This window comes from Staphylococcus sp. GDY8P198P, assembly GCF_017891615.1.
Taxonomy (GTDB): domain Bacteria; phylum Bacillota; class Bacilli; order Staphylococcales; family Staphylococcaceae; genus Staphylococcus; species Staphylococcus cohnii.
Map to the genome: position 1 here is coordinate 289508 of NZ_JAESJQ010000001.1, position 57671 is coordinate 347178.

Annotated in this window: 51 protein-coding genes, 1 tRNA gene, 1 pseudogene and 1 other annotated feature (2 of these 54 running past the window's edge); of the genes and pseudogenes, 37 read left to right on the forward strand and 16 right to left on the reverse strand. The window is 33.7% G+C overall.

The window, feature by feature from the left end; genetic code table 11:
* The 5 genes from fadX to KA824_RS01175 form a co-directional block, all read left to right on the forward strand.
* Positions 1-511 carry the 3' end of a fatty acid degradation protein FadX gene (gene fadX, locus KA824_RS01155; RefSeq protein WP_107523296.1) on the forward strand. The gene continues 1064 nt to the left of window position 1, outside the view, so the window shows 511 of its 1575 coding nt (coding positions 1065-1575); its start codon lies off the left edge, out of view; it ends in the stop codon at positions 509-511.
* A gap of 18 nt (positions 512-529) precedes the next feature.
* Positions 530-2056 carry a long-chain-fatty-acid--CoA ligase FadD gene (fadD, locus tag KA824_RS01160; RefSeq protein WP_107523295.1) on the forward strand — a complete coding sequence of 509 codons (1527 nt, stop codon included), beginning with the start codon at positions 530-532 and terminating at the stop codon, positions 2054-2056.
* 72 nt (positions 2057-2128) lie between these two features.
* Positions 2129-3337, forward strand: coding sequence for an acyl-CoA dehydrogenase FadE (fadE, locus tag KA824_RS01165; protein ID WP_019469790.1), 1209 nt, complete (start codon positions 2129-2131; stop codon positions 3335-3337).
* Between the two features lie 44 nt (positions 3338-3381).
* Positions 3382-5637 carry a 3-hydroxyacyl-CoA dehydrogenase/crotonase FadB gene (gene fadB, locus KA824_RS01170; protein WP_107504859.1) on the forward strand — a complete coding sequence of 752 codons (2256 nt, stop codon included), beginning with the start codon at positions 3382-3384 and terminating at the stop codon, positions 5635-5637.
* Between the two features lie 34 nt (positions 5638-5671).
* The gene (locus KA824_RS01175) at positions 5672-6856 is read left to right on the forward strand and encodes a thiolase family protein (protein WP_107384166.1); all 1185 of its coding nucleotides are present in this window, start codon (positions 5672-5674) and stop codon (positions 6854-6856) included.
* Positions 6857-7051: 195 nt separating this feature from the next.
* Here the strand turns inward: KA824_RS01175 and KA824_RS01180 are convergent, their stop codons facing one another.
* From KA824_RS01180 to KA824_RS01190, 3 genes are read right to left on the reverse strand one after another with little or no spacing between them, the layout of a single operon-like run.
* Positions 7052-7516, reverse strand: a complete 465-nt coding sequence (locus KA824_RS01180) for a DUF4188 domain-containing protein (RefSeq protein WP_107384165.1) — start codon at positions 7514-7516, stop codon at positions 7052-7054.
* Positions 7509-7979 carry a DUF3021 domain-containing protein gene (locus tag KA824_RS01185; protein ID WP_107523293.1) on the reverse strand — a complete coding sequence of 157 codons (471 nt, stop codon included), beginning with the start codon at positions 7977-7979 and terminating at the stop codon, positions 7509-7511. The genes KA824_RS01180 and KA824_RS01185 overlap by 8 nt, the downstream gene beginning before the upstream one ends.
* Positions 7976-8416, reverse strand: coding sequence for a LytTR family DNA-binding domain-containing protein (locus tag KA824_RS01190; RefSeq protein ID WP_107504862.1), 441 nt, complete (start codon positions 8414-8416; stop codon positions 7976-7978). The genes KA824_RS01185 and KA824_RS01190 overlap by 4 nt, the downstream gene beginning before the upstream one ends.
* A gap of 324 nt (positions 8417-8740) precedes the next feature.
* Between KA824_RS01190 and KA824_RS01195 the strand changes: the two genes are divergently transcribed.
* Positions 8741-8902 (forward strand): hypothetical protein, encoded by a 162-nt coding sequence (locus KA824_RS01195; protein ID WP_181187411.1) that lies wholly within the window; start codon positions 8741-8743, stop codon positions 8900-8902.
* 331 nt (positions 8903-9233) lie between these two features.
* Here the strand turns inward: KA824_RS01195 and KA824_RS01200 are convergent, their stop codons facing one another.
* The 6 genes from KA824_RS01200 to KA824_RS01225 form a co-directional block, all read right to left on the reverse strand.
* On the reverse strand, positions 9234-11135 hold the full coding sequence (locus KA824_RS01200; RefSeq protein WP_107504863.1) for a diflavin oxidoreductase: 1902 nt from the start codon (positions 11133-11135) through the stop codon (positions 9234-9236).
* Between the two features lie 454 nt (positions 11136-11589).
* The gene (locus KA824_RS01205; protein ID WP_107386463.1) at positions 11590-12330 is read right to left on the reverse strand and encodes a cyclase family protein; all 741 of its coding nucleotides are present in this window, start codon (positions 12328-12330) and stop codon (positions 11590-11592) included.
* Positions 12331-12354: 24 nt separating this feature from the next.
* Positions 12355-14601: a 5-methyltetrahydropteroyltriglutamate--homocysteine S-methyltransferase gene (gene metE, locus KA824_RS01210; RefSeq protein ID WP_107523522.1), complete on the reverse strand. Its 2247-nt coding sequence runs from the start codon at positions 14599-14601 to the stop codon at positions 12355-12357.
* The gene (locus KA824_RS01215) at positions 14595-16436 is read right to left on the reverse strand and encodes a bifunctional homocysteine S-methyltransferase/methylenetetrahydrofolate reductase (RefSeq protein ID WP_107504865.1); all 1842 of its coding nucleotides are present in this window, start codon (positions 16434-16436) and stop codon (positions 14595-14597) included. The genes metE and KA824_RS01215 overlap by 7 nt, the downstream gene beginning before the upstream one ends.
* Positions 16390-17565, reverse strand: coding sequence for a cystathionine beta-lyase MetC (metC, locus tag KA824_RS01220; protein WP_107384158.1), 1176 nt, complete (start codon positions 17563-17565; stop codon positions 16390-16392). Before metC ends, KA824_RS01215 begins: the two co-directional genes overlap by 47 nt.
* On the reverse strand, positions 17562-18665 hold the full coding sequence (locus tag KA824_RS01225; RefSeq protein ID WP_107523521.1) for a PLP-dependent transferase: 1104 nt from the start codon (positions 18663-18665) through the stop codon (positions 17562-17564). Before KA824_RS01225 ends, metC begins: the two co-directional genes overlap by 4 nt.
* A gap of 65 nt (positions 18666-18730) precedes the next feature.
* Positions 18731-19104, reverse strand: a binding site (T-box leader).
* A gap of 172 nt (positions 19105-19276) precedes the next feature.
* Between KA824_RS01225 and KA824_RS01230 the strand changes: the two genes are divergently transcribed.
* The 17 genes from KA824_RS01230 (at position 19277) to add (ending at position 36789) form a co-directional block, all read left to right on the forward strand.
* On the forward strand, positions 19277-20110 hold the full coding sequence (locus KA824_RS01230) for a ParB/RepB/Spo0J family partition protein (RefSeq protein WP_107384156.1): 834 nt from the start codon (positions 19277-19279) through the stop codon (positions 20108-20110).
* 351 nt (positions 20111-20461) lie between these two features.
* Entirely contained in the window at positions 20462-21607 is a 1146-nt protein-coding gene (locus KA824_RS01235; protein WP_107385853.1) for a globin domain-containing protein, read from the forward strand.
* Between the two features lie 430 nt (positions 21608-22037).
* Positions 22038-23219, forward strand: coding sequence for a YhgE/Pip domain-containing protein (locus tag KA824_RS01240; RefSeq protein WP_226956046.1), 1182 nt, complete (start codon positions 22038-22040; stop codon positions 23217-23219).
* 55 nt (positions 23220-23274) lie between these two features.
* Entirely contained in the window at positions 23275-23814 is a 540-nt protein-coding gene (locus KA824_RS01245; protein WP_107385854.1) for a PadR family transcriptional regulator, read from the forward strand.
* Positions 23815-23989: 175 nt separating this feature from the next.
* Positions 23990-24081 (forward strand) — tRNA-OTHER (locus tag KA824_RS01250).
* A 98-nt stretch (positions 24082-24179) separates the two neighbouring features.
* Positions 24180-25418, forward strand: a complete 1239-nt coding sequence (locus KA824_RS01255) for an aminoacyltransferase (protein WP_107523674.1) — start codon at positions 24180-24182, stop codon at positions 25416-25418.
* 470 nt (positions 25419-25888) lie between these two features.
* Entirely contained in the window at positions 25889-26623 is a 735-nt protein-coding gene (locus tag KA824_RS01260) for a phosphoadenylyl-sulfate reductase (protein WP_107384180.1), read from the forward strand.
* A gap of 183 nt (positions 26624-26806) precedes the next feature.
* A complete protein-coding gene (locus tag KA824_RS01265) occupies positions 26807-28630 on the forward strand; it encodes an assimilatory sulfite reductase (NADPH) flavoprotein subunit (protein ID WP_181187420.1) in 1824 nt (607 codons plus the stop codon).
* 16 nt (positions 28631-28646) lie between these two features.
* Complete coding sequence (locus KA824_RS01270; protein WP_181187410.1) at positions 28647-30356, forward strand: NADPH-dependent assimilatory sulfite reductase hemoprotein subunit; 1710 nt, start codon at positions 28647-28649, stop codon at positions 30354-30356.
* Between the two features lie 23 nt (positions 30357-30379).
* A complete protein-coding gene (gene cobA, locus KA824_RS01275) occupies positions 30380-31147 on the forward strand; it encodes a uroporphyrinogen-III C-methyltransferase (protein WP_107384182.1) in 768 nt (255 codons plus the stop codon).
* Between the two features lie 22 nt (positions 31148-31169).
* Positions 31170-31904, forward strand: coding sequence for a sirohydrochlorin chelatase (locus tag KA824_RS01280; RefSeq protein WP_107384183.1), 735 nt, complete (start codon positions 31170-31172; stop codon positions 31902-31904).
* A 44-nt stretch (positions 31905-31948) separates the two neighbouring features.
* Positions 31949-32560, forward strand: coding sequence for an NAD(P)-binding protein (locus KA824_RS01285; RefSeq protein WP_107384184.1), 612 nt, complete (start codon positions 31949-31951; stop codon positions 32558-32560).
* A 24-nt stretch (positions 32561-32584) separates the two neighbouring features.
* Positions 32585-33490: a sulfite exporter TauE/SafE family protein gene (locus tag KA824_RS01290; protein ID WP_019469811.1), complete on the forward strand. Its 906-nt coding sequence runs from the start codon at positions 32585-32587 to the stop codon at positions 33488-33490.
* Between the two features lie 21 nt (positions 33491-33511).
* A complete protein-coding gene (gene sat, locus KA824_RS01295; RefSeq protein WP_107504678.1) occupies positions 33512-34693 on the forward strand; it encodes a sulfate adenylyltransferase in 1182 nt (393 codons plus the stop codon).
* 18 nt (positions 34694-34711) lie between these two features.
* Entirely contained in the window at positions 34712-35320 is a 609-nt protein-coding gene (gene cysC, locus KA824_RS01300) for an adenylyl-sulfate kinase (protein WP_107384186.1), read from the forward strand.
* 32 nt (positions 35321-35352) lie between these two features.
* Positions 35353-35553, forward strand: coding sequence for a hypothetical protein (locus tag KA824_RS01305; RefSeq protein ID WP_107384187.1), 201 nt, complete (start codon positions 35353-35355; stop codon positions 35551-35553).
* 258 nt (positions 35554-35811) lie between these two features.
* Positions 35812-36789: an adenosine deaminase gene (add, locus tag KA824_RS01310; RefSeq protein WP_107384188.1), complete on the forward strand. Its 978-nt coding sequence runs from the start codon at positions 35812-35814 to the stop codon at positions 36787-36789.
* 78 nt (positions 36790-36867) lie between these two features.
* On the opposite strand, the gene KA824_RS01315 is transcribed toward add, so the two are convergent.
* The 3 genes from KA824_RS01315 to solA form a co-directional block, all read right to left on the reverse strand.
* Complete coding sequence (locus KA824_RS01315; protein ID WP_107385859.1) at positions 36868-37728, reverse strand: LysR family transcriptional regulator; 861 nt, start codon at positions 37726-37728, stop codon at positions 36868-36870.
* Between the two features lie 94 nt (positions 37729-37822).
* Positions 37823-38956, reverse strand: a complete 1134-nt coding sequence (locus KA824_RS01320; RefSeq protein ID WP_107384190.1) for a M20 family metallopeptidase — start codon at positions 38954-38956, stop codon at positions 37823-37825.
* A gap of 2 nt (positions 38957-38958) precedes the next feature.
* Entirely contained in the window at positions 38959-40143 is a 1185-nt protein-coding gene (gene solA, locus KA824_RS01325; RefSeq protein ID WP_181187409.1) for an N-methyl-L-tryptophan oxidase, read from the reverse strand.
* 384 nt (positions 40144-40527) lie between these two features.
* On the opposite strand from solA, the gene KA824_RS01330 reads away from it, so the two are divergent.
* Positions 40528-40659, forward strand: coding sequence for a beta-class phenol-soluble modulin (locus KA824_RS01330; RefSeq protein ID WP_046207113.1), 132 nt, complete (start codon positions 40528-40530; stop codon positions 40657-40659).
* Between the two features lie 176 nt (positions 40660-40835).
* Here the strand turns inward: KA824_RS01330 and KA824_RS01335 are convergent, their stop codons facing one another.
* Entirely contained in the window at positions 40836-41444 is a 609-nt protein-coding gene (locus tag KA824_RS01335; RefSeq protein ID WP_107384192.1) for a class I SAM-dependent methyltransferase, read from the reverse strand.
* Between the two features lie 321 nt (positions 41445-41765).
* Here KA824_RS01335 and KA824_RS01340 point away from each other — a divergent pair.
* The 5 genes and pseudogenes from KA824_RS01340 to KA824_RS01360 all read left to right on the forward strand — a co-directional run bounded on the left by KA824_RS01340 (position 41766) and on the right by KA824_RS01360 (position 44602).
* A pseudogene (locus tag KA824_RS01340) lies at positions 41766-42489 on the forward strand (FtsW/RodA/SpoVE family cell cycle protein).
* Complete coding sequence (locus tag KA824_RS01345) at positions 42486-43082, forward strand: phosphatase PAP2 family protein (RefSeq protein WP_181187408.1); 597 nt, start codon at positions 42486-42488, stop codon at positions 43080-43082. The pseudogene KA824_RS01340 and the gene KA824_RS01345 overlap by 4 nt, the downstream one beginning before the upstream one ends.
* Before the next feature lie 72 nt (positions 43083-43154).
* Positions 43155-43622, forward strand: coding sequence for a nucleoside deaminase (locus KA824_RS01350; protein WP_107385863.1), 468 nt, complete (start codon positions 43155-43157; stop codon positions 43620-43622).
* Between the two features lie 206 nt (positions 43623-43828).
* The gene (locus tag KA824_RS01355) at positions 43829-44227 is read left to right on the forward strand and encodes a hypothetical protein (RefSeq protein WP_107384195.1); all 399 of its coding nucleotides are present in this window, start codon (positions 43829-43831) and stop codon (positions 44225-44227) included.
* 57 nt (positions 44228-44284) lie between these two features.
* The gene (locus tag KA824_RS01360) at positions 44285-44602 is read left to right on the forward strand and encodes a YflT domain-containing protein (RefSeq protein WP_107384196.1); all 318 of its coding nucleotides are present in this window, start codon (positions 44285-44287) and stop codon (positions 44600-44602) included.
* Between the two features lie 236 nt (positions 44603-44838).
* On the opposite strand, the gene KA824_RS01365 is transcribed toward KA824_RS01360, so the two are convergent.
* Both KA824_RS01365 and KA824_RS01370 read right to left on the reverse strand, forming a co-directional pair.
* Complete coding sequence (locus tag KA824_RS01365; RefSeq protein ID WP_107384197.1) at positions 44839-46242, reverse strand: MDR family MFS transporter; 1404 nt, start codon at positions 46240-46242, stop codon at positions 44839-44841.
* Between the two features lie 266 nt (positions 46243-46508).
* Positions 46509-47408, reverse strand: a complete 900-nt coding sequence (locus KA824_RS01370; protein ID WP_107384198.1) for a DUF5996 family protein — start codon at positions 47406-47408, stop codon at positions 46509-46511.
* A 277-nt stretch (positions 47409-47685) separates the two neighbouring features.
* Here KA824_RS01370 and mbcS point away from each other — a divergent pair, with 277 nt between their 5' ends.
* Positions 47686-49263, forward strand: a complete 1578-nt coding sequence (mbcS, locus tag KA824_RS01375; protein WP_107385866.1) for an acyl-CoA synthetase MbcS — start codon at positions 47686-47688, stop codon at positions 49261-49263.
* A gap of 140 nt (positions 49264-49403) precedes the next feature.
* Here mbcS and KA824_RS01380 read toward each other — a convergent pair whose 3' ends face one another.
* Positions 49404-50015, reverse strand: a complete 612-nt coding sequence (locus KA824_RS01380; protein WP_107384200.1) for a YIP1 family protein — start codon at positions 50013-50015, stop codon at positions 49404-49406.
* Between the two features lie 256 nt (positions 50016-50271).
* Here KA824_RS01380 and KA824_RS01385 point away from each other — a divergent pair, with 256 nt between their 5' ends.
* The 7 genes from KA824_RS01385 to KA824_RS01415 form a co-directional block, all read left to right on the forward strand.
* Positions 50272-51300 carry an efflux RND transporter periplasmic adaptor subunit gene (locus KA824_RS01385; RefSeq protein WP_107384201.1) on the forward strand — a complete coding sequence of 343 codons (1029 nt, stop codon included), beginning with the start codon at positions 50272-50274 and terminating at the stop codon, positions 51298-51300.
* On the forward strand, positions 51297-51977 hold the full coding sequence (locus KA824_RS01390) for an ABC transporter ATP-binding protein (protein WP_107384202.1): 681 nt from the start codon (positions 51297-51299) through the stop codon (positions 51975-51977). The genes KA824_RS01385 and KA824_RS01390 overlap by 4 nt, the downstream gene beginning before the upstream one ends.
* Entirely contained in the window at positions 51974-53149 is a 1176-nt protein-coding gene (locus tag KA824_RS01395) for an ABC transporter permease (RefSeq protein ID WP_107384203.1), read from the forward strand. The genes KA824_RS01390 and KA824_RS01395 overlap by 4 nt, the downstream gene beginning before the upstream one ends.
* Positions 53150-53541: 392 nt before the next feature.
* Positions 53542-54387 carry an ABC transporter ATP-binding protein gene (locus KA824_RS01400; protein ID WP_107384204.1) on the forward strand — a complete coding sequence of 282 codons (846 nt, stop codon included), beginning with the start codon at positions 53542-53544 and terminating at the stop codon, positions 54385-54387.
* Positions 54384-55010: an ABC-2 transporter permease gene (locus tag KA824_RS01405; RefSeq protein ID WP_107384205.1), complete on the forward strand. Its 627-nt coding sequence runs from the start codon at positions 54384-54386 to the stop codon at positions 55008-55010. The genes KA824_RS01400 and KA824_RS01405 overlap by 4 nt, the downstream gene beginning before the upstream one ends.
* Before the next feature lie 417 nt (positions 55011-55427).
* On the forward strand, positions 55428-56957 hold the full coding sequence (locus KA824_RS01410; RefSeq protein WP_107384206.1) for an NADH dehydrogenase subunit 5: 1530 nt from the start codon (positions 55428-55430) through the stop codon (positions 56955-56957).
* A protein-coding gene (locus tag KA824_RS01415) for a DUF2309 domain-containing protein (protein WP_107384207.1) crosses the window boundary here: on the forward strand, positions 56958-57671 show its 5' end (the start). 1899 nt of this gene lie beyond the right edge of the window; only the first 714 of its 2613 coding nucleotides appear in the window; its start codon is at positions 56958-56960; the stop codon falls past the right edge of the window. It abuts the gene before it with no gap.

Below are 57671 nucleotides of genomic sequence, written 5' to 3' on the forward strand. Positions count from 1 at the left end.
TTTCATTTATAACGGAGGTGTTGATATAGCATTTCTAAGTTTTGCTCAAGTAGATTCCAAAGGTAATGTAAATGTCTCAAAATTTGGCAATAAAATGAATGGCTGTGGTGGATTTATCGACATAAGTCAAACGGTAAAAACAATTGTCTTTTCCGGTTCGTTAGTTGTCGGGGGTCAACTAAGTTATGAACAGCGCAAGGTAAATGTAGAACAAGAAGGTCATATACCAAAATTTATCAATGAAATTGATAATATCGATTTCAATGTTGAAAATGCGTTTTTGCTTGATCAAGAGGTGTACTTTGTCACCGAAAGGGCTGTATTTGAACTTACACAACAAGGATTAAAACTCATTGAAATAGCTCCAGGTCTTGATTTAGAGCGGGATGTTCTAGCAAATATGGAATTCAAGCCGCTCATTGCAACACATTTGAATGAAATGAATAGCGATATCTATCAAGATAAGTGGGGAGGATTGTCTGATGCAATAAAGTCGGATTATCGTATTTAAACTAAGGGGGAGAAAAATATGAACTACGACTGGATTAAAACGAGAGCGACATTTGACGATGAAAAAGCCGCAGTGATTGACCCATTCAAAGGCACAGAATGGACCTATCAAGATTTGAATATTCGTGCAGAAAATTTAGCTAATTATTTACAAGATCAAGGTGTAAAACGTGGTGATGTCGTCGGTATATTCACTCCTAATGATGTAGCATTATTAGATTTGATGTTCGCTTCATTTAAATTGGGTGCTGTATACTTGCCAATTAACTGGCGTTTGAAAACACAGGAAATAAAAAGTGTGATTGAAGATTCCAAGGTCAAACTCATTTTTTATGCTGAGAAGCATGTTTCAAGTTTAGAAGGTATTGCAGATGATTTGCTACACATGGATATTGACTCAAAAGCATACGATGAAATAGTAGATCCTTCGCAACACCGTCCATTCAATACTGTTAGTGTGGAAGGAAGCGATTTAGCGTCATTAATGTATACAAGTGGTACGACAGGGCTACCTAAAGGCGTTATGTTTTCATACGATTCTTTTGTAAATAATCCAATTAATATAGCACTGACTTATAAAATTAATTCGACATATACAACAATTGTTTCCACACCAATGTTTCATGTCTTAGGATTTAACGATTTGACACTGCCTCTATTAATGGCTGGCGGCACACTGATATTACAGCGTTACTTTAATGGCGAAGCGTTAAATGATTTAATGGCTCAGTACCAACCTAATTATTTAATTCAGATTCCAACGATGTATTACGCCATGTTAGTAGCTGAAAATTTCGATCTAAAAAACTTTGAAAGTATCGATTTCTTAATTCAAGGTGGTTCATCACCTTTACCAATGGTACAAAAGAAATTTAATAGCTTAGGCTATTCAATTATTAACGGTTATGGTTTAACTGAAGCACCGCTAGTCATGGTTAATACACCTGAGAATGGTGCACAGAAACCAGGCAGTATTGGTAAGCCGGTCATGTTTATGGATATATGTATATTTGATGATAATTTTGAAGAAGTAGAAGTTGGTGAAATTGGTGAACTTGGCGTTCGTGGTAATAATATAACACCTGGTTATTGGAACAAACCGGAAGAAACTGCAAAAACATTTCATGGCGAATATTTCTTAACAGGTGATTTAGCAAAAGTAGACGAAGATGGTGATGTCTATATTGTTGATCGTCGTAAAGAAATGATTATTACTGGTGGTGAAAATGTCTTACCTTCCGAAGTAGAAACGGTATTAGCAGAACACCCACTCGTAGCTCAAGGTGTTGTCGTTGGATATGACAGTCCTAAATATGGTGAATCAGTTGCTGCAGCAGTTGTACTTACCGAAGATGACCCGGATTTTGAAGCAAAATTAGATGCGCATATGCGTGAAAATATAGCTGGTTATAAAATACCGAGATTATATCTGAAATTGACACACATGCCATTGAATTCAACGTCAAAAGCAGACAAATTAGAACTTCAGAAATACATGAATGAGAAAGCCCAACAAGAAGCAAAAGATGTTGACGATTTGAATTAAAGTAAAATGCTGAAAAGCACAAAATTTTTTTACTATAAATGTAAGCGCTATCAAAAAATGGAGGTTTTTATTATGCCAACAAAAGAAGAAACATTAAAAGCATTGTACCCAGAAGATATTTTAAGTATTGGAAAAGATTTAACAGAAGGTGAAGTTAAATTATTAAAACAATTGAATGACATGTTAGAAGAAAAGTATCGTGATTCTGTCAATGAACATTGGTTAAATGCCACTGAGCCAGAAGATTATTTTGACGAGTTAGGTAAACTTAACTATTTTAATAATCCATTGCTTTTTGAAGGACGTGAAGGCGCTCGTACACCGAGTCAAATGTTCCAATTTTTCATGTCATATACGATTGCAAGATTTGATGTATCTTTAGCAACGTTGCTAGGTGTGCATCAAGGATTAGGACATAATTCATTCTGGTTTGGCGGTAGTAAAGAGCAACAGGCATATTACCTACCAAAGTTACAATCGCATGAATTACGTACTTGCTTTGCACTAACGGAACCAGAACATGGCTCTGATGTCGCAGGTGGATTAGAAACAACTGCAAAACGTCAAGGCGATGAATGGATTATTAATGGTGAAAAGAAATGGATTGGTGGAGCAAATGTATCAGATGTTATGCCAGTTTATGCCGTAGATGTTGAAACAGGAAAACCTAAAGGCTTCATTATTGAACCAAGCCAAGAAGGTGTAGAAATTGAACTGTTAGAACATAAAATTGCACTAAGAATCGTACCTAATGCAAAAATTCGTTTGAAGAATGTCGTTGTCAAAGAGGAACAACGCTTACAAAATATCAATAGTTTTAAAGATATAGCGAAAGTTTTATATTCAACACGTGCAGGTGTTGCATATATGGCAACAGGTGCAATGGCCGGTGCATTGAAAGCAACGACAGATTACGTAACAAAACGTAAACAATTTGGTAAAGAAATTAGTAAATTCCAACTCATTCAAGAAAAATTGGCAATGATGCAAGGAAACTTAGCACAAGCCATGGCTACATGCGCACAGCTCGCACGTATGCAGGCTAACGGTGAATACGATGAAGTAGCGACTTCAACAGCTAAAATGATGAATTCATTAAGATTAAGAGAGACTGTAGCTATGGGTCGTGGTGTTCATGGTGGTAACGGTATCTTAGCTGGAGAGTATGATATTGCTCGTTTCTTTGCGGATGCAGAAGCGATATACACATATGAAGGTACGCACGAAGTCAACGCACTGGTTATCGGCAGAGCAATTACAGGAGATTCCGCATTTATATAAAAATTTATGCTTAAATGGTTAATGAAAAAATTGGAGGGTTTAGTATGACGATAAGAAAAGCAACAGTGCTAGGTGCAGGAACAATGGGTAGTCAAATTGCTGCACTACTTGTAAATGCAGGCTTAAAAGTTAAATTATTGGATATTGTCATTGATGAAAATGATCCAAACAAAATCTCGAAAAAGGCTTATGAAGTAATAACAAATCCTAAACGTCCACAACTGTTTGATTTATCATTTGCCTCAAACTTATCATATGGTAATTTCAATGAAGATTTACAAGATGATGATGCAGATATATATATTGAGGCAGTGAAAGAAGAAGTGGACATAAAGCATCAAATTTGGGATCAAGTTAAAAAAGTAGCAAATGACGATGCAGTGTTTGCAACAAATACTTCAGGTATTCCAATTGAAGCAATTGCAGAGGTATTTGACGATAGTGATAAAGAAAGATTTTTCGGTATGCACTTCTTCAATCCACCAAGAATAATGAAATTAGTGGAAGTTATCCCAAATAAACAAACGCATTCAGAGGTTGTCGAACGGGTACAAGCTTTTGCAGAAGATGTATTAGGTAAAGGTGTAATTGTAGCAAACGATGTACCTGGATTTGTTGCCAATAGAGTCGGCACACAAACAATGAATGATATTATGTATCGAGCAGAACAACAAGGTTTCTCTATTACTGAAGTTGACGCATTAACAGGTCGCAGTATTGGTCGACCTAAAATGGGCACATATGGGTTATCTGATTTAGTAGGATTAGATATTGCTATGGCTGTGATCAAAGGATTACAAAAAATTCCAGAAGAGCAACCATTCTTCAAGGATGTAGCACTTTCTGAAAAATTAGCAAAAAATGGTGCATTAGGTAATAAAACAAAACAAGGTTTTTATAAAAAAGTAAATAAACAGCGTTATGTATATGATGATAAGCAAAATGACTATGTTGAACCTAAACACCCACAATTAGAAATTTTAGGTCGCTTTAGTAAAGATCTTGCCTCAAATTTAGATGTTATCTTTAATGCGCAAGATGATGCGGGCGTATTCTTATGGGAAACATTGCGAAATAATTTCTACTATTCAGCAGTGAATGTACCAAAAGCTGCGGAAGATTTTAAAGATATTGATCGCGCATTAGTTTGGGGCTTTAACTGGAAATTAGGACCATTCCAATTATGGGATTTAATGGGATATGAACGTGTTAAATCTCGTATGAAAGAAGAATTAGGTCAATTACCAGATTGGATTGAGCAACGCAACGAAGCATTTTATGCTGAAGGTGAATCTATTGAACGCGTAACACCAGTAACAGCTTATATCGATTCAGAGTTGTGGGATAGATCGGATTCTAATTTATCTATAGCAAATAAAGATCAACTATTATTAAAATTACAAAGTAAAAATAATGTCATTTCAAATAGCTTTTTATCTGACTTATTAGAAGCTATTGATAAGCTTGAAAATGAAGACTTTACGAGCATGGTGATTTACGCAGGCGGTAACAACTTTAGTGTAGGTGCTAATTTATATCAAATGAAGAAAGCACATGAAGACGGAAAAGTAGTTTCTGAAGTAGGTGAAGCGGTCGAACAATTACATCATGTATTTGCGAGACTGAAACATGCATTGAAACCTGTTGTAACAGCTGTTCAAGGACGTGCATTAGGCGGTGGTTGCGAACTCGTACTACATTCACCAATTGTTGTAGCGGCAAGTGAGTCTTACATTGGTCTTGTAGAAACAGGTGTAGGTTTATTGCCAGCAGGTGGCGGACTCGCAGAACTCACGGATCGCATTATGCGTACAAATCATAAAAATGATGATAAACAAGCGTCTATTACTAAAATTTTAATGCAGATTGGTTTTGCTAAAGTGTCTACAAATGCTTATGAAGCTAAGAGATATGGCTATTTAAAAGAAACAGATACGGTTATTTTAAATACCGAAAGACGTATTGAAATTGCATTGAAACGTGCGCGCTATGAATCCGAAGCAAATTATGTACCACTTCCAAAATCTCAATACATCGCTTTAGGCCGAGACTTTAAAGCCTTAGCAGAAGGTCAATTAGATGCACAGCGTGTAGGTCACTTTATTAGTGATTACGATTATGAAATAACATTGAAGGTTGCAGAAGTACTGAGTGGTGGAGATGTTCCACGTAACACCTATGTAAATCAAAGATATTTACAAAAACTTGAAAAAGAAAGATTCTTAGAATTACTTCAAAATAAAAAAACATACGATAGAATTTCTCATATGTTAGAAAAAGGAAAACCACTACGCAACTAATAATCGAACATTATAGAAGAAAGGGTGAAACTAAATGCGAGATGCATATATAGTAGCTTATGGACGTTCAGCAGCTGGTAAGGCAAAAAATGGTGCAATGACTCATGAAAGACCTGATGAAGTTGCTGCAAAAGTATTGAAAGGTGTTTTAGAAAGAGTTGGAGGTTCGTTTGAACCTAATATGGTTGAAGATGTCATTGTTGGGAATTCATTTCCAGAAGGCTTGCAAGGGCAAAATATTGCTAGAACGATTGCTTTATTAGCAGGAATGCCTAATGAAGTACCAGGTCAAACAGTCAATCGTTATTGTTCTTCAGGGTTACAAACGATTGCACATGCAGCAAATCAAATTAAAGCGGACCAAGCGGACATTCTTGTTGCCGGAGGTATTGAACTAATGAGTGCAGTACCGATGGGAGGCAATGAACCGACCAATAACCCAATTCTGCAAGACGAAGATTCTGGTGTTTCTTATCCGATGGGTTTAACTGCTGAAATGGTTGCTGAAACTTATAAGGTTTCTAGAGAAGATCAAGATGCCTATGCAGTACAAAGTCATGCTCGTGCTGCTAAAGCACAAGCAGAAGGTAAATTTGAAGATGAAATTATTCCGATTGAAGTGAATAAAGTAGATTATAATGAAAATGGCCCAGTCGTATCGCAGGAAGTATTTAAAGATGATGAATTGATTAGACCAGATACGAATCAAGAAGCATTATCTAAATTACCCACTGTTTTTAAGGCAGATGGCACAGTGACTGCAGGCTCCTCGGCACCCTTGACTGACGGCTCAGGCTTTGTAGTCGTTATGTCAGGAGAAAAGGTGAAGGAATTAGGCGTAGAACCGATTGCAAGATTCGTAGGCTTTAAAGCAGTTGGGGTAGATCCTAAATTGATGGGTATTGGGCCTGCCTATGCAATTCCTGAAGTGTTAAAACAAGCAAACTTGAATGTAGATGATATTGATTTAGTAGAGTTGAATGAAGCTTTTGCATCTCAAACAATCGCTTCAATGAGAGAGACAGGTTTAGATACTCAAAAGACAAATGTTAATGGCGGTGCAATTGCCTTAGGTCATCCATTGGGTGCTACGGGTGCGATGTTAGTCGGCAGATTACTTTCAGAAATGAAAAAACGCCCAGATACACAATATGGTATGGTTACAATGTGTATCGGTGTTGGTATGGGTGCTGCAGGTATCTTTGAATATGTAAGGTAATAATTTAAAGATTAAGTAGTAATAAAACTCTGAAATATTAATATTTTGTTAGGAATGCGTCTAGGACAATTAATATGCTCCCTTCAAAGTGACATTTAAAAAATGAAACTTGGAGGGAGCATTTCTATGCCAAAAAATTATTTTAGCATATTCTTATCATATCTATAGCGATAAGACATGATAAGTATTGGTAGGTTAGGTTTGTGTACGTAAGCGTTGTTTAGCAGTGTGTGTAGCTTTGGTTACTTTTTCATTTTTACGCGCTTTTCCTAAACCAAAATCTGGCATATTTATATAAATATTTTCATATTGGTTCGCATCGACATTATAAGTCTCATGATAAAAACCTACAGCATCATTATGCTTAAGTTCTTTCATAAATCGCCGCCACGCTTTTAAATGTACAGGCATTTTTGAATAAGAAAGTAATTTTTCATTAGATTCCCAATATTGAACAATCATCACACCACGATATTTAAATAGCATTTCAAAAGATAAACAACCCAGCGTTTGGTCTTTTGATAATTCTCTGAGCATAGGTGGCATAGATAAGAGTACAGGTAACCATTTATGAATTTTATGCCATTTGTTTATACGAAGCCCTATTAGAAAAACTGTGACCGATGAATTGGGTATTACAGTGTATCTACCTTTATTCATGTTTTTCATCCTTCCTTTTTGAAAGCATAGCGTTAATCTCATTGATATCTTGTTGGTTACGCTTCGTTTCTATTGACCAAATGATAAAATAGACAATGGTATAGATGACGACAAAAGATAATAAAGCTGAAACTTTAAGTGGAAACCAGCCCGCTAGTATTGCTAAAGGTAGCATGATGACGAACATTAAGGTGAAATGAAGTGAAGTTTTAAATAATAAAGATTTTCTAGAATTTGAAAATATGAGCTCCCCAAAACTGAATGTAATACCAATTAATGCCCAGATGGTAACTGCGATAAACATCGTTTGTAATTCACTTAAATATTGAAAGTATAAATGACCCATTGTTGAGACAGGAGAAACTGGATGAAATGAGCTATGTGAAAAAATAGTTGAAAACAATAACGAAATTATAACTCCAATAGCAATACCTGTGATTGCGCCGTGTAATAAACGTTTCATAATTTTAATGCCTCCTTGATTAATGGTAAGTACCTTCTTGATGAATAAGTGAAATCACTATTAGTAAAACGAACTTCAATTGTGCCATTTTTATTGAGTTTCAAATAATCAATATAATTAATATTGATTATTTCAGATTTAGAAATTTGTAAAAAATAGGTGTTGAGTTGAGATTTGATTTCGTATAGTCGTTGATTCATGGTGAATTGTTTATCTGTAGTAATCATAGTTAAGATTTTATTTTCTATGCGAAATGAAATAATGTCTTCTTGTTTTATAAAGTGTGTTTCTCCTTTATATTTTCCGGGAAATAATTTAGTTTTAGATAATTTATTAATATAGTTAACGATGTCATTTACGTGTTCAGTGTGCTCATTTACTTCAATGATGATTTGATTGTTGTCTAAATTTTGATTATATATTACTTTCACATCCATGCTCAGTTCGCCTCCTTCTTATGATAAGTAAAACAAATATATGTCTGGGTTACCATACTAAATGGATAAGTGGTCGTAATCATATGCTAAATGGCATACTTAACGGTATATTTAGCATTAAAAAAACCACCTCAATACGATTAACTGTAAAGTAATTGCTAAGACTGTCGACAAAGTCTCCGACTTTGTTGGCAGTTTTTTATACACGCTTTCCGCGGGCACTGCCTTAGCCTGTAGTCTTCGGCTAGTGCTATCCCGCAGGAGTCGGCATAAATGACTGCCAATATGATAATATATGTAAATTAAGCAGTGATGGTGTTTATTATGTTGAATAAATCAATTGATAAAAGAGATCAATATGAAATGATTTCTATCTTTAACTTAGTCGCTAATAGTCATTTATTACGTAAAGTCGATGAGATATTAGATTTAAATTTTGTATATGAACTTGTCGAAGACAAATATTTGAGAAAATATAAGAAATAGCTATCAAAACAATTTAATAGATCACTCATCTTTATTTATTGATTCTATGCATATTAAAGCAAATGCAAATAAGAATAAGTATACTACTGAATTAGCTGAGAAGGACACACTCCATTTTCAAGAAGCATTAAATAATGAAATTAACGAATAAAGATTAGTTCAAGGGGGAAAGTTCTATTTGAAAAAACGATATAAATAGAAAATAAACAAACCCTTCGCAAATTAATGCGAAGGGTTTGTCTACTTTCTGTACGATTGACTTTAAAGTAATCGCTGAGGTGGTTGTAGGATTAAAAGCGATGGGATGATAGCGTAGTGTCTGGCGCAACTATCAATAAACATCACGTTGATATCTTTGATTTTTAATTAGTTCTGTTAAATAGTCTTCTGCTTGTGCTTGATTAAAGTTACCGTGCTGAATGAGTACATTGACAAAGGATTGGTGTACACCTTTTGCCATCTCTTCTTTGTCACCACAAAGATAAATGGTTGCACCATTTGTTAGCCATTGATAAAAATCTGCCCCATTTTCTTCAATTCGGTGTTGAACATAGATTTTATTTTCTGTATCTCTTGAAAATGCTAAATCTAGTTTGCTAAGCACGCCTTGATCTAGCCATAATTCTAAATCATTACGATATAGGAAATCTGCATCGACATTTTGATTTCCAAATATGAGCCATTGGTTTCCTTTAAGTCCTAAATGTTCTCTTTGTTGGAGATATGCTCTGTAAGGCGCAATGCCAGTACCTGCTCCAATCATAATGACTGGTGTTTGCTCATCATAAGGGAATTTAAAATTTGGATTCTTTTTAAGATAAACAGGTAATTTATCGCCTAATTGTGTACGATCTGCAAGTTGTACAGAGCATACGCCATGGCGTTCACGATGATGTGCTTCATATTTAACCACGCGTACAGTTATATGGACGGTATGTGGGTTTACTTGATTGCTGCTGGCAATAGAGTATTCTCTAGGTGGCAGTTTTCTTAATAAGTCTTTTAGCATATCAGGTGACAGCGCGACAGGTGTAAAATCTTTAATTAAATCTATGAAATCTCTGCCATAAATATAATCTTGCACCCATTCCTTGTTTTGTACATTTGCATTTAGCATAGGATTTCCAAATAATGCAGCTGCATTATTTAATATAGATGGTGTTAATTTAGCAATTTCAAACTCATTCGTAAGTGCATCTTGTATAGTAGCACTATTGCCACTATTGTCTATATCTATGGTTGTTGTGCTATCCCAACTCAATGTATTGATCACTTCTGCTACAAGTTCTGGATTGTTTTTAGGGATAATTACTAAACTGTCTCCAGGTTCATAGGCTTCGCCATATCCCTCTAAAGATAATTCAAGATGTCTGACTTCACGGGTAGCAGTTGGTTCAGTTAACACACTATTTTTGATGATTTCAGCATAAAATGGATGTGTTTTTGAATAAGCTGCTTGTGGTTCTTCGACAACAACATCTTCATCTTTGGGTTCATTGTTTTGAGTACCGGGAGACATTTGAGACAAAAGTTCAAGCATGTCAATAATCCATTGCTCAGATACTTCTTCAAAATCAAAGTCACATTCAACACGATCAGCTAAACGATGACCGCCTAAATCACCTAAGATTTTGTCGAAATCTTTACCTGCTTGGCAGAAATCAGGGTAATCTTGATCACCTAACGCGAGTACTGAGAAGTTTAAATGACTTAAATCTGGTGCCTCATCGCTATGCAGGTAGTCATAAAAATCTAACGCATTAATCGGAGGTTCACCCACGCCATGCGTTGAGGTAATGATAAACACATGGTTAACTTTCGATAAGTCCTCTTGAGGAAAGTCATCCATTTCCCACGTGTGAACTGTAAAATCGTGTTCTTTTAATTTCGTTTCAAATTCATCAGCAATTTCTTCAGCATTGCCTGTTTCTGTACCAAATAAAATGTTAACTTCGATGGGTTCATCTGTAGATATTGTCGAATGTGACGTATCTTCTGTTGGTGCTTCAGCAGTAGTTGTGTGAATGGATGATGTTGATTCAGCTGTTGCGTTTGAGTGCTCAGATGGTTCAGGATGATCAGTATATTGTAATGGGTCACCTTCATCTGTAGAAGCATTAAGCAAATAGCCGCTTAACCAAGACTGTTGATTTGATGACAGTGTTGGCATGAGTTGTTGTATAAGTTCCAATTGATTTTCATCAAAAGGGGAATTTGTTCTATTTAATTCCAAAAAGGTCACCTCGTATTGTATTAAAAATTTATAGTAAAGCATGAACAATAACACGCTATTTATATAATAGAATTTAATTGAAGTATAACATTGATTTTAATTTTTTAAATGATAGAGATTATCATCTGTCAAAAATCCAACTTATGACCTATGTATTTATTCAATAAAAGTGGGACGGGATAGAAATCAAATATGGTATTTGATATCAAATTCCCGCCCCAATTAAGTTGGTAATATGATTTAATATGTTGGCTTCTATAAACAGCAAATGATAATGATCTGTGTAGTATCATTTCAAATAGTTACGTATCAACATGATCATACTTTAGAATTTATTTATTATTTATAAAAGAGAAATATCAATATAAGAAGTGCTCAATTTCTTATATATTATAATGGCTAGGTTTTATAAGTTTTATATTATAGAGGCGAAATGGACGGTTTCGCATCATGTTTATGGTTTGATAGCAAAGGCACGTACTGGAAATCCAGGTGCTTTGTTTGGTTTTGGACTAATAGCATAAATAATGGCACCTCGTGTAGGCAGTTGATCCAAATTCGTTAGTAACTCAAGTTGGAAAGTATCTTGACCTAATACGTAACGCTCACCGACAATATCACCATTTTTGGCAACATCTATGGAAGCATCTGTATCGAATGTTTCATGGCCGATAGATTTGACTTGTCTATCTTCTAGTAAATATTGTAAGGCATCCAAGCCCCAACCAGGTAAGTGAAGTTGTCCTTCTGCATCTTTATTTTCAAAGCGTTCAATATCTGGCCATCGTTTGGACCAATCGCTACGAAAGGCAACAAAAGTGCCAGGTTCGATTGAACCATGTTCAGCTTCCCATTGCTTAATATGCTCACGCGTTAAAATAAAGTCAGCATCAGCTGCTACTTCTTGTGAAAAATCTAAAACAACTAGTGGTAATACGAGTTCTTTTAAATCAATCTCATGAAGATAGCGTGTTTTTTCGACAAAATGTATCGGCGCATCTATGTGTGTCCCATACTGAGTCACAATATTCCAATTTTGGACATAGAAGCCATCGTCAGCAACATTAAATAGTGTAGAGACTTTTGCGCGTTCAAATTCACTAAAACATGGAATGGTTTCATCAAATGTATGGGTTAAATCTACCCATGTTGAAGTTTTTAATTGTTCTAACTGCTCCCATAGTGGATAATTCATTGATATCACCTTCGTCATTAATGATTAAACTGTTGCTGGATTTGTTGATTTACGTAATTTGTCTACTGAATTCACAAGCACAGTCAATGCTTCTCTTACTTCGTCCTCTTTACGTGTTTTCAAACCACAGTCTGGATTAACCCAGAATAAAGAACGGTCAATTTCTTGTAAAGCGCGGTTAATCGCTTCTGTAATTTCAGATTCAGTAGGGATACGTGGACTATGGATATCATATACCCCTAATCCGATACCTAAGTCATAAGTAATATCTTCAAAATCTTTAATTAAGTCTCCATGGCTACGAGATGTCTCTATTGAAATAACATCTGCATCTAAATCATAGATAGCATGAATGATTTGTCCAAATTGAGAATAGCACATATGTGTATGAATTTGCGTTTCATCGGCAACAGATGATGTAGCTAATTTAAATGAATGCACAGCTTTATTAAGATAATCTTCATGATATTCTGAACGTAATGGTAAACCTTCTCTCAATGCAGGTTCATCAACTTGAATAATTTGGATACCAGCTTTTTCTAAAGCTAAAACTTCTTCATTAATCGCTAATGCAATTTGATCCTGTACAGTTTCACGCGGTAAGTCTACACGTTCAAATGACCAATTCAAGATAGTCACTGGTCCTGTAAGCATACCTTTTACTGGTCTATCCGTTAAACTTTGTGCATAAAGTGTCTCTTTTACTGTTAAAGGCTCTGTCCATTTTACATCACCATAAATGATTGGTGGTTTTACCGCACGCGAACCGTATGATTGCACCCATCCATACTTCGTCACTAAGAAGCCTTGTAATTTTTCGCCGAAGAATTCTACCATGTCATTTCGCTCAAATTCACCGTGTACTAAGACATCTAAGCCGATATCTTCTTGGATTTTAATCCAGCGCGCAATTTCATTTTTTAAGAATGTTTTATAATCTTCATCTGTAATTCGATTATTTTTCCAATCTGCACGGAATTTTCTTACTTCTTGCGATTGCGGGAATGATCCAATCGTTGTCGTTGGTAAATCAGGTAAGTTAAGACGTGCATCTTGTGCTTTTTTACGCACTTTAAATGGTGACTGACGTGTAGTGCGTACACTGTCGAAATCATACTCTAGATTTTTGAATGATTGATTTTGGAAGCGTTCATAACGTGCTTTTAATTCATCAAATTTTTGGCTGTCATTGTCATTAAATAATCGTCTTAATGCATCTAATTCATCTAATTTTTCAGTGGCAAAACTCAAGCCCTCTGCGATAGATTCATCTAATGTTTCATCGTCTAATGATACTGGCACATGTAATAGAGAAGAAGATGGTTGAATGACAAGGTTATTTGTAGCATTTTGTAATGTGTCGATCAATGATTTTTTAGCTTCAATATCTGCTGCCCACACATTACGACCATCTATAATACCTGCATAAAGTGATTTGTTTTTGTCTAAGTCTCCATCTTTAATTTGTTTTAAGTTATAGCCATTATCATGTACAAAATCTAAACCTAATCCTTTTACAGGTAAGCTGTTTAGGAATTTTAAATTTACACGTTCAAAATAAGTTTGAATCACAAGGTGATTACTTACGCCTGCTTCGTCAAAATAGTTATAAGCAGTACGTGTAATATCTTCAAATGATGCACTATCATCTTCCACAAGTACAGGTTCATCGATTTGAATGTATTCCGCTCCTGCATCTACTAAAGACTGTAAAACTTCTTTATATAAAGGCAGTAATGTATTTACTTTTTCTTCAAATGATTGTGAACCTCCCTTAGAAAGTTTTACGAATGTTATTGGGCCCACGATCACTGGGTGTGCATTCACGTTAATAGATTGTGCATATTTGAAACGCTCTAATAATACGTTGTCATTCAATTTTGGCTCTACGTTGTCCCATTCAGGTACAATATAATGATAATTTGTGTTGAACCATTTGATCAATGCACTTGCAACATGTTCTTTATTACCTCTGGCAATGTCGAATAATAAATCATTGTCTAATGCTCTGCCTTGGAAACGTTCTGGAATAATGTTGAATAATAAAGATGTATCAAGAATATGATCATAAAGAGAGAAATCTCCGACAGGGACACTTGTTAAATTATAATTCTTTTGTAGCAATAAATTCTCTTTATGCAAGTCTGTTAATTGTTGATTTAATGTAGGGGCATCTATTTTATTAGCCCAGTAACTTTCTATTGCTTTTTTCCACTCTCTTTTTCTACCTAATCTTGGGAAACCTAAATTTGATGTTTGAATTGTCATAATATTGCCTCCTGTTTACTTGAAGTAATTGATTGTGAATATGATGCAAGTGCTAAAGTGTAATCTACTTTCTGGAACGGTGTAATTAAATATAAACCGTTAAAATATTTATGGACGGTATCTATAAGTTCCTTAGAAAGTTTAAGGCTTAATGCTTTCGTTTTTTCTTTATCATCTTTAACAGCTTCAAATTGTTCTAAAATGTCTTCGGACAGTTTAATACCAGGCACTTCGTTGTGTAAAAATAGTGCATTATTATAGCTGGTGACTGGCATAATGCCAATAAAGAATGGTACGTCCAAATGTTTGGTTGCTTCATATATTTCTTCGATTTTTTCGGTGCTATAAACTGGCTGTGTTATAAAGTAGTGCGTGCCACTTTCTATTTTTTTCTCAGCACGTTTGACTGAACCTTCGAGTTTACGAACATTCGGATCAAAAGCACCTGCGATGTTGAAATTTGTTTTCGTCTTCAGCGCATCACCATCAGTGTTAATACCTTCGTTAAAGCGTAATGCAATTTCTGTTAAACCTTTGGAATTCACATCGTAAACATTCGTTGCTCCTGGCAAGTGACCAATTTTTGATGGATCTCCTGTAATGGCTAATATTTCATTCACATTTAGTAAGGATAAGCCTAATAAATGTGATTGCAATCCAATGAGATTACGGTCGCGGCAAGTAATGTGAACGAGCGGTTCAATATTATATTGTTGTTTGATAATACTCGCTGCTGCAACATTACTGATACGCACAGTGGCTAAGGAGTTATCTGCTAAGGTCACCGCATCAATTTGAGCATCGTCGAGTTTTTTGATATTTCTGAAAAATGTTTCTGTATCTAAGTGCTTTGGCGTGTCTAATTCTACTATAATTGTAGGTTGTGCTTTAACTTTAGTTGTTAAATTTTGTTGCTGTGTATTGGCATATGAAGGGCTATTGTATTTTTTTATAGGAATTACATTTTTACTGGATACCGGTTTGAGATTGGCTACTGAGGACTTAATGTATTGAATATGTTCTGGTGTAGTCCCGCAACATCCCCCGATAATCCTAACGCCTTCTTTAATTAATTGTTCCGCCACTTTACCAAAGTATTCGGCATTGTCACTATATTTAAATCGACTATTTTCAATATCTAATAAACTTGCATTGGGATAGCAAGATAAATACGCATTGTCAGGTAATTCAATATGTGAAAAAGATTGCTGCATGTGATGAGGACCATGGTGACAATTGAGTCCAACGATATCAGCGCCACTGTCAACAACCCGTTGTAAAGCTGTATTAATTTCTGTACCATCTCTTAAATAATTTGTGTTTAAAGCAGTTAATTGAGCAATGATAGGAATATGATGTTTTCGTTTTGTAGCTTTAATAATATTAGTAAGCTCTTCTAAATCATAATAGGTTTCAAAAAGTAAACCATCGACACCTTCTTCAACTAAAGTATCTACTTGGATTTCGGTATGATATTGAATGGCTTCTAAACCTAAATCTTCCTGTTTCACACCTCTAAATCCACCCACAGTACCTAGTATAAATGTTTCGTCATTAGCTGCTTTTTTGGCTATTTGTACTGCGGCTTTGTGTATTTCTTTAACTTTGTGTTCTAAACCAAATACTTTTAATTTTTCAAAGTTTGCACCATAAGTATTGGTCTGAATAATATCAGCACCAGATTCAATGTAGGAGCGGTGTATCCGTTCTATTTTGTCAGGATGGGTTAAATTATATGCTTCTGGACAAGTATCTAAACCATCAGAATATAGAATGGTCCCCATTGCACCATCAGCGACTAAAATGTTCTGTTTCAGTTTGTTGATGAGTTGACTCATTGAAAGCCTCCTTCAGTGCGTAGTTTAAATCAGCAATTAATTCGTCAGCATTTTCTAAGCCCACACTTAATCTGAATAATCCAAACGTTATATTGCGTGCTTCACGAACTTCTTTTGGTACAGCAGCATGAGACATAGTAGCAGGGTGAGATAAAATAGTCTCGACACCACCCAAACTTACAGAAACAAGTGGCAGTGTGAGTGCATCTACAAAGGCTTGTGCCTTTGATTCATCTTTAAGTCTTAAACCTAAAACAGCACCACCATGTTTTGCTTGAGACAAGTGTAACTTGTCATTTCCCGGGTAATAAACTTCTGCAATTTCTTCACGCTGCGATAAGAAATCATAAACTTTCTGTGCATTTTCCACAGATTGATTGAAACGTACAGACAATGTTTTTAAATGTTGTGCTAACGTCCAGCAATCATGTGCAGATAGTGCAGTTCCAGTACCGTTTTGTAATAGATAAAGTGCGTCTGCTACTGCTTTATTGTTTGTGATAGCAGCGCCAGCAATAATATCACTATGGCCACCCAAGAATTTTGTAGCGCTATGTACGACGATATCTGCACCTAAAGCTAAAGGTGACTGACCAAGTGGCGTCATAAATGTATTATCAACAGCGAGTAATAGTTCGTGTTGTTGTGTAATACGAGAGACGCCTTTAATATCAGTGATTTTAAATAATGGATTAGATGGTGTTTCAATATAAACTAGTTTTGTATTTGATTGAATGGCTTCCTCGATTTCTTGTAATTGCGTTGTGTCTACCGTCGTAAACTGAATATTAAAACGTGTTAAGATTTGTTCTGTTAATCTGAAAGTACCACCATAGACATCATCGGGTAGAATGACATGATCACCTGCATTTAATGTAAGCAGTACAGCTGAAATAGCTGCAATACCTGATGCGTAAGCAAATGCGTAATCGCCGCCTTCAAGTGCTGCTAATTTTTCTTCTAACAAAGCACGATTAGGGTTGCCACTTCGCGCATAATCATATTTAGCATCGCCACCTAAAACTTTTTGATGAAATGTCGAAGAAGCATATAATGGTGGGTTAGCTGAATCGTATTCAACACCTCTTTGTGCGTCAAATATCACTTCTGTTTCTTTTGATAAACTCATATAATCACGCTTTCTTTAGATTTTTCTAATGCTTGTATAATGTCTTGTTCAATATCTTCGTAATCTTCAACACCGATGGATAATCTTAGTAAATGTTCATCAATGCCTCGTTTTTCTTTTTCTTCATCTGGCATATCAACGTGTGTTTGTGTATATGGAAATGTTATAAATGTCTCTGTTCCGCCTAAACTTTCTGCAAAAATACATACTTTTAAGTTTTCTAAAAATTTATCGGCTTTATAATTTTTATTTAAACGTAGACTCATCATTCCTGTTCGACCACAATATAAGACTTGGTCAATGCCTTTTAAGTTATAACATCGTTTGGCTAATAATTGAGCATTATATTCTGAACGATCCATTCTTAAGTGCAATGTCTTTAAACCACGTTGTAGTAAGTAGCTGTCAAAAGGTGATAAAGTTGCACCAATCATGTTATGAAATTCACCTAATTTTTCAGCCAAATTTTCGTCTTTAACTGTCACTACACCAGCAAGTACATCATTATGACCACCTATATATTTCGTAGCAGAATGTAGTACAATATCTGCACCATCTTCAAGTGGTGTTGAGAGATATGGTGTTAAAAAAGTGTTGTCTATAATCGTCAATAAGTGATGTTTTTTACTTAAAATATAATATGGATCAACATCTACTTCTTGCATTTGTGGGTTTGAAATCGTTTCTATAAATAGTGCTTTGGTATTTTCTGTAATGTTTTCCTTGACTGTTTCATAGTTTAAGAAATCTACATATTTGAAATGTACACCGTATTGTTGCTCATAAAAATCAAATAGTCTAAATGTGCCACCATAAAGGTCGAATGAAACGAGTATTTCATCGCCAGCTTTAAATAAATTACATATTAATTGTATGGCTGCCATGCCACTTGCAGTTGCAAATGAAGCAGTACCACGTTCTAACTTAGCAAATGATTCTTCAAAAGCTGAACGGGTAGGATTTTTAGTTCTTGTATAATCAAAACCAGTTGATGATCCTAAATGAGGATGCTGATATGCTGTTGATAAATAGATTGGATTTGCAATCGCTCCTGTTGCATCTTGTGTCAGTGCAATTTGTGATAACTCAGTATTTTTCATAATACAGATAACCTCCTTTAAAAAATAAAAAAAGCTTCCGTCCTTTAAACCCGACTCAATCGGATGTAAAGGACGAAAGCTTAGCTCGCGGTACCACCTTTGTTCATTACTTTATCACTAAAGTAACCTTATCCAGTACGCCAAATTGCATTAATTACTTGTACTGAACTTGCGCTACCGTAATATGTCCAAATAAAAAACTCACTGCCACTGAAAGTGAAATGAGTATTAACGACATATGCAACGCTTGGAATAATCCAGTACGCCATTAAACAAAATGTTAATACTGTATCGCTATAACGGGCGATCCCGTTGACACCTCATATTGGCATCAACACTCAAAGGCCATTTTCAAACTTTCTTTCTGTGTCTTCTTTCAGCAGGTGAAGACTCTCTGTGTCAGCAGTGTAAGTTCTACTTTCCTTATTACTGTGTGTTGCTATTTCGAATTTGTTATCACTTAGATTACACATTAAAATAACTTTTGTCAATAACTTATCTGAAAATTTTGATTTAACCGATAATTTAAAATAATATTTTTCATTGTTACTGTGATGATATACTATGTTTAACTAAAAAAATTATTTTATTTAAGAAAGTAGGTGTAAAAAATGAATGATTCTATAGATGAACGACTCAAAGTAGATAACAATGCGCACGTAAAAGAAATTGCTATTAACAGCATTAAACCTAATCCTTATCAACCTAGAAAAACATTTGATCAAGAACGTTTAGAAGATTTAGCTGAGTCGATAAAACTTCATGGTATTTTACAGCCTATCGTGTTACGAAAAACAATATCTGGTTATAACATTGTAGTTGGAGAGCGACGTTATCGAGCTTCAAAACTAGCAGGATCAACGACAATACCAGCTATTGTAAAAGTGCTATCTGATGAAGACATGATGGAACTCGCTGTGATTGAAAATTTGCAGCGCGAAGATTTAAATGCGATTGAAGAAGCAGAAAGTTATCGTAAGCTAATGGATGATTTAGAGCTGACTCAACAAGAAGTTGCACAGCGATTAAGTAAATCTAGACCTTATATTGCCAACATGTTGCGTTTACTACAATTGCCTAAGGAAATTACTCAAATGGTTAAAGATAATAAATTATCAGGTGCACATGGACGTACATTATTAGGGATAAAAGATAAACAAAAGATGAAAAGCATTGCTGAGCAAGCCTTCCAGGAGTCTTGGAGTGTACGTACATTAGAACAGTATGTAAATGAAAACAATGAAGATAAAAAAAAGATTATAGAGAAACAACAAGCAACTAAAAAACCAAAGTTTATTCAACAGCAAGAGCGACAACTAAAAGAACAATATGGTTCAGCTGTGACGATTTCTAACAAAAATAAAAAAGGTTATATCACCTTTGAATTTAAATCCGAAACGGAGTTCAGAAGGTTGATACACCAATTGAATGAGAAATATAATTAAAATAGAATTTTTATCTGTTAATTAATAAGTGTAAAGCATTTTTAAAACATATTAATAAGAGTAAATAAAAAAGTTAAAACCACAAGCCAACTCATTTATCGTCCTGTGCATGTGGTTTTTAATTTTTGTTAAAACTAATTTCTAAAAAAATATATTTTATTTTAAATTATATTATGAATGAAAGTAAGCAATGATTTCCTATATGTTGTCTTTTAAAAAATTGTTAATCATAAAATAGTTACAAATTAATGAATATTGAATGTGAAAATTATGTGAAATAAAACACATTCTCTTGTAAGTAAACGAATGGCGTACAATAATGGAGGTGAAGGAATAACTAGGAGGGGTTTTATGTTAAATCAAGAAGAAATACAGACTATAAGAGAAACGATACCATTATTAAAAGATAAAGGGCAGACAATAACATCAACTTTCTATAAAAGATTATTTGAACAACATCCTGAATTGAAAAATATATTTAATCAGACTAACCAAAAAAGAGGGTTACAATCTTCTGCATTGGCGATGGCAGTGTTAGCAGCGGCAGAAAATATCGAAGACTTATCACCGATTGTTCCCGCAATTATGCCTGTGGTTTACAAACATTGTGCTTTACAAGTAAAAGCTGAGCATTATCCAATCGTTGGTGAAAATTTAATTTGGGCAATTCAACAAGAGACTGGTTTAAAAGAAGACGATCCTATTATCCAAGCTTGGATTAAAGCATATGGAGAAATTGCTGATGCATTTATCGGTTTAGAAAAAGAAGTATACAGTAAAATGGCTTGGGATGGTTTTAAACCATTTACTGTAACAAATATCACTGATGAAACTGAAATAATTAAATCATTCACAGTAACATCTGACGACATTGATTTAAGTCAATTTGTACCTGGACAATATATTACAGTAGACATATCTAGTGAGAAGTTGCCATACAGAGCTAAAAGACATTATTCTATTGTAGATGGTGACAAGGATTTCTTAACATTCGGTGTACGTAGAGACGTTACGGAAGAACATGAAGGTGAAGTATCTACAGTGCTACACGATGAAGTGAACGTTGGAGACACTCTATTGCTATCTGCACCAGTTGGTGGATTTGGATTGGCAAACAAAGATAACAAACAATTATTCTTAGGCTCTGGCGTAGGTGTTACACCTCTCGTTTCAATGTATAAAGAAGCAGTTGATGCTGGTTTAACTTCAACATTCCTTCAATCAACATCCGATGCTCAAAATGTAGCATTTGAAGAAAATTTAGAAGCAATCACAGCACAATCTTCAGTAGCACAATTTGATAAACATTTCCGTGATCAAGACGGATTTATAGACGCTGAACAATTAAAACAATACCTTGATGGTGAAACAGAAGTTTATGTATGTGGTGGTAATTCATTCTTAAAAGCTATGATTCAAGAATTACAAAAATTAGAAGTACCAATGGAGCATATTCATTTTGAAACATTTATCCCAAGATTGAGCTTTTCAGTGTAATTTAACTCGGTTTACACATTTTATATAGATTCAAAAAATATTATAAAATAAACATGGTATTTTATTTATCTGAAGACCTTTCATTTTTATTAAATAAAGCCCTCGACTTAATAGCTTAGTCGGGGGTTTTTTTTATTTTACACTGCGCAAATATTTTTCAAATAAATCAAAAATATAAAGATATAGTGCCAGTTAAGTATACTTTGTAATTAGCAAAACAATTTGAGCATAAATTGTATGTATACAAAGCATTTTTACCTTCTATACACATAAAAATAGACATTCAGTTGTCGTATAACGTTTCGTAAAATAATGAAAATTCTAGGTTTATATAATTGACCTATTAAATCCAAAAGCGTAGTATAAACAAAGTACTTTGTTAAAAGTACTTTTATAAAACTATATATGTGTATTAGAGAGGATAATTAAGATGAAATTTAGTGCTTTTTTAAAAACAAAAGGGGCAGTTGGCGCAATATTCATGGGGATTTTTTATGGATTAGTGATGTTGGCCATCTTTTTACCTGGTTACAAAGCGATGCCAGGTAATATTGATAAATTACCGATTGCGATTGTTAACGACGATAAAGGGGATTACGGTAACCAAATATCAAAACAATTGAACAAAAGTTTACCGTTCGATCATATTAAAAAAGATATTTCTAATGCGAAAGCAAATAATCAGTTGGAACATAATAAATTAAATCTTGTTATTCATATACCTCAAGATTTTTCAAGTGATTTAAAATCTGAAAAAGCTACACCAGGACTAGATTTTAAAGTGAATGACGCTTCTCCAACGATGATTAGTCAATCTATGGATTCAATCGGAAGTGAAATTAATAGTCAGCTTAGTAAACAATTTTCTAACCAAACTACAGAAGGTGTTTTACAACAAGCAAAAATACCTGATGAACAAATGGACGGCTTAATTAAGCAAATAAATGCCTCATATTCTGGTGACATTACTCATATGAATAAAATGCCATCAAGCATGAATTTTAAAATGTTACCTATGTTTTTAACTTTAGCTGGATATGTAGGAGCAATGATTGGAGCGATGCAATTAGTTAGTGCATTTAAAGAAAACAGAAACAAGGCTAGTAAAACTAAATTGTTCATCTATGTTCAACTAACAGCCTTAATCATTGGACTAGCTTCTTCTGTAATTTCGTTAGGTATTGCTTATTTAGTAAATGATTTAGAAGCTGATAAATTCTTAAGTATTTTTGGCCAATTAGTATTGAATTATTGGGTTTCCTTTAACTTTACTGCAATCGTCGTTTTCCTAATAGGTCAGGCAGGTATGATTTTAAATATTCCTATTTTACTCATACAAACAATTGCTAATGGGGCAACAATGAGTCGTGATATGATGCCTACAGTTTATAACTGGATGAGTCATATTTCACCAATGTATTATTCAGTGCAGGGTCATTTTGCAAACATTTTTGGAAGTGTGTCACAAACACCATATATTTTATCTATGGTAACTGTAGGTGTCGCTGCCATGTTGGTTAATATTGTTATCGTAACTTTTGTTTATAAAAAAGAACCCGATGTTGTTTTTGAGCATTACAAAAATACTAACGAAACACTTGCAAACTATTAATATCTTCTTTGATTCTGTTAAAATAAAGGTATTATGAGAAAAGGAGACTTTAATAATGTCTATCCAAATATTTATATTAGGGAAATTAATGGAAAAAAACAGTTATCCTTATTTATTAAAAAAACAGCTATCAGAACCAATACCTTTTGATAAAATGAGCGGACTAACAGAAAGTAAACTTTATTATAATTTTGAAGCATTATCCAAAAAAGGCCTTGTAGAAATAGTGGAGACAATTAAAGAAGAAAATCGTCCGGATAAGCAAGTATTTCAAATTACTGAAAAAGGTAAACAAACTTTGCCTAAATTGATATATAAGTTGTTCGAGAACACTAAAGAAATTAGTGAAATGTATGTTGGTGTTGCTTACCTTAAATTTGTAGATAATCAAAAAGTAATCAATATCTTGGAAAGCAAGATTCAAGATAATAAACAAATGTTAATAGAAGCACAAGAGATAAAGCACAAAATTCAAGTAACGCCTGAAAATGAAGGGCTTTTAAATTTTATGTCGGATCACTTTACCACTAAAACAAGTAATACAATTCATTTTTTAGAAAAACTAATAACACTTATTGAAAATGAAAATGTATGATATTAAAGAAGGAACGAGTAACGTAAGAACGGTTACTTGTTCCTTCTTTGTTGTTGTGAAAAGATGGTGCCTTATAGATATGAATTTGCAATGAAAAAAGGTTTTGATATATTTTAAACAATACTTTTATTTTCTGTAAATGAGTAGTACAATATAATCAAATAATTAAAATTTTGGAGGGATACCCAAGTCTGGCTTAAGGGAAATTAATAGTTAATATTAATTAGAAGCATCTTGCTTGCGTTGGTTCGAATCCTTCTCCCTCCGTTGAAAATCATTTAGCCAAGCCTTCCTAGTGCTTGGTTTTTTTAATGATATATAAATATTGTTCAATGCATTATAAATTAAGAGAAAGTAGGTTTACAATGTATTTCACTCACTTGAAAGTTGATGAATTTGAAAATTTTACTCATAATCATGCCTCACATTACACACAAAGTGCCAACCATTTTCATTACAGAAACCAACATAAAAACGATGTGCATATTGTAGGTGTTAAAGATAACGAAGATAATGTTATAGCAGCATGCCTTTTAACTGAAGCACGTTCCTTTAAATTTTTTAAATATTTTTATACGCATCGAGGACCCGTTTTGGATTTTTCGGATTATCAGTTAGTAAGGTTTTTCTACAAAAATTTAACTAAATATTTAAAAAAGCATCGTGGTTTATATGTTTTAACAGATCCATACACGTTAGAAAATATAAGAAATACTCAAGGTGAAATATTAGAAAGTTATAACAATAAACCACTTATTAAGACTATGGAAGATATCGGTTATAAACATCAAGGGTATACAGTAGGGTATTCTCAAATAAGTCAAATTCGTTGGTTATCTGTTCTGGATTTGAAGAACAAAACTGAAGATGACCTACTTAAAGAAATGGATTATCAAACACGTAGAAATATTAAGAAAACATACGAGATGGATGTACAAATACGTACACTCCCTATTGAGGAGACTAGTAGATTTTTTAAATTATTTAAAATGGCTGAAGAAAAACATGGTTTTAAGTTTAGAGATCAGCATTACTTTAAAGAAATGCAAAATATTTATCATGATAATAGCATGTTAAAATTAGCATATATCGATTTGTCAACATTGTTAGTCAAACAAAATAAACAATTAGAAAAATTAAATGAAGACTTAGAAAATATTAAAGCGCGCTTAGAAAATAATCCTAACTCGAAAAAAAATAAAAATAAGTATGAGCAGGGTTTACAACAAATAAAAGCACAACAAAGAAAAGTAACTGAAACAGAAGCATTAATCAAAACAGATGGAACTATATTGGATTTAGCAGCTGCACTTTATATTTACAACGATCATGAAGTTTATTATCTTTCAAGCGGCTCCAACCCTAGATACAATACATATATGGGTGCCTATAGATTGCAATGGGAAATGATAAAATTTGCGAAAGCGCACAATATCCATCGTTATAATTTTTACGGTATAACAGGAGATTTCAGTGAAAATGCTGAAGATGCTGGTGTACAAAAATTCAAAGCAGGCTTCAACGCGCATATAGAAGAGTATGTTGGAGATTTTATTAAACCAATAAGACCTTTACTTTATAAAATATATGCATTAATAAAATAGGATTGATTTACTTAACGCTTTAGTTTTATTAACTGATACGAAGGACAACCACCCACTTTAACATTGCATATTATTATATTTTAATTAACCATTGATTTGAATTTCTAAAAATTGAAATGAGCAAGCCACCTTTTTATAAAAGGTGGCTTTTAAAATACAGTCAAAAATGAAAAATCTAAAAAATTTCAGAAAAATGTGAAAAGATGTTAGAAAAGGCGAAAATTCAATATAACAAGGTTGTTATAAAAATGAATTAACTTAGAAATTAAAAGTGCCTAAAATACTATGACTATGCACTTTCTATACAAATTTAATAAAAAATGTAACTAATGCGCGCGTTCAAATATACACTTGACATAAAAATTTACAATGAGTAAAGTGTAAATCATAATTATTTTCAAATAATTCTAAATTTATAATAAATCTAATTATAATGTATTCATGTACGTTATGAGGGGGCGAATAGATTAATGTTTGAACCAAAAGTTACTTATGAACATTTTAATGCAAATGTCTTTGAGTCAATAGATATTGATGATGAAACAAAAGGTGCACGCGAAATCGTCTCATGGGCTTACCAAACCTATGGAGATTCGGTTATTTATGCCTGTAGTTTTGGTGCGGAAGGCATGATTTTAATAGATTTGATTTATAGTGTTAAGAAGGATGCACAAATTGTATTTTTAGATACAGGCCTTCACTTTCAAGAAACATATGATTTAATTGATCGTGTTCAAAAACGCTACCCAGAACTACGTATTAAACTTAAAAAACCGGAATTAACTTTGGAAGAGCAATCATCACAATATAACCCCGCACTTTGGAAAAACAATCCAAACCAATGTTGTTATATTAGAAAAATCAAACCATTGGAAGATGTCTTGTCTGGTGCTACTGCTTGGATTTCTGGGTTACGTAGAGCGCAATCGCCAAGCCGTCAAAATACGCAGTTTATAAATAAAGACGAACGTTTCCAATCAGTTAAAATTTGTCCATTGATACATTGGACATGGGATGATGTATGGCAATATATTAAAAAATATAAATTGCATTATAATGAATTACATGATTTTAACTATCCAAGTATAGGATGTATACCGTGTACGACAGCTGTTGAAGGATCAGGAGATTCAAGAGCGGGAAGATGGACCAATTCAAACAAAACAGAATGCGGTCTTCATACCACAGACCATACATCTTTATAATAATAAATTTTTTTGACATTAAATCCTAGTATTCCCATCGGATAGATATATCTAAAGGGTGATTAAACAAAATAATCTTAGGTGATGGTTAAAAATTTTTCTGAAGAGAGTATGGCGTCAATTGTTGAGTAAGTTTAAATAAAATGATTGTTAAATAAAAAATTAAAATGAGGTGAAATGGTTGTGAACTTATCCGTAATAAATAGTCCATTTGATGAAAATCAAGCCACACAACTAAACCAAATTATTCAAAATCTTACGATTGAGCAGCAAGTTTGGTTAAGCGGTTATTTAACTGCAAATTTACAAAGTGTTACTACAAAACAAGAAACACCATCGGAAGTAGCTCAGTTTGTATTAAATAAAGAAAACACTTCAAATAGTGAGAGACATATCACTGTATTGTATGGTTCAGAAACTGGTAATGCACAAGGTTTGGCTGAAAAGTTAGCTGATCGCCTTGTCGAACTCAATTTCAATGTGAAATTGAGTGCAATGGGTGATTATAAAACAAAAGATCTAAAAAAAGTAGAAGATTTATTTATTATTTCTTCTACTCATGGTGAAGGAAATCCGCCCGATAATGCCATTAGCTTTCACGAATTTTTACATGGTAGAAAAGCACCTAAGTTAGAAGGTGTACGTTTTTCAGTTTTATCACTCGGGGACGCATCATATGAATTCTTCTGTCAAACAGGTAAGGATTTTGATGCACGTCTAGAAGATTTAGGAGCTTCCCGCTTAGTAGATAGACGAGATTGTGACTTGGATTTTGATGATATGGCTGAATCTTGGATGGATCAAATTATTGAACAGTTAAGCGAAGCCTCATTGAGTGAAGAAAAGGTGACAACAACGAACGCGGTACAATTGACAAATGAAAAACGATATTCAAAAACACAACCTTATGAAGCTGAAATATTAGAAAATATTAACTTGAATGGTAGAGGCTCTAATAAAGAAGTTAGACATATTGAATTACAATTTGAAGATTATGGTGAAGACTATGAGCCAGGTGATTGCTTGGTTGTGATTCCAGAAAATGATGAAAAACTAGTAGAAGTCTTACTGGATAAATTAGATTGGGATGCTCAAACAGAAATACCAATCAACGACAAAGGCGATGTGCTTTCATTAAAGGATGCACTACAACATCATTTTGAAATTACTAAATTAACTAAACCACTACTACAAAAAACAGCTGAGTTGTTTGGAAATGAAGCGTTGGCAGAAAACGTCTTAGATCAAGCGTGGGTTAAATCTTATGTTTATGGTCGAGATTTAATTGATTTAATTCAAGACTTTAAACCAGAAAACCCGGCGCCTGAGGTGCTATATCAATTTTTAAGAAAATTACCACCTAGAGAATATTCTATAGCGAGCAGTTATGAAGCAAATCCTGATGAAGTTCATATCACTGTAGGCGCTGTAAGATATCAAGCACACCAACGTGAGCGCCAAGGTGTTTGTTCAGTTCAATTAGCTGAACGCATGGAACCTGGAACATCTATATCTGTATATCTAAAGAAAAACCCGAATTTTAAATTTCCATTCGATGAAGCTACACCCGTCATTATGATTGGCCCTGGAACAGGTGTCGCACCTTTTAGATCTTATTTACAAGCACGTGAAGAGTTAGATTTATCAGGCCAAACATGGTTGTTCTTTGGAGAACAGCATTTTACAACAGACTTTTTATATCAAACAGAATGGCAAGATTGGCTTAAAGAAGGTGTGCTGAGTAAGTTGGACTTAGCATTTTCAAGAGATACGGATGAAAAAGTTTATGTTCAACATAAGATTGTGGAACAAAGTGAAACTTTTTATGAGTGGTTAAAAAACGGTGCATCTTTATATGTATGTGGCGATGAACAAAATATGGCTAAAGATGTACATAAAGCGATACATCAGGTCTTAGTTAAAGAAGGTAATATGTCAGAGGAAGAAGCTGAGACTTATTTGACACAAATGAAAAAAGACAAACGATATCAAAGAGACGTTTATTAGAAAAGGAGCTGATCACGTGACAGAGTCAAATTTAAATTTTTCTCAAAAACTTGATGAGATGGAACGTATCAAAGCTGATAGTAACTACCTTCGTGGCACAATTATTGAAGGGTTAGCAGATAGAATTACAGGTGCTATTTCAGAAGAAGATACTAAATTATTAAAGTTTCATGGGAGTTATATGCAAGATGACAGAGATCTTCGCGATGAACGCCGTAGACAGAAGTTAGAGCCTGCATACAGTTTCATGATAAGAGTGCGTGCTCCGGGCGGTGCTTCGACTCCAGAACAATGGATTGCGATGGATGATATCGCGAATCAATATGCAAATCAAACGATTAAATTAACGACGAGACAAGCGTTTCAATTCCATGGGATTTTAAAAAGAAATTTAAAACAAACGATGTTTGATATAAACCAATCTTTATTAGACACGCTTGCAGCATGTGGAGATGTTAATCGTAATGTGATGTGTAACCCTAACCCTTATCAATCTGATGTGCATGCGGAAATTAATCAGATTGCGAGTGATATTAGCCGTCACCTTTCACCTAAAACACAGGCTTACCATGAAATTTGGTTAGACGGAGAGAAAGTGTTAGATACGAGTGATCAAGAACCAGAACCAATGTATGGCAAAACCTATTTGCCACGTAAATTTAAAATTGGTATTGCAGTCCCACCCTCTAATGATATCGACGTATTTTCACAAGATATCGGGTTAATTTCAATCATTGAAGACGGTGAATTAGTTGGATTTAATCTCACAGTTGGTGGCGGCATGGGTATGAAACATGGAAATACTGCGACGTACCCACAAGTTGGACGATTGATTGGCTATTTCCCAAAATCACAGGTCATTGATGTTTGTGAAAAAATCCTTACGATTCAGAGAGATTATGGAAATCGTGAAGATAGAACGAATGCACGTTTTAAATATACTGTGGATCGCAAAGGGGTAGCATGTATCACGGATGAACTGAATCGTCGTTTAGGTTGGGAATTAGAGTCCAAGCGTGCATTTCACTTTGAAGATAATGGTGATCGATATGGTTGGACTGAAGGCAGTGGTAAGCATCATTTCACTTTATTTATTCAAAATGGACGTGTTAAAGATACGGAAGAATATAAATTGAAAACAGCGTTAAGAGCGATTGCTGAAGTACATACTGGAGATTTTAGACTTTCACCTAACCAAAATTTAGTAATTGCGAATGTTGAAACAGAGAAAAAGCCAGAAATTGAAGCACTCATAAAGCAATATGGTTTAACAGATGGTGAACATTATACTGGGTTGCGGAAAAATTCCATGGCTTGTGTCGCTTTTCCTACTTGTGGTTTAGCAATGGCAGAATCTGAACGGTATTTACCTTCATTAATTACCAAAATAGAAAGCTTGTTAGATGAAGCGGGCTTAAATGAAGAAGAAATAACTATTAGAATGACGGGATGCCCTAACGGTTGTGCGCGTCCGGCATTAGCTGAAATTGCATTTATTGGTAAAGCACCAGGTAAGTATAATATGTACCTAGGTGGCGGTTTCGCTGGTGATCGTTTAAATAAATTGTATAAAGAAAATATTGATGAAGCAGAAATATTAGAAAGTTTGAGACCCATTTTATTGCAATATGCACAAGAAAGAACAGATGGTGAGCGCTTTGGTAATTTTGTAGTCAGAGCAGGGATTGTTGAAGCAGTCACAGACGGTCAATTATTCCATAGTTAATCAATTAAAAAGGTGGTGTTAGGATGGGAAAAGTTTTTTTAGTAGGCGCAGGACCTGGTGATCCTGATTTAATTACAGTTAAAGGTAAAAAATCGATTGAAACAGCTGACATTATTTTATACGACCGTTTAGTTAATCCTGAGTTGTTGGAGTACGCATCTATAACTGCGCAGTTAATATATTGTGGTAAAAATCCTAACCATAAATCTGTTTCGCAAGTAGATACTAACCAACTACTCGTTGATTTGGCTCAAGAAGGTCACACGATTACACGTTTGAAAGGTGGAGATCCTTTCGTTTATGGCAGAGGCGGCGAGGAAGCAGAAGTATTAGCCGCCAATAATATTTCATTTGAAATCGTACCAGGTATAACTGCAGGTATTGCAGCACCTGCATACGCAGGTATCCCTGTAACACATCGAGATTACAGCTCTTCTGTTGCATTTGTTACGGGTGTTATCAACAAGGAAATTGACAAGGATGAATACTGGAGACATCTAGCTTTAGGGCCGGAAACGTTATGTATCTATATGGGCGTTAAAAAGCTGCCAGAAATTGTTGAGTTGCTAACTAAAAATGGGCGTAATAAAAATACGCCAGTAGCGCTTGTACATATGGGTACTTCTAAATTACAAAAAACCGTTGTTGGCACATTAGAAACCATTGTCCACGGTGCAAAAGATGTTGAAAACCCAGCGATGATTATTGTGGGTGAAGTCGTGAAATTGCGTAACCGCATTAGTTGGTTTGAGGAAACATATAAAAATGAATTATTAACACAACTCACATAACAGTGGCTGGAGGGATAATTATATGCAAGGCGTCTTATATGTTAGTCATGGTAGCCGTGTAGCAGAAGCAGTTGAAGAAGCAACGTCATTGATTGAGCGTGTTCAAGCAAAAGTTAATATTCCTTTACAAGAAACATGTTTTTTAGAACTTGCAGACCCAGATATATCTGAAGGTTTTAGGAAATTAGTGCATCAAGGTGCAACTGAAATTTCCGTAATCCCTGTATTACTGCTTAGCGCAGGTCATTACTACAAAGATATACCTGTAGAGATTGAACGTATTAAAACTCAATTTCCCAACATAAAAATCAATTACGGTAAGCCTTTGGGTGTACAAAAACGATTAACTGAAATTCTTAAACAACGTTTAGAAGAGCGTGAAATCACGCCTAATGCTGACGCTAAATTATTAGTTATTGGTAGAGGTAGTTATAATCCACAAACGAAGCAAGATTTTTCGATAATAAAGTCACAATTATCAGAAATGTTTCCTTCTAAAAGCATAGAAGTGTGTTATTTGGCAGCTTGTGAACCGCTATTTGAAGATGCGTTGGACCGTTTAGTAAACGCAGGTCATTCGCAAATATTTATTTTACCGTATATCTGGTTTACAGGTATTTTAGACCAACATATCGCTGATGTTGTGAGTGCATACCAATTAAAAAGTGACATTATTTTAGCAGCTCATCTAAGCCATCACGAGCAATTACAAATTGCATTAAAAGAACGTGTTGAAGAGACGTTTGATACAGTTTAGTCATTTTTATCAAAGTTGAAAGTACTTATCTGAGGAGTGACATCATGTCTTACATCCCTTTAGTGGTTGATATTTCACAAAAACAAATCGTTGTTATAGGTGGCGGAAAAATAGCTGAAAGACGTGTCAATGTTTTAAAAACATATACAAAACAAATTCAAATTATTAGCCCCACGCTAACAAATAGCTTAGAACATCTTGTTGATAAACAAGTCATTCAATGGCGGAATAAAACATTTGAAAGTAGTGATGTGCAAGACGCGGATTTAATTATTGCTGCGACGAACGATACAGACGTAAATCAATCCATATTACAAGCCAAGCCAGACAAGGCATTAATTAATATGGCGGGTCAAGCGTTAGCTGGCGATGTATTCATTCCAAGTATATTACGACGTGGAAAGTTAATGATTAGTGTTTCAACACAAGGCGCCAGTCCTAAACTGACAAGCCAAATTTTAGCTGAGTTACAACAACATTTTAATAGTGCATATGGTGATTATGTTGATTTCCTATATGAATGTAGGCAACAAGTTAAACGTAGCTCACTTTCACCTGAGGAAAAAGAACGGTTTTTGAAGCAAATCTTAAATGAAAAATATTTAAAAATAAGTAAGCAAAATGAAGTTAGAAAGTGGTTATCAGCGCTGGAATAAATTGAAAGGAAAGGGGGACATCATATGTATAAATTATTTGTTTTTGCACTGGCTGGTTTTCTCGCTCAGTTAATTGATGGTTCATTAGGCATGGGGTTTGGCGCATCGTCTTCTTCGATATTATTGACATTTGGTGTGGCGCCAGCAATCGTATCAGCTACAATTCATTTTTCAGAAATTGCTACTACAGCTGCGTCAGGAACGTCGCACTGGAAATTTGAAAACGTACATAAACCTACGATGATCAAATTAGCGATTCCTGGAGCGATAACAGCATTTATTGGTGCTGCTATATTGAGTCATATACACAGTGATTTTATTAAACCATTTATCGCTATTTTCTTGTTATCAATGGGACTCTATATTTTATACCAATTTTTATTTACCAAAGAAAAACCATTATCGAAAGCGAATGAAAAGACATCTCGACTTGTGTTAATACCACAAGGTGCAGTGGCAGGATTTTTAGATTCAATTGGCGGTGGAGGCTGGGGACCAGTCAATACGCCATTGATACTTGCTCAAAAGAAATTAGAACCTAGGTATGCGATTGGTACGGTATCCGCAAGTGAGTTTTTCGTAACGGTGTCTGCGTCTCTAAGCTTTATTATTTTTCTTGGCTGGAGCCAAATTAATTGGTGGCTTGTCGTATCATTAAGTGTCGGTGGTATGATTGCAGCACCATTTGCAGCGTGGTTAGTTAGACTGTTACCGATGAATATTTTAGCTGTTTGTGTGAGTGGATTGATTATTTTCACAAATACAAATTCACTGATTAGTGTTGTTGAAATCAATCATGCTTTATCAATCACAATAAAAATTGCATTGATTGTGATTTGGTTCGGATTAATTCTGTATGCTTTATACCAAAATAATAAATTACCGTTTGCTACTTTTAAAGATGAAACAAATGTAAATAAATTAGATTAATTCATTAAGGAGTGTGACGACATGTCATTAATAAACGAAAAAGAACAATCTACCATCCAACCTCATGGTGGTTCACTTATCAATAGAGAGGTCCACGGTGCAGCGCGAGAACAATTGCTTAAAGAAGCTGAAACACTCGCATCTATCACATTAAATCCTTGGAGTTTATCAGATTTGGAATTAATTGCAATCGGTGGTTTTAGTCCATTGACAGGATTTATGAAAGAAGCTGATTATTCTAAAGTTGTAGAAGACATACACTTAGAAAATGGTTTGGTTTGGAGTATCCCAATCACATTACCTGTGACAACAGAACAATCTCAAAATTTGAATATTGGCTCTCGTGTTGCCTTGTATGGTGAAGATGGTGTTTTATATGGTGTGATTGACTTAGAAGAAAAGTATACGTATGACAAACAAAAAGAAGCGCAACTTGTATACGGAACTACGGATGTTGATCATCCTGGTGTCAAAAAGGTCTATGAAAAAGGAGATGTGTATCTCGCAGGCCCAATTTATTTATTAAACAGACCTAAACACGACGAATTTGTGGATTATCATCTAGACCCTAAAGAAACAAGACAACTCTTTACAGACTTAGGATGGCAAACTGTGGTAGGTTTTCAAACTAGAAACCCAGTACATCGCGCACATGAATATATTCAAAAAGCAGCCTTAGAAGCAGTGGATGGCTTGTTGTTGAATCCTTTAGTAGGTGAAACAAAATCTGATGACATTCCAGCATCAGTGCGTATGGAAAGTTACAAAGTTATATTAGAAAATTATTACCCGGAAAATAAAACGCGTTTAGTTATTTACCCTGCTGCAATGAGATATGCAGGACCTAGAGAAGCGATATTACATGCTACAGTACGTAAAAACTATGGATGTACACACTTTATTGTTGGACGTGATCATGCAGGCGTAGGTGATTATTACGGCACCTATGAAGCGCAAGAACTGATTTCTAAATACGAAGCAGAATTAGGTATACAAATATTAAAATTCGAACACGCCTTTTATTGTAAAACGTGTGAAAATATGGCTACAGCAAAAACGTGCCCACATGATGCTTCAGAACATTTGCATTTAAGTGGTACGAAAGTTCGTGAAAAATTGAAAAAGGGAGAATCGCTACCGAAAGAATTTTCGAGACCAGAAGTAGCTCAAGTCCTTATAAATGGATTGAAAGAACAGAAATAAAGGAGTGTAGATGTAGTAATGGGAGAATCTAAAAATATAACATGGCATGCTTCAGAGGTTACCAAGGATGAAAGATTACAGCGTAATCAACATAAGAGTGCAGTTATTTGGTTTACAGGACTTTCTGGCTCAGGAAAATCAACGATATCTGTAGAACTTGAAAAAGCATTGTTTAATCACCAAATCCATACATATCGTTTAGATGGAGATAATGTTAGACATGGATTGAATCGAAATCTAGGATTTTCACCTGAAGATCGTAAAGAAAATATAAGACGTATAGGTGAAGTTAGTAAATTGATGGTAGATGCAGGTTTGATAACAGTCACAGCTTTCATCTCTCCTTATAAATCAGATAGAGAAGCAGTACGCCATTTATTAGATACAGATGATTTTATAGAAGTTTATACGCAATGTAGTCTATCAGAATGTGAAAATAGAGACCCGAAAGGTTTATATAAAAAAGTAAGAAGTGGTGAAATCGCAGAATTTACTGGCGTAAATGCGCCATATGAAGCCCCTACACAACCAGAGATTACATTAGATACAGAAACACTTTCTGTGGAAGCATCAGTATCCAAAATTATGGATTATTTACAAAAACATCAGTATATCGATGACATTTAAGTTTAATAATAAAAAATTGAAGGGGCAATCGAATGGAGATATTAAATATCATTGCCATAATATTATTTATTATATTTATTTTAGTAGTATCGTGCGGATTGTTACTTGTGCGTTTAGGTCAAAGTAGAAAACATTTTTTTGTAGAATTGAAAGTGATGGTCACAATTATGGTAATATGTTTTATTGGCATAGGTGTATCACTAATAATACTAGGTTATTATCATCAATTATAAATTATATATGCATTGATAAACAGGGCTACGAAATCAAATGACAAGTTTGATTTCACCCTGTTTTTATATTTAAATAAGTGTATTTCTATTTAACAATCGTTATTATATATTGTTTTGTAGATAAGCAAACAGTATCAATGATACTTATATGTTTTATAGTAAAGTGAAAATTAAAGTGTTATATTAAGTAAATCAAATTTATCTGATTGGCGTTTTAAACGTAATGAATACAATATAAAGGTAGGGACATTTATCAAAATGGATCAAAGTATAAAGGATATTCCTAAAATAGAATTACATTGTCATTTAGATGGTTCAGTCAGTAAACATTTAATTCGACAATTGGCACAAGAACAACGCATACCTTTAAACGAGGATTGTCTTACGGTGCATGAAGATTGTGAAAGTTTAGAAGCGTATTTGAAGTGTTTTGATGAAGTATTAAAAGTATTACAAACCGCAGATAGCCTAAAGCGTGCAATTGTAGATGTTGCGCAACAAGCTTATGAGGATAATGTTAAATATATAGAGATTCGCTTTGCACCGTTGCTACATATGGAACAAGGTATGACGCTTTTAGATGTATTAAAAGCTGTAGAAGCGGGGGTTAATATCATACAAGACACATTGCATATGAAAGTGAATTTACTCATTTGCGCAATGAGGCAGCATGCATCGTCTGTGAATAAACAATTATTTGATGATGTGTCTATATATAATAGCGAAAAAATATGTGGTATAGATTTTGCGGGGCCTGAAGTAGGATTTCCTCCATATGAAATTCAAGATACTATTCAATACGGATTAGAAAAAGGTATGAATTTAACACTCCATGCAGGTGAGTGTGGTTGTATACATAACGTTTTAGAAACGATCAAAATAGGGGCTAAGCGTATTGGTCATGGTGTTGCTGCTAACTTAGATGAAGCTGTATTAAAGGAAGTTAAAGCGAAGGATGTATTGTTAGAAATATGTCCTAAAAGTAATTTGCAAACCAAAGCTATAGAGACATTGTCACAAATAAACATCCCTTACTTATTAAAAAACGATATACCTTTTATTATCAATACAGATAATCGTATGGTGACACAAACTTCATTAAATGAAGAATATACGTTGTTATTAAAACATCAGTTAATAAATATAAACCAGATTAAATACATTAATAAGCGTGCAGTTCAATATGCCTTTTTAACCGAAGAAGAAAAAAGTCAAGTGCTTCAATCAATGTCATAACGCGTATACACTTTACACAATATGAAGCGTTAATCATTAACATTTTATAATACTAAAAATATACACTACTGTTTATTTTTAGTATTCAAGCGCAACAGATTTGATAGTTTGAATAAAATGAGTCATAGCAGGGCTTAAATGATAATTTTTATTCCAAATAAAATCCGTTGAGATATTACTATAGTTATCAGGCAATTGATAACTATACAATGACCCGTTTTCTAAGTCATTTTGTACGGATGATTTTGGAACTAAACTGATACCGATACCAGATTTAACACTACCAATAATTGTTTCCATCGTACCAAATTCTACAAGTAATGGCTTTTTAATATTTTCGGATTTTAACCAGGCTTCAAGATTTCTTCTATAATTACATCCATTTTTAAACACCAAAAATACAGCGGATGTTATATCTTCTAATTGCGTCATTTCTGTACTGGATATTAACACAAGTTTTTCTTTAAATAACTCTACTTTATTTATATTATGATGATGTTTGAAGCCTGTGACAAATCCACAATCCAAGTTTTGATTGACTATTTTTTTAGAAATATTGGCAGTAACATCAGTATGTAATGATAGAGAAATTTGTGGCGATTTTTTCCGAAACATTGATAATAGCATAGGTAATTTAGTAATCGTTTCGACAATCCCGATATCAATTTTACCGTTAGATGATGCTTGTTTGTCAAAATCACGTTCTATTTCATTTAATGTAGCTAAAATTTTTTCAACATACGTTTGGAATTTTTCACCATCTGTCGTCAAGGTCGTACCTTTATTATGACGTAAAAAAAGTTGTGTGTTGAGTTCTTGCTCTAACTGTTTTATGCGAAATGTAACATGTGATTGCACATAATTAAGTGATTTAGCAGCCTTACTAATACTTTGATGTTGACTAACACTTTGAAAAATTTTAAAATCTTTGATTTCCATAATATCACCCGACTTTTCGTTTGAGGCTATTATACATGAAACCATTTCTTTTATGCTGAAAAAAAGCACTGCCGTCGCTATGACGGCAGTCTTATTATGTTGCATATTTTTTAATTAAAGTTTTGAAGAAGTCTATAGATCGTTCAAATGCTTCTATTTCTACATATTCGTTGGGTTGATGTGCTAATGTTTCTATTCCAGGTCCATAAATTAATGTAGGAATGTTGCTATTAGGGTTTAGCACAGAGCCATCGGTGTAATAAGCCATTCCAGTAATATTATTTTCTTTAGAAGTATCTAAGGCTTTTTGAATAATTTCAGTGTCCTCATCAGTTAGAATCGTAGCGCGATCAAGCAATACTTTTGTGCTTACTTTTGGAGCGTTCCTATCAGAAAATATCTGTTTTAAACGTTGATTAAATTGCTTATACAGCTTGTCATGAATATTCGGTGTAACTGTTCGTATATCAACATTTAATACACATTCATCAGGTATCACGTTCGTTTGAATACCACCATTGACCATATTTGCAGAGATACTACTTTTACCTAATGCTGCAGTTTCTTCTGACCATTCTTCTTTTAAATCATTTATCAATTGAATGACTTTGTTTATGCCTTCAACTGCATTAATACCTTGTTCTGGCATCGCGCCGTGTGCAGTTTTTCCAGTCAAAGTGACTTCTATCCATAATGCGCCCTTATGTCCAATTGCAACTTTCTCAGTTGTGGGTTCAGCTATAATGATAGCAGCGACATTATCCATATTTGTGTTTTTGACGTAATGTTCCGCACCTATTGAATCTACTTCCTCTCCTGCAGTGGCTAAAAATTCGATATCTTTCTTTAATTCACAGTTTTCCTCAATTAAAGATTCTAATGCGAGATATAAAGCGGCTAAGCCACTTTTCATATCTGTTGTTCCTCTTCCATATAATTTTCCATGATCAATATCACCTTTAAATGGGTCATAATCCCATTTTTGTGCACCTATCTTTACAGTGTCGGTATGGCCGGATAATATGAGTTTGCTAGCGTTTGGCTGCTTGGATTTTAAAGTTACTGAAAAATTGCTTCTATTATCACTTAAATTTGTAATGTTAAAAGGAATGTTTCGAGACGCACACCGTTGTTTAAAAAGTTTTACAACGTTATTTTCATTAGCAGGTGGGTTGGTGCTATCAACATTGATGAGAGATTGTAAGAATTCTAAATTTGATTGTGTCATGTTCAACCCCCCCTAGCTTTATTAAAAACTTTGTCTTTATTTTCAGGTTGTAAACTTGGACGTGTTATTTTAAACAGTGATATATCCTGTTTGGATTTACCTTTAGTGGTTAATTCATATAATATTTCTCCGACTGCACTTGAAAATTTATAGCCATGTCCTGAAAAACCAGCAGCAACGACAATATGTTGATGTTCGGGATGTTTGTCTATCACAAAGTGCTCGTCTAATGTATTTGTAAACATACACGTTTTACCAACATTAATATTTCCGTTCGCTTGTTGCATGTATTGGTTCAAAAAACCACTAATATCGTTTTCGTCTTTTTCATAAGACCCAAATGATTTATTGTAATAAGTTGGGTTGATAGGGTCTCCATTATCGTAACGTCCAATTTTTAAACCAGTGCCATCAATAGAAGGGAATCCATAATATACACCACTTGGGACGTCGGCAAAAAAGCCCGGAAACCCATCTGACTTATACAAAATATCGTTGGAATCAAACCACGCAATCGTTTGTCTAGAAGGTTGGAGTTGAAGTTTTAAATCTAAATCATCTAAAATTTTTTTATTCCAAGCACCACCAGTGATAATTAATTTATTTGCGGTGAATGTTTCGGAATTGGTTTGAACTTCGACTGAGTCATTAAAAATATCAATATTCATGACTGGCGCATTGGTTTTTAATTCAGCACCATGATTTAAAGCAAGTCGTTTAAATGCGCGGATACAGTTTTGAGAAAATAGCACTCCGGCCTCAGGTTCATAACAACCAATTTGGTCATCAGGTATTGTAATACCTGGCCAAGTGTCGTTAATTTGTTTAGCTGATAAAGTTTCAGTATTTAGATTATATTGTTGAGTGCCATTGATTGCGGTTTGTACAAACAATGAATCGCTTGGGCCAAAAGTAATGACACCAGTATTTAAAAATATCCGTTCATTTGTTTGTTTTTGAAGTTCATTCCAAAGTTCTTGTGCTCTCAAAGCAATAGGTACATACGCTAAACCTTCTCCACAAGCATGCCTTATTAATCTTGTGTCACCACTATGACTACCATTTTCATGTGGTGGGTCAAAAGCATCTATCATTAAAGTATCCCATCCACTTTTTGCCAAATAGTATCCAGCTGACATACCCATAGAACCGGCACCGACAACGATGACATCGTAATGTTTTCTCATTTCCATCTCTCCTTAGTTGAAACAAATTTAATATTTGCCAAGTATTTATTTCAAGTCTAATAGCAACTAGTCTTAGTGTAAAATTACAAAATGAGATGGTTGATATCTCTAAAAGTGATATCGATATACGTATGTATTTTGCCTAACTGTACTTTTTTTATTAATTTAAGACAGTTAGGAACTTAACTATACGAATTGAGAAAAATTTAACATTTAAATTATTAATTAGCATACAATGTAATTACACAAACAAGTAAAGGGGTGTATTGACATGATGATTGCAGATATTATCGGTGGTATCATTAAATTAATCAAAACTTTAGTTGACACTTTCGCGTAATTTTCAAATAACTAATTAAATCAATTTAAAGGAGTGCTTACATTATGTCAGGTATCGTAGAAGCAATTTCAAATGCAGTAAAATCAGGTTTAGATCACGACTGGGTAAATATGGGAACTAGCATTGCAGATGTAGTAGCTAAAGGTGCAGACTTCATCGCTGGATTCTTTGGTTAATAAACATGTTTTTAAATAAACATATACTTAATCAAAAAAGCTACTGTTTCACACGTAAAGTGTTAGAAAACAGTAGTTTTTTTGTTGTTAAGTTATTTAAAAAAGTAACTTTTGTTTTTGAATAACTATACAAATAATATACATTATATTTTGTATAATCATACATTTCAGAGAGATTAGGTTAACTGCCCAGATGCTAAAAATAGACTGGCATCTTTGTTCATAAATATATTTTTGCCTTGATAAAAAGTATGGCTATTTATATTTGAAAGTCCTATTTTACGTAATGCTTTGTGGATATCTTTTTGTTCGAATCCATTATATATATTCGGGTGATTAACATTTTCATTTTTATCGAAGTCTACTATGATTAGTATGCCATTACGATTTAATTGAGTAGCTAATTGTTGCAGTAACGCCATGTAATTTCCGCTATGAAGTAGTACAAGTGAGAGTAATATCACGTCATATGATTGGTGAAGTTTTGTTTTGTTTGGATCTAGTAAATCGCCTTCAATGGCTTTAATGTTTGTTTTATTTAATGATTTAATTTTGGCATTACATATTTCAGCCATTTTAGGTGATGCATCTAAAATAGTAATGTGATTGAAATGATGTGCGATATCGAATGCGACAAGCCCAGTGCCACCACCGTAATCTAATAACGAATCATACGTAGTTTTTTTAAACAGTAAATTTAATTCGGAAGAGATTGTTTTAGCTAACTTAATTCTTTCGTCATTATCATAATTTTGTGCTATTTGATTAAATTGAGATTGATTCAAGCTCATCATCCTTTAGAATAGATTTTCTTTTTGTATTTTTAGAGTTATTATAGATTTGTAAAGTCTTTAATTGATTTTAGCATAGTAGGCAAATTTTTTTCAATTAAATGACGTCAAGTTGTCTTGTAATATTTAAAATTATAGATAATCAATGGTTATTTTAAAAAAGTATATTTGTTCAATTTATGTATGGATAAAATATTTAAATAAAATTACATAATATACTAATAGTATATTAAATTAGGTAAGCCTAAAGTCTGATTGAGTATGGCTGTTATATTTGGTTTACTAGGTGGTGGACGTTTATAACGAGGTGCAGAGATGAAGAAAAATATGAGAGTAATTAGGCGGCGGTTAAAAGGTCTAGATTACGGGATGCTAATTAGTTTTATTATATTAGGTGTTTTAGGTGTCATCATGATATATAGTGCGAGTATGGTATCAGCATCTAAGGGTGCATTAACTGGTGGCGTTCCAATTGAAAGTAATTATTTTATGAAAAAACAATTTATCTTTTTGATTGTGGGTATTTTAGTGATTATATTTATTGCATTATGCATAAATATAAACTTTTTAAAAACACGCATGTACAAAAATTGATGGTTATCAGTTAACGAGCGCGTTAACCTCGATTGGTAATGGTGGCCTGACTGGTAAAGGTTTAGGAAATGGTCTAGCAAAGTTAGGTTATTTACCAGAACCGCACACTGATTTTATATTTACCGTTATTTCAGAAGAATTGGGGCTACTAGGTGTGCTATTTACGCTCATAATTTATGGTTATATCTTAATAAAAGGACTTATTTATGCGAATAAAACGAACAATCAATTTTATAAATTGATTTGTGTTGGTGTAGTCAGTTACATATTTATGCAAGTTTTCATTAATTTAGCTGGTGTATCTAGTATTGTTCCATTAACTGGTGTGACTTTGCCCTTGTTGAGTTATGGTGGTTCTTCTATGTTGAGTATCAGTATAGCTTTTGGCGCACTTTTAGCAGTGGCTAGAAGAATTAACAACGACAGAAAGGAAACTTTAAAATGACCCGTATTTTAAAAATTACACTACCAGTTATTTTGCTTATTGCTATTTTGATTGGTATTGCAATAGGTATAGCAAAACCTATAGCAAAACCTATAGATCAAGGGATCTATAACATGTTACATACATATTTAAATATAGATGTTATAAAACAATATCTATATTTTGTTTCAACTATTTTTGACCCTAAAATTTGTTTGATTTTAACATTATGTGTTTTGGCTGTTTTGTTTTTCTATCATAAATTTAAGTTTTTGTGGTATGGCTTTTGGTGCTTTTCAGTATTTTTAATAGGTACTTTTATGAAATATGTCATTCAACGGTCGAGACCATCCGAACATTTTGACGGATATAGTTTTCCCAGCATGCATGTTTTAAGTGTATGTATATTAGTGAGCCTAATTTTATTAATAAAAAGGAATAAAACATTATATTGTATAGCCATTATTTTAGTGGCTTCAATTATAGTATCCCGTATTTATGTGGGCGCGCATTATTTTACTGATACTATGGGAAGTTTATTAGTGATTTCAGTTATGATTCAATCACTTAATTACAATAATCATGCAAGCGAAAAACTAGATAAAATCGAATGATTTGTTAAGCTAAATGCTAATCTATAAATTATTTATTGATTCATACATGGAATGATGAAGGGAGTCATTTGATTGAATTATGAAAAATATTTAAACAGGACAGTCGAACTTGCTGAGGAAGCATTAAATTATGGGAATGAACCTTTTGGCTCACTTTTAGTGGATATTGAGGGTAATGTTTTATTTGAAGATTATAATAGAATCAGTAGTGGTGATGCGACTGAACACCCAGAAATTGCTATCGCAAAATGGGCAGCGACCCATCTTACTCCTGACGAAAGAAAGCATACTATTGTTTTTACTTCCGGAGAACATTGTCCAATGTGCGCAACTGCACACGCACTCGTTGGTTTAGATAAAATTGTATATGCGAGTTCCTCAAAACAATTGAGTCAATGGTTGGAAGCCATCAATGTTGCGCCTGCCCCTTTTAAAAATTTACCTATTGAAAGTGTAATTAGAGATGCTCATGTTGAAGGACCTTTTGAAGCAGTGTCATCTAAAATTAAAAAATTGCAAATTCGTTATCATCAACAATAAGTGGAAGTATGAAACCCCTCCAGTAGCCAAACTGCTGAGGGGTTTTATGTTTTTTAGCATTTTTTGTCTTTAAATGCTTATAAATTGAAAAGCTTTGATGGTTGTGATAAAAGCATTTGTCATGTTTAAGAATATACAGAATGGGAAAATTATGCATAATATCGTAATAACATAACTAAGGTGTTTTTGATAAGGGGGACAATTAGATGAGTACGTTAATTTTTCTTTTAATTCTAGCTGTAATCATTATTATTTATTTACTAGTGAAACAAAGTTTTGCTAAAGATTTTAAAGCTCAAAAGCATAAACGTTATAGAGAGAAGCGAGTGATAGATTTTATTCAGAGCGCATATAAAATTGACAACATTGAAGCAATTCACCGTAAACATAATCATTTAGAGCTCATTTATAATCGTAAGACGATAGATGTAAAAAGTGAACAGGTTATTTTTGTCGACGAAGCAGATCAGGAAGATGTTGAAACTAACTTTAGCTTAGCTGAAGACGATGAAAGAGAAGACTTATTTGATAAAATTTTAGAAAATACGTATTTTTATATGACAAAGGAACGCTTCGATCATTTAATGATTCAGTCTAAAGCGTAATGGTTAATGTGTATCCATGAAAAATGATGACGGATATTTTAAGAGGAGGACTTTCTTATGAAACCAGTAGTTAAAGCTTATAAGAATGATAGTGAGTTAGAAGTGGATGTTACTGCATTACAAGATAAAGGTATAGGTAATCAGGACATTTACGTATTATCCTTAGATAAATCTCGAACAGAAAAAATTGTAGAAGATACGAATATTTTAGGTATAGATATTAAAAAAGAAAATGATTCTGAGAGAGAAGCTTTGAAAAGAAAGTTGATTGATTTAGGTGTAGATGAAAGTGAAATCGCTACTTTTAAAAGTGATATGGATGACGGCAAAGTTTATTTAATCGTCACTGATGTAAGAGTTAGAGGGTTATTGTAAAATATTTAGATGAACTATATCGCTTCAGGATTTTAAGTAAACAAAATGCCTATGTAGTTCATGTTTTGAATGCTCTGAACATTGAGTTGAATGAAGATAAAGTTGATATAAATGCTTTGAACAATGATGCGCTTAAGCGTAAACAAAAAACGTCAATTTCTATATTATATAGAAATTGACGTTTTTTTAATCAACAATATTGATGTTCTAGACATTGTATTGTTATTTATACGTGTTTATAAGGTGCGACGTTTTGGTTTACTGTCGTCTGAAAGTCTAAATGATAATAGTAATCCAATTGCTGAGATAACTGTAGCAATGATAAACGTTACGTTAACACCATGAATTATACCAGTAATACCGTCTTGAGGTATTGCTGAAACTGACATTATAGTAATAAAGACTGCAGTACCAATAGCACCTGCCATTTGTCTAAATGTATTGTTCATGGCAGTACCATGTGCGATTAAATCATTTGGCAGTTGGTTAATTGCTAATGTCGTCATAGGCATCATAACCATGGCGATTGAAACCATTCTCAATGCATTAGAAGTAGCGAGATACGTAAATGTTGTATGCTCTGTTAACATTGTAAATGGTAATGTCGAAACGACTAGTACGAATAAGCCAATTCGAGCGAGCCATTTACCACCGAATTTATCGAATAAATAACCAGTTATTGGGTTCATCATACCCATAATAATTGCACCTGGTAATAAGACTAAACCAGATTTTAAGGCTGAGTATTGTAGCATGTTTTGCATATAAAGTGGCAAGATAATATTTGTTGCAATAAGTACACCAAATACAAACATACTTAGTACCGTACCTAACGTATAAATACCGTAACTAAATACTCTAAACTCAAGCATAGGTTCTTTTAAGTTTAATTGACGACGGATAAATATAACGAGTGAAACGATACCAACAACAAGCGGTGCAATAAATTGTACGCTAGTCCAACCTGCTTCACCAACAGAACTGAAACTATATAGTAAGCCACCAAATCCTAATGTAGATAAGATAACTGAAGCAATATCTAATTTTGGATGTGTTGTTTCTGTAACGTTCTTCAATAGGAATATAGAAGCAATAATGATAATAATCGCGATAGGGAATACAACATAGAAGACACTTCTCCATGATAGGTGTTCGACTAATATACCTGATAAAGTAGGTCCGATAGCTGGAGCAAATGCGATAACAAGTCCAAACAGACCCATTGCAGTACCGCGTTTTTCTTTAGGGAAAGTTAAAAATAGTATTGTTTGCATTAACGGCATCATTATACCTGCGCCTGCTGCTTGTAAGACACGTCCGATTAATAGCATTGAAAAATCAATACCGACTGCACAAAGCAACGTACCTACTGCAAAAATACTCATTGCAGTTAAGAATAACTGCCTCGATGTAAAGCGTTCAATTAAAAATGCAGTTACAGGAATCATAATCCCGTTTACTAACATAAATATAGATTGTAACCATTGTACTGTACTTTCTGACACTTGGAGATCTTTCATTATTGGTGGTAATGCTGTTCCAAGTAAAGTTTGGTTTAAAATAGTTATAAAAGCCCCTGATAATAGAACGATAAACAGAGGTATTCTCTTTTCAACATGGAAATTTCCAGTTTCTGTCAATGTACTCACTTCTTTCTTAACAAATTACACATCTAAATATTATAGCACTTGAAACGTTGTAAATCTAAAAGTTGAACTTATTTTTTAAAATTTATCTGTGAGAAGTTTGGAATATTGTCATGAAAGGGATTTCTTATGTTGGGTATATAGCAATTTAGTTTTGTTATGCATCAAAAAGTTGTATGAAAATATAAATGAGGGTGAGACATGATAGGTGTCTCATACCCTCGATTTAATTAAAAGTAGCTGAATTCATAGATTTTAAATTAAGGTGTATTATTTAAATGGTTTGGTCTCATTTTTAGAGGAGAAAAAGCATAATCGACGTTATCCCAATTTAGAAAATCCGCGAATTTTAAATAAGACGCTTTGAAAAATTGAGTTATTGTATCGATATCATGATGTTGTTTATATTCGATTAGATATTCCATTAATTGTTGATCAAAATAGCAATCTTTAGGAAATTGATGGTCAGTATCAAAAGGTTGATCTGCAAAAGGATACGGTAAAACAAAGAAAGTCGGACCTTCAAACTGGTCATCACCAAACCAAAAGCCAAATTCAATCATTTCTTCATCAAAAGCCGCACGTTCAATGACCATGCTATCATTTTCAAATGGTGCTGATTTATCTTTGACGATAATACAAGAAATATCAAATGTTCCCCAAAATAGGCCAGGTTTAGATTTTCTTACTCTTAAGCCATTAATGAAATTTGCCTCAGCATGGTAAGCAAATTTCATCAATGCTAATGCCTCTGATGCAATTTTATCATCGTAATGATGATGTTCTACGTCATTTTCAAACGGTATCGGATTTGGTACTTCTTGTGGCAAAGTGTTAACTTTTAAATGAATATCTGATTGATTTAACAGTTTTTCAATTTCATTATAATAATATTGTATAGTTCTTCCATTTTTTAAGGCAATATCATGTACATGTTGGTCAATGACGATTTCAATATGGTGTTGCATCAGGTTAACGTTTAATGCAAATGTATGTGTTCCATAGCTTAACATACCAGTTGAAAAGCCTTGGACATCTATATTTAGCGTCACGTGTGACCATTGAGGTTCTTGATGACTTGCTTCTAATTTATATTTACCTAGAATCTGTGATAATAAATGTAGCGTATCTTTTTCATTTTCCCAATCCTTGAAATTCATATTATGAATACCACCTCATATATTATTTACTATAAATTTTATTCCACGGATACTAAAGATAAAACACAATATAAAAATGCTTGTACCAAGTATATTAAAGTATCATTTGTTATAATGAAAAAATGATATGAATATATGAACTAATCAAGTATGTGTTAATATGTAGTTCATAACAAAAACGAATGTGAACGCAGTGCTATTTTCTGAATAATCAAAATACAACTTGATATTGTTCTGTATATTGTAAAATTAATCACCGAAATAAGGAGAGTAACCAATGAATAAAGCAGATTTAATTGCTCCAGAAACATATAACATCGTTAGCGAAATTGAAAAATATGCAAATAATCCGTCAAAAAAAGCGATTATTTTTAATGATCAAACTGGTGAAAAACGGGATATAACGTATAACCAATTGATAAAAAATGCAAACAAAGTTGGTCATATGTTTTTAAAATATGGCCTAAAAAAAGGTGATAAGTTATTAATCATGATGCCACGTGCGATTGAGACATATGAAATATATTTAGCCGCATGGAAATTAGGTATTATTATTGTGCCTAGTTCTGAAATGTTGCGTACTAAAGACTTACAATATCGTATAACACATGGTGAAATTAAGGCAGTTGTAGCCACAGGTGATAGCATCGAAGAGTTCAAAGGTGTTAAAGAATATGACTCATTACTTAAATTTATAGTTGGCAGCAAGGAAGATAATTGGATTAACGTTGAAGACGCGCAAACTGATGCCTCAGATGAGCTTGATACAGAAGCAACTTCAAGAGAAGATATCGCTTTATTATCGTATACTTCAGGCACAACAGGCAATCCAAAAGCAGTTGTCCACTCTCATGGTTGGGGATATGCGCATTTACAGATGGCTCCCAAGCATTGGTTAAGTATAACTGAAGATGATATCGTATGGGCAACAGCAGCACCGGGCTGGCAAAAATGGGTATGGAGTCCATTTTTATCAATTATGGGTTCAGGCGCAACGGCATTTGTTTATAATGGTAAATTTAATGCTGAGAAATATCTTGAATTATTAGAAACGTATCAAATCAATGTGCTTTGCTGTACACCAACAGAATATCGTTTAATGGCAAAATCTCCTGATTTAACAAAATATAATTTGTCACATTTACATAGTGCTGTATCTGCTGGAGAACCATTAAATAAAGAAGTTGTTAATAAATTCCAACAAAACTTTAACTTAACTGTTAGAGATGGCTATGGTCAGACAGAGAGTACGTTGTTAATCGGTTTCTTAAAGGATACAAAAGGACGTCCTGGGTCAATGGGTAAAGCTATTCCAGGTAGTTATGTTACAGTAATCGATGAAGATGGTAATCCTGCACAACCCAATGAAGTAGGGAATATTGCAGTGCCGTTAGACTTACCTGCATTATTTAAAGGCTATTATAAAGATGAAGCACGTACTGCGGACCCACAAGTTGGAGAATACTTTATTACTGGAGATTTAGCAAAAATGGATGAAGATGGTTACTTTTGGTTTGAAGGTAGAAGAGATGATATCATCATAAGTTCTGGCTATACCATAGGACCATTTGAAGTAGAAGATTCACTGACGAAACACCCATATGTAAAAGAATGTGCAGTCGTAGCGAGTCCACATGAAATTAGAGGGAATATCGTCAAAGCGTTTGTCATCTTGCAAGATGATGTTACAGGTGATGAAACTATTGTTAAAGAATTACAAAATTTTGTTAAACAAGACGTAGCACCTTATAAATATCCAAGAGCGATTGAATTTGTAGAAGATTTACCTAAAACAAATTCAGGTAAGATTAGACGCATTGAATTAAGAGAAGCGGAAAAAGAAAAATATTTATAAATCAATGTTGATTCATTAGAAAGAAAGCGCCCATCATTATTATTGTCAGTATGATGGGCGCTTGTTTTGTGTGTGAGTAATGTTATATCAAAATAAAAACATGGAACGCTACCGTTCCATGTTTTTAGTAAATATATTTATTATTGGAAACTTGCTCCGATTAAGGCAAATCCAATTGATACAACGATGTATACAATTGCCCAAATAATTGAAGCTTTTTTAGACAAGCGATTCGTTGCAAAGAGCATGATGCCAAATACATATGCGCTGATGAGTGTTTGTAAGTTAAGTGTGCCTAACATTTGGTTGCCTTTATCAAAGACATTTAAGCTTGCAATATTATAATCTGTAGGCGATAAACCAGCAATCCATTGAATTAATAAAATAATTAAACCTACGATGCCAGTAATTATAGTAAAACTTAATGTTGCAGAAAAGATAGGTTTTGCAGTTGCATCAGATTTCATTATCTTAGAAATAACTAAAAAGATTAAAAATGTAATACCAATACCAAATATACCACCAATTAAACCAGCGACGATGCCACCAATTAAACCAATCATTTGCATATTGCCCATATCTTGAGCACTTGCACCTGCATCTTGATAAATTTCATTGTAATCAATTGACATAGCACCTACTGCAGTTGAGAGTGCAATGACTACGATTGCAATGATTAGTTTGAGTCCCCATTTAGGTTGTTCACGTAATTTTGAAAAATGTTGTGCGAATGGTAAGTTAGAATTTTCCATGAATCCCTTGCCCCCTATATATATTATTTTCCAAAGCATAACATTACCTACAATATTTTAAAACACTTTTAAGAAAAACTTTAAATAAAATTAAAAAAATAAAATCTTTTTGATTACTATTGCCAATATTACAATATTGTTAGGTATATATTCACTGAAAAATATTGTATATAAAATAATGTTATGCATTATATTTTTTGTTGTGTGATTATGATAGTATCTAAAATGAATAATAATTTAAAGGAGTGTTTTAGCATTGAAGAAAAAGTGGATGTGGATTATCGGTGTTATTGTCGTTATCGTATTAATTGCAATTGCATTAATTTTAAAGCAAGCAAATAGTAGCTCAGACAAAAAGGATGGTTATGATACATATAAAGTGGAGAAAGAAAGTCCACTCAATTTAGAAGGTAAAGCTTCACCTAAATCAGTTAAAACATATAATAACAACAGTCAATTGGGAACGTATGTAAGTACTCAAGTTGATGATGGTCAATCAGTTAAACAAGGTGACCCACTCATCAATTATGAAATTAATAATAATAAACGCCAACAATTAGTTGATAAAGTGGACAATGCAAAAGATGAAAATGAGAGAGCGGAAGCACAACAACAACTTAACCAATATGATCGTCAAATGAACGATAGTATTTACGCTGCTTTTGACGGTAAAATTGATATTCAAAATAAAGAAAACGTTTCTGACGGAGAGCCTATTTTACAACTTGTTGCAGATGAACCACAAATTAAAGCAACTGTAACTGAATTTGATTTAGGGAAGATTAAAGAAGGCGACAAAGTAGACGTTAAAGTAACAAGTACTGGTAAAAAAGGTAAAGGCGAAATCAAGAAAATTTCAGAGTTGCCAAAAAGTTACGAAGAGAGTTTAAGTAAATCTGGAGGCGGAGCAGCAGCTGGTTCAGGTAGTGAGGAAGACGGCGGTGCTCAAGCTTCTAATCCAGTTTCTGACCCAAGCAGTGGAAGTGACTCAGATTCATCGAAATATACAATCGTAATTAGTGATATTGATATCCCTGTACGTGCAGGTTATTCCATGGAAGTTGAAGTGCCATTAGATGCCATTAAATTACCAAAATCAGTATTAACTAAAGATAATAATGTTTTTGTATTAGGTAAAGACAATAAAGTTGAAAAACGTGATATTAAAATTGATAAAGTAAACGGTGAAATTTTTGTAAAAGAGGGTCTGAAAAAAGGTGACAAATTAATTAAAAACCCTAAAAAATCTATGAATGATGGAGACAAAGTTGAGGTGTCATCATGATAGAACTTGTAGATATCAATAGACATTTCAAAAACGGCGATGAAGAAAATCACATTTTAAAAGACATCAATATCAACATTAAAGAAGGAGAATTCATAGCAATTATGGGGCCTTCGGGTTCTGGTAAAAGTACACTCATTAACATATTAGGGTTTATTGACAGAGGCTATGAAGGTGCTTATTTGTTTAATAAAGAGAATTATAAAAAAAGTTCGGATAATGAACTGGCAGAAATTAGAAATAAAACAGTAGGATTCGTTTTCCAGAACTTCAAATTAATTCAAAACAATACGATATTGGAAAATGTGAGCATTCCGTTAGTTTATGCAGGATTAGGGTCACAAGCACGTAAAGAAAAAGTAATCAATACATTACATGATGTTGGGCTATATGATAAAGAAAATTTAGTACCTAATAAATTATCAGGAGGGCAACAACAGCGTGTAGCCATTGCACGTGCTATCATCAATAACCCGAAATTTATCATTGCTGACGAACCTACAGGGGCACTTGATTCTAAAACGTCTGAAGATATTATTAATTTATTTATGAAATTAAATAAAGAACATCGCACAACGATGATTCTCGTAACACATGATCGCAAAGTAGCAGATAAAGCAGATCGCATTATTCATATACTAGATGGTCGTGTCCAAAGAGAAGAGGTGGTTGAATGAAGAATTTATCAAATATCATCGCCATTTCATTCAAATCCATTTTAAAGAATAAGCGTCGTAATATTTTTACTATGATTGGTATCATCATTGGTATTGCTGCAGTCATTACGATTATGTCTCTAGGTAATGGGTTTAAACAAACGGCATCAGAACAATTTGAAGATACAGGTGCAGGCAAAGATTCTGCTACGGTTAATTATATGACGAGTAGTGGTGAAGGTGCGAAAGATAATCCTTTTAGCCAGCAAGATTTGGATATTGCTAAACAAGTAAATGGTGTTACAGATGCAAAAATCAAAGAAAGTGACGATCAAGGTTATTCTGCAAAAATGACGAATGCCCAGAAAAAAGGCGACGTCAGCATTTTAAAGAAAAAAGAAATGACTAGCCCAGAAAAAGGCAAAGGCTTTAATGAAGACGATAATGAACTGAACAAAAAAGTCGTTACAGTCGATGACAAAATTGCCAAAGATGTATTCAATAATGATGCGATAGGTAAAACATTATATATTGATGATCAAGGATTTGAAGTTGTAGGCATAGCAAACGACGCTATGAACCCATCAGCTGTTAATATGCCTGCAAATACATTTGATAGATATATGGGACAATTAACGCAAGATTTTCCATCACTCCAATTATCATTAGCAGATGGTGCTGACAAGAAAGAAGTCGCAGACAAAGTCGCTAAAGAATTGAATAAAAAAGGTTCAGGCGCAGGCGATGGTAACTATAGTTACACAGATATGGAAGAATTTATGAAAAATATTAATAAAGTATTTGATGGCATTACTTACTTTGTGGCTGCTGTTGCAGGTATTTCATTATTTATCGCCGGAATCGGTGTTATGAATGTGATGTATATTTCAGTAACAGAGCGTACAGAAGAAATTGCAATTCGTCGTGCATTTGGTGCGAAAGCGCGCGATATTGAAATCCAGTTCTTGGTAGAAAGTGTTGTACTATGTGTAATTGGCGGTATCATTGGTCTAATCATAGGTATACTTGTCGCAAGCCTGGTAGATGCAGTAACACCAGACTATATTAAGAGTGCGGTTAGTCTAAGCTCAGTACTCATTGCTGTAGGTGTTTCTACATTAATTGGTATCGTATTTGGTTGGATTCCAGCACGTTCAGCAGCTAAGAAAGAACTCATTGATATTATTAAGTAATATTTTAAAAAGATGTAAAAAGAGACATTATCTTATATAAAATAGTTTCGTCATTTCATGCTATTCAAGTTGGCTAGAAAAGCGTAAACATTATAGCTCATGTATAAATATGACATGCAACAGGCTGGGACAAAAGAATTGTCTCAGCCTTTTATCCCATTGAACTCTAATTATCTTTGTTGGGTGGAATGATGTAGTCATTTTAAATACAATTAACAGTTAATGGCTTTTAGTTATTAAGTATTTAGATATACATTTAATTAAAAATAATAAAAATAAATATTTTTGAAAAATGTATTGTGTATTATTACGAGGTGTATTATGTTAATTTAGAAAGTGATTTAATGTAAAAGGTTAAGATTTTATCAAAAAATGAAATATAGGGGGTTATCATGGAGTATTTGCTCAATGTACAAAATTTAAACAAAACTTACGTTGATTCAGATTTTAATTTAAATCAAATTAATCTAACAATTGAACCCAATACAGTGGTAGGACTTATTGGAAAAAACGGTTCTGGTAAATCTACGTTGATTAATACATTAGTGGGAAATCGCTTTGCAGATGCTGGGGACATTCGGTTTTTTGATACACAGATTTCTCGCGATGACTATGCGTATAAAGAACACCTAGGCGTTGTATTTGATGATCTTCGACTGCCTAATAAACTTAACGCAAAACAAATTAGTAAAGTGTTTTCTAATATTTATCGCACATGGGATGAACAACATTTTTTTGAAATGTTGGAGAATTTTGAATTACCGAAAGAACGTCAAATTAAAACTTTTTCCCGTGGTATGAGTATGAAAATTTCAATATCTATTGCTCTGTCTCATGATAGTAAACTTTTAATCTTAGACGAAGCTACGGCAGGGATGGATGTTTCGGGACGTGAAGAAGTATTAGAAATACTTGAAGATTTTGTTGATGAAGGTAACGGTATTTTAATTTCATCACATATTTCGGAGGATATTGAGACGCTTGCAGATAAATTAGTATTTATGAAAAATGGGCGTATTTTATTACAAGAGCATAAAGATACATTACTAAATGATTATGGCATTGTTTCGTTTGAAGAAGGGGAATTTGATGTTAATCACAGTAATGTTGTTGCTTATCGCATACATAAAGGAACAGGGAAAGCACTTGTAAACCAAAATAAAGATATAGAGTTAGCACAGCCATTAAAAAATATTGATGATGCCACAAAAATATTAATGAGAGGAGAATTAGCATGAAGGGTTACTTACTGAGTTATTATTTTACAAATCAAAAATCAATTTATATATATTTATTGTTAAGTATTCCAATTTGTTTGTTTTTCTCCTTTACAAATCCAATAATGGCTAGTTTCATGCCTATGATATTTTTAGTTTCACCAGCTACAGATAATTTAAAAAATGAAAAAGACTCAAAGTGGATGTATTTTGTTTCTACATTACCCTATAGCAGAAACACTTATGTGAGTAGTCATTTTGCATTTTATAGCTTATTGGCACTAACAGGGATGGTGGTGTCACTTGTGATTAATGCAATTGTTGCAGGTAGTATTGTTAGTGGAGTGAATTCAGCGTTGCTTGGTACAGGATTTATCGCGTTGTATTCGCTTATTTTCCCATTTACTTTTAAAATGGGTGCGGAAAAATCAAATGTCATATTTATGATTGTATCTATTATCGTAGTCATTTTGTTCTTTGTTTATTATTTTGTAGGTATGGCCATATTATCAGGAACAGGTAATCTTATAGAAGAAATTAGTAAAAACCTGTGGTATGGTGGTATTTTTGCATTGATTGGCTTAATCGTTATGGTGCTTTCATTTATTGCTTCTAAACAAGCATTTAAGTATAAAGAGTTATAATGAACAAAGCTTAACTACTGTCTATCTTGACAAACACGAATAATCGTTATATCTTATTAATATTAAAAGTTTAAAATTTAGGCATACTTTTCTATGTTTTTCTATATAATTAAAGCTTTAGCAAGTTGTTAATCAGTGTGTATTGGCAAATTGAAAAAGTGAATAAATAGTAGTGGAAATAAGAAATTGTACGTCTTAACGTAAAAAAATATAAAATTAGCATATTTTAAAATAAATGAATATATAATAGGTAGCAAAGCAAAACACTCATCATATGTGCGTTGTAATGAAGCCGACAATGATAATAAGTCAGTATCGATTTATTATTAATTGTCGGCTTTTTTCGTGGAAAATATAATTTTAAATTAAGTGTTTTATTACTATTATAAATTTAAATGTCGTAGTACAGAAGGTAAGGTGATAATCGTGATTGACGCGCATATTTTTATAACATTATTATTTCTAACTCTAATTATTTCAATTTTAAGTAGTCTCTTTTTCTTAATAAAAAAAATATCGCCTAAATATGCACGAATACATATTTATTTTGTAGCATTACCGGCAATTGTGGCTAACTTAGGTCTTATATTGTCACAGAAAAATATAGAGATAGGTATATGGCGGTCTGACGTATTATCTTGGCCCATGGTTGGTTTTGTCCTCGTTATTGGTGTGATCATCCAACGTTACTGTATTCGTTATTTAGCTGGTGATAAAAGCTATAAAAAATACTTCACTTTATTTACTTTTACGACTACCTTCGCATCATTTGCTTGGTTAACTGCGGATATGAGAATTATGGTGATCAGTTGGGGATGTACATTATTAGGACTTACGATTTTGATTAGTTTAACAAGCGCCTGGAAAGTTACACGTGAAGCAGCGAAGGTAACAGGTAGGTTATTCATGTTAAGTTGGGTTGCGTTATTAAGTGCTGTTTTGTGGATTGGATTATCTACCGGTGAATGGCATTATTCTGTAGCTTTAAATGAAGCACATCTATCCATGCTTAACGGTTTGGCACAATTTGGTATTAATTTACTCATTGTACTAGCTGTTATGATTCCAGCGGCACAATGGCCCTTTCAACGTTGGTTAATCGAATCTGTAGCAGCACCTACACCAGTTTCTGCGATTATGCATGCTGGTATCGTTAATGCTGGTGGTATTATGTTAACCAGGTTTTCAGGCATTTTTAGTGGCGACATTGCATCTGTAATTTTATTAATTTTTGCAAGTGTCTCAGTATTACTAGGTGCAGGCATTAGTTTAGTCCATGTGGATTATAAAAGATTATTGGTGGGTTCTACGATAGGCCAAATGGGCTTTATGTTAATTCAGTGTGCATTAGGTGCATATATTCCTGCAATCATTCACTTGATTTTACATGGTTTATTCAAAGCGACTTTATTTTTACGCTCTGGATCAGCAGTGCGTCATTTTAGTGTACCGAGTCGTGCAAATGAAAGAATGTCATATGTATGGATAGTCAGTGGCCGTATTTTAGCGTTCCTGATTGGGTTAGGCTTTTGGTTGAGTGCACCAGAAGAAAGTTATCGTCTAGTGAGCGGTCTTATCTTAGCGTGGTCCTTATCTGTCTCATGGACACAGTTAGTAGCTTTTGGTGAAGGCAATTTTGGCCGTGTTATAGGTATGACGATACTCATCGTTGTAGGTGCAGTTTATTTTGTGGTGCATCATTATTTTTCAGATGCTTTACATACTCTGACAATTCACAGCGTACAACCACCTACTTTTATCGTTATTGCCGTAGCAATCATTTTATTGTTGGGTAGTTTGATTAGTACCTGGGTAGCACGTCACCGGTCTTCTGTCGTATTTTCAATTCTGTATATGTGGATTGTTCGTTTAGGAGATGCAAAGGTTGAAACGGTTGAACGTCATCCTAATTATTTAAAATCTTATTTGTCAAAAGGAGGGCACTAAATGGGAAAGCATAAAGAAATGACAAACCAAAATCAGCACAAAGATGATATCGATCAAATAATTTCTAAAGCGAGTAGGGTTATCGTTCCTTTATCGCCTATTTCTGTGTTTGCCGCAAGAAACCCTTGGTCAAATTTGGAGCAATATGAATTTAAAGATGTGGCACAATGGTTAGCAAATGTCCGTGACGTAGATATCTATCCTACAATGTATATGTTTGAACAAGCATATCAGCGTGACGAAATTGATAAAGATATGATTGAATTTAAATTACAAAAATGGTTAAATCAATCGGTGATCTCGATAGATAGACAGTTTGCTGAAAGTTATGCTAGAGCGATGTTAGATTTGTCTAATATAGTAGGTGTAACGCGTCATTCTGAAAATAAAAGACAAGTCAATCAACATAATGAAAAAATAAATTTAGACGATGAAACTAATACTGTGCCATTAGTAAGTACATATATTACGGATAAAAATGATAGACGGTTGATAGATGTTGTAGATTATCACGTTATTAAATGGTGCAAATTATATTTAGATGATGCGCAATCTGGATGGACGATGCCTAATAGAGAAAAGGGTTTATTCTTTGCATGGCAACGTTTGGTACAACATGATCCAGCATTGACCAAGCAACAACGTTCACGCTTGAAAACATTGCCAAATCAAGCTGAATCGCTCATTCATATGGTTTTACAAAAGCTGGGTATT

Bases quoted from the DNA above. Each gene is read 5' to 3' on its own strand.
- add (WP_107384188.1), top strand. From the start codon at position 35,812: ATGGATCAAAGTATAAAGGATATTCCTAAAATAGAATTACATTGTCAT.
- KA824_RS01245 (WP_107385854.1), top strand. From the start codon at position 23,275: ATGTCTATCCAAATATTTATATTAGGGAAATTAATGGAAAAAAACAGT.
- KA824_RS01380 (WP_107384200.1), bottom strand. From the start codon at position 50,015: ATGGAAAATTCTAACTTACCATTCGCACAACATTTTTCAAAATTACGT.
- KA824_RS01405 (WP_107384205.1), top strand. From the start codon at position 54,384: ATGAAGGGTTACTTACTGAGTTATTATTTTACAAATCAAAAATCAATT.
- KA824_RS01180 (WP_107384165.1), bottom strand. From the start codon at position 7,516: ATGAATAAAGGTAGATACACTGTAATACCCAATTCATCGGTCACAGTT.
- solA (WP_181187409.1), bottom strand. From the start codon at position 40,143: ATGAGAAAACATTACGATGTCATCGTTGTCGGTGCCGGTTCTATGGGT.
- KA824_RS01395 (WP_107384203.1), top strand. From the start codon at position 51,974: ATGAAGAATTTATCAAATATCATCGCCATTTCATTCAAATCCATTTTA.
- KA824_RS01370 (WP_107384198.1), bottom strand. From the start codon at position 47,408: ATGAATTTCAAGGATTGGGAAAATGAAAAAGATACGCTACATTTATTA.
- KA824_RS01260 (WP_107384180.1), top strand. From the start codon at position 25,889: ATGTTTGAACCAAAAGTTACTTATGAACATTTTAATGCAAATGTCTTT.
- fadE (WP_019469790.1), top strand. From the start codon at position 2,129: ATGCCAACAAAAGAAGAAACATTAAAAGCATTGTACCCAGAAGATATT.
- KA824_RS01390 (WP_107384202.1), top strand. From the start codon at position 51,297: ATGATAGAACTTGTAGATATCAATAGACATTTCAAAAACGGCGATGAA.
- KA824_RS01215 (WP_107504865.1), bottom strand. From the start codon at position 16,436: ATGAGTCAACTCATCAACAAACTGAAACAGAACATTTTAGTCGCTGAT.
- KA824_RS01175 (WP_107384166.1), top strand. From the start codon at position 5,672: ATGCGAGATGCATATATAGTAGCTTATGGACGTTCAGCAGCTGGTAAG.
- KA824_RS01320 (WP_107384190.1), bottom strand. From the start codon at position 38,956: ATGACACAATCAAATTTAGAATTCTTACAATCTCTCATCAATGTTGAT.
- KA824_RS01190 (WP_107504862.1), bottom strand. From the start codon at position 8,416: ATGGATGTGAAAGTAATATATAATCAAAATTTAGACAACAATCAAATC.
- KA824_RS01330 (WP_046207113.1), top strand. From the start codon at position 40,528: ATGTCAGGTATCGTAGAAGCAATTTCAAATGCAGTAAAATCAGGTTTA.
- sat (WP_107504678.1), top strand. From the start codon at position 33,512: ATGTCATTAATAAACGAAAAAGAACAATCTACCATCCAACCTCATGGT.
- KA824_RS01285 (WP_107384184.1), top strand. From the start codon at position 31,949: ATGTCTTACATCCCTTTAGTGGTTGATATTTCACAAAAACAAATCGTT.
- KA824_RS01255 (WP_107523674.1), top strand. From the start codon at position 24,180: ATGTATTTCACTCACTTGAAAGTTGATGAATTTGAAAATTTTACTCAT.
- KA824_RS01305 (WP_107384187.1), top strand. From the start codon at position 35,353: ATGGAGATATTAAATATCATTGCCATAATATTATTTATTATATTTATT.
- KA824_RS01225 (WP_107523521.1), bottom strand. From the start codon at position 18,665: ATGAAAAATACTGAGTTATCACAAATTGCACTGACACAAGATGCAACA.
- KA824_RS01290 (WP_019469811.1), top strand. From the start codon at position 32,585: ATGTATAAATTATTTGTTTTTGCACTGGCTGGTTTTCTCGCTCAGTTA.
- mbcS (WP_107385866.1), top strand. From the start codon at position 47,686: ATGAATAAAGCAGATTTAATTGCTCCAGAAACATATAACATCGTTAGC.
- cysC (WP_107384186.1), top strand. From the start codon at position 34,712: ATGGGAGAATCTAAAAATATAACATGGCATGCTTCAGAGGTTACCAAG.
- cobA (WP_107384182.1), top strand. From the start codon at position 30,380: ATGGGAAAAGTTTTTTTAGTAGGCGCAGGACCTGGTGATCCTGATTTA.
- fadB (WP_107504859.1), top strand. From the start codon at position 3,382: ATGACGATAAGAAAAGCAACAGTGCTAGGTGCAGGAACAATGGGTAGT.
- KA824_RS01360 (WP_107384196.1), top strand. From the start codon at position 44,285: ATGAAACCAGTAGTTAAAGCTTATAAGAATGATAGTGAGTTAGAAGTG.
- KA824_RS01235 (WP_107385853.1), top strand. From the start codon at position 20,462: ATGTTAAATCAAGAAGAAATACAGACTATAAGAGAAACGATACCATTA.
- KA824_RS01400 (WP_107384204.1), top strand. From the start codon at position 53,542: ATGGAGTATTTGCTCAATGTACAAAATTTAAACAAAACTTACGTTGAT.
- KA824_RS01345 (WP_181187408.1), top strand. From the start codon at position 42,486: ATGACCCGTATTTTAAAAATTACACTACCAGTTATTTTGCTTATTGCT.
- KA824_RS01185 (WP_107523293.1), bottom strand. From the start codon at position 7,979: ATGAAACGTTTATTACACGGCGCAATCACAGGTATTGCTATTGGAGTT.
- KA824_RS01240 (WP_226956046.1), top strand. From the start codon at position 22,038: ATGAAATTTAGTGCTTTTTTAAAAACAAAAGGGGCAGTTGGCGCAATA.
- KA824_RS01205 (WP_107386463.1), bottom strand. From the start codon at position 12,330: ATGAATTATCCACTATGGGAGCAGTTAGAACAATTAAAAACTTCAACA.
- metC (WP_107384158.1), bottom strand. From the start codon at position 17,565: ATGAGTTTATCAAAAGAAACAGAAGTGATATTTGACGCACAAAGAGGT.
- KA824_RS01230 (WP_107384156.1), top strand. From the start codon at position 19,277: ATGAATGATTCTATAGATGAACGACTCAAAGTAGATAACAATGCGCAC.
- KA824_RS01280 (WP_107384183.1), top strand. From the start codon at position 31,170: ATGCAAGGCGTCTTATATGTTAGTCATGGTAGCCGTGTAGCAGAAGCA.
- KA824_RS01355 (WP_107384195.1), top strand. From the start codon at position 43,829: ATGAGTACGTTAATTTTTCTTTTAATTCTAGCTGTAATCATTATTATT.
- KA824_RS01195 (WP_181187411.1), top strand. From the start codon at position 8,741: ATGTTGAATAAATCAATTGATAAAAGAGATCAATATGAAATGATTTCT.
- fadD (WP_107523295.1), top strand. From the start codon at position 530: ATGAACTACGACTGGATTAAAACGAGAGCGACATTTGACGATGAAAAA.
- KA824_RS01315 (WP_107385859.1), bottom strand. From the start codon at position 37,728: ATGGAAATCAAAGATTTTAAAATTTTTCAAAGTGTTAGTCAACATCAA.